This window comes from Streptococcus sp. CF8_Ac1-9, from assembly GCF_024295565.1.
GTDB classification, from domain to species: Bacteria; Bacillota; Bacilli; order Lactobacillales; family Streptococcaceae; genus Streptococcus; species Streptococcus parasanguinis_X.
Window position 1 is genome coordinate 173015 of sequence record NZ_JANCOY010000004.1, and the last position, 41199, is coordinate 214213.

Below are 41199 nucleotides of genomic sequence, written 5' to 3' on the forward strand. Positions count from 1 at the left end.
CGATAAGCATTGTCAATCAAGCCACCGCCTAGACACTCTTCACCGTCGTAAAAGACAACAGCTTGTCCTGGTGTAATGGCTCGTTGAGGTTCTGCGAAAATCACTTCTGCCTTGTCACCTTTAACGTGTACAGTCACCTTTGAGTCAGGCTGACGATAGCGGAACTTAGCTGTACACTCTAATGTAAACTCTTCTGGCATATCTCGTGTAAAGTGAACTTGACTAGCCTGTAAACTTGTTGACATCAATGCTTCATGATAGAAACCTTGACCGACATAAAGAATATTTTGACTGAGGTCTTTCCCAACTACAAACCATGGAGCATTGTCTCCACCTTGTTGACCACCAATTCCAAGTCCACCCCGTTGACCGATTGTGTAATACATCAAACCAGCATGTTCACCCATATCTCGTCCATCGATGGTCATCATTCGACCTGGTTGGGCAGGAAGGTAGTTCCCTAGAAATTCTTTGAAATTCTTTTCTCCGATAAAGCAAATCCCAGTTGAGTCTTTCTTTTTAGCTGTTGCTAATCCAGCTTCTTCAGCTAGACGACGAACCTCTGGCTTTTCCAAATGTCCCAATGGGAACATGGTTTTTTGAAGTTGTTCTTGTGAAAGCTGGCTTAAGAAATAAGTTTGGTCCTTCCCGTTGTCAACGCCGCGTAACATATGAACAATGCCATCTTCATCACGCGCCACACGCGCATAGTGCCCTGTCGCTACATAATCTGCACCGAGTGTCATAGCATAATCTAAAAAGGCCTTAAATTTGATTTCCTTATTACACATGACATCCGGATTTGGTGTTCGACCAGCTCGGTATTCGGCAAGGAAATATTCAAAGACACGATCCCAGTATTCTTTCTCAAAGTTGACAGAATAGTAAGGAATGCCAATTTGGTCTGCAACCGCTGCTACATCTTTGTAATCTTCTGTAGCTGTACATACGCCATTTTCGTCTGTGTCGTCCCAGTTTTTCATGAAGATACCGATGACATCGTAACCCTGTTGCTTTAATAATAAAGCTGTTACAGATGAATCCACACCACCACTCATACCAACAACAACACGTGTTTTCGAGTTATCACTCATAGATTTCTCCCATCTTTTCGTTTCTCACGATTGAAGGTCGTGGTTTGCTTCAACGATTGAAGGTCGTTTTGAGCAGTTACCATTTTAACACGCTTTATATTAGAAAACAAGCATCTTACTATTCTTTTTGTTGATCAGGATCGATGGGTTTACAGGTCTGTAAATTTAAAAAGAGTCCTATTCAAGAACTCTTTTTAAACGAATTTAATACCAGCCATTTGCCAACCAGAAATTTTTAGCTGCTGACCATGATCCATAACGGTTGACAACATATTGATTGGCTACTTTTTCTTGGTTTGCAGGTGATAAATCACCATTCAAATAAGTGATAGTCAATTGGTAACGACCATAATATTGGCCATTTTGTGCTGTATAACTACCACTTGACTCTTTTTGGGCAATCCATTCCTTAGCAGCTGCATCTTCCGCATTCAAACCATCTGAAGCAGAGACAGTAGTTGTTGCTTGTGTAGTATCAGCTTTACTAGCAGGAGCTTGCTCCGTAGTTTTCTGCGTTGTATTTTCATCTTCAATCTCAAGAACTTGACCAACTGAGATAAGGTTCACATTACTAATCTTATTTTTCTTAGCAATTGCATCAACCGTTGTGTTCTTCTCTTTAGCAATAGCTGATAAAGTATCACCTGATTTTACAGTATAAGAATCTGCATTCGCTACAATTGGAAGGAAAAGTCCTGCAAGTAAACTAAGTCCAATAATTCGTTTCATCATTTGTTTTTTATTCATTATTATATACTCCTTTATTGGTATACCTCTATACTACACAAGAAATATTTCATATTTATTGAAATAATGTGTCAAATATTTCAGTCAGATGTTAGAAATACTAAAAATCCAGGATAATATAAATGCTTTAAGCCCCCTTTAAGATTTCTCAGATATTTCGGGAAAAATAGAAGAAATCATCAGCCATATCTGATATAATGAAGTAAAGTGATCACAAAGGAGCAGAGAATGAACTCTTTAAAATTCCAATCAGTTTTTGATATTATTGGACCTGTGATGATCGGCCCATCCAGTAGTCACACTGCAGGTGCTGTTCGAATTGGTAAAATTGTTTCTTCTATCTTTGGAGAGGAACCAAAAGAAGTTGAGTTCCAATTATTTAATTCCTTCGCCAAAACCTATCGTGGTCATGGAACAGATTTAGCCTTAGTAGCGGGCATCTTAGGAATGGACACAGATGATCCTAGAATCCCAGATAGTCTAAAAATTGCACATGAACGAGGCATTCGGATTGTTTGGTCTATTCAAAAAGAAAGCAATGCTCCTCACCCAAACACAACGACTATTACTGTTAAAAATGATCATAAAACGATTTCTGTCACTGGAATCTCAATTGGTGGTGGGAACATACAGGTTACTGAGTTAAATGGCTTTGCTATCTCGCTAAATATGAATACTCCAACCATTATCATTGTTCACCAGGACGTCCCTGGAATGATCGCTCATGTGACAGAAGCTCTTTCTCGCTATGATATTAACATTGCACAAATGAATGTGACGCGGGAAAAAGCTGGAGAAAAAGCGATTATGATTATAGAAGTTGACTCAAGGAGTTGTGAAGCAGCGATCGAAGATATCCGTAAAATTCCTCATCTTCATAATGTCAACTTTTTCAAATAAGGAGTTCATATGTTTTATTCAATTGTAGACCTCGTAGAACAAGCAAGCACGCAATACCAAGGAAACGTCGCAGAGTTAATGATTGCAACTGAATTTGAACTAACTGGTCGTGAACGAGAAGAAGTCCTACGATTAATGACCCGTAATTTAGAAGTGATGATTGATTCTGTAAAGTTAGGATTAAATGAAAACCACTCTCGTAGTGGGTTAACCGGTGGGGATGCCGCAAAATTAGATCGCTATATCAAATCAGGAAAAACGTTATCTGACTTGACCGTCCTAACCGCAGCGAAGAATGCTATTGCTGTCAACGAACACAATGCTAAGATGGGACTGGTCTGCGCAACACCCACTGCAGGATCTGCTGGCTGCCTCCCCGCAGTTCTCACTGCAGCAACTCAAAAATTAGGGTTAAACCGTCAGCAACAATTAGATTTTCTACTGACAGCTGGAGCTTTTGGTTTAGTCATCGCCAATAATGCTTCTATTTCAGGTGCAGAAGGTGGTTGTCAAGCAGAAGTTGGTTCTGCTTCAGCTATGAGTGCGGCAGCATTGACACTAGCTGCTGGGGGAACTCCTTATCAAGCGAGTCAGGCAGTCTGTTTTGTCATCAAAAACATGCTTGGTCTCATTTGTGATCCAGTAGCAGGACTCGTGGAAGTTCCATGTGTCAAACGAAACGCAATGGGAGCCAGCTATGCCTTCATTGCTGCTGATATGGCCTTAGCAGGTATTGAATCAAAAATACCTGTTGATGAAGTGATTGACGCCATGTACCAAGTTGGATCTAGTCTTCCGACTGCCTTTAGAGAAACAGCTGAAGGAGGATTGGCAGCAACACCAACCGGACGTAGATTACAAAAAGAGATATTTGGGGAATAGCATGCAAGCCTTATTTTTTGACTTAGACGGAACATTAGTTGACAGTTCCAAGGGAATTACAGAGAGTTTTCAACATACATTCGATACTTTGAAGGTTCCTCAACCCGATCTCAAAACCATCCGTAGTTTTATGGGACCACCTTTGATTTCTAGTTTTGAAGCTACCCTTCCTGAAACTTTGGTAGATCAAGCCGTAACTATCTATCGCCAGTATTATCATGAAAAAGGTCAATACAAATCAACTCTGTTTCCTCAGATAGTAGAAGCTTTGAAAGCATTACATGACGAAAACATTCCTCTTTATGTAACCACTTCAAAACATGAACCAGTTGCTTTACAGATGTGTCAAGATTTAGGTATCGCTAAATACTTTAAAGGAATTTATGGATCAAATTCAGATCGTATCCACAAAGCCGATGTCATTCGATACGCCTTGTCAATCAATAACCTTCCAAAAGAGGAGACAGTGATTATTGGAGATACAAAATTTGACCTCATTGGAGGTCAAACAGTTGGCATAAAAACCATGGCCGTCACTTGGGGATTTGGAGATCTTGATGAGCTACTTCTTTACTCACCAGATTTTATTTGTCACTCTCCACTTGATATTCTTGAGACATTAAAAAAATAGGTTTACAAATTGTAAACCTATTTTTTAATAACCCCAAGCTGATAAACCTTGTGAGCTATATGCATTGTATGCAGCCTGGATTTGATCATCAACTGTTGCAGTTGAACCCCAACCTGGCATTGTTTGGAACAAACCACTGGCACCAGAAGCATTTGCTGCATTTACTTGACCATTTGATTCACGGGCAATAATTGCTTCCCAAGTAGAAGCAGGTACACCAGTCATTTCAGCCATACGAGCAGCTGCATAAGATCCTTGTTCTCCAGCAGTATTCCCATTTGATAGAACAATTCCACCATTTGTTGATTGTGCAGAAGTCACTGCAGCATTTGCTGCATAAGTTGTTTGTTTTTGAGCAGTTTGTGCTGTTGCAGTTGCTGTAGGTGCACTTTCAGCAGGTTTTGCTTGCTCTTGTGGAGCAACTTTATCAATCATAGATTTTGAACGCTCACCTAACTCAATAATTTGTCCTGCATAGATCAAATCTTCATTGGTCAGATTGTTAGATGCAATAATATTTTCTACTGAAGTGTTATTTTCTAGTGCAATTTTTGATAGAGTATCTCCAGACTTCACTTCGTAAGTTTCAGCATTCACTGTAGCAATACCAGAAATGAAAAGTGATGCTGCTGAAAGTAGGGAAGTGACTGTCCATTGGAACTTTTTACTGTTCATGAATTCTATTCTCCTTTCGAACATAATTCTATCATACACACAAAATGTTACAGTTTATTGTAGAATATATTACAAATGTTACAAGAATATGTGAATTTAATGTAAAAAGCGCTTTGTATAGCGCTTTTTCCTTATTTTTGAACCAATACAACTAGCTCTATCCATTTTTTAGATAAAAAACTATCAACATGAGACACAGAATAACGAGCAATGCCAGGGTATCTTTTACTCCCCACTGCAGAGTCCGATAGCGTGTTCGTCCCTCACCGCCTTTGTACCCTCTCGCTTCCATCGCAATTGCTAATGCATCTGCGCGTTTAAAACTTGAGGCAAACAAAGGAATGAGGATTGGAATAAAGGAACGGATCCTTTTTAATAGATTTCCTTCACCAAAATCAACACCACGCGCCCTTTGCGCATTCATGATTCGATTCGTATCATCTACTAAGGTTGGAACAAAGCGCAAACTCATAGATAACATTAACCCAATCTCATGGGCCGGAACCTTAATAATTTTTAGTGGTGTGAGGATCTTTTCAACAGCATCTGCTAAACTCAATGGTGTCGTCGTCACGGTTAAAATCGTCGAATAAAAAATGATTAAAATGAATCTACAAAATATGATGGCGGCTTGCATCAATCCTTGGTCGGTTAATTTTAAAAACCACCATTGATACAAAATAGTTCCTTGAGAGGTCGCAAATAATTGAAAAATAGTTGTAAAAGCAATGATAAAAATCATTGATTTTAAACCTTTAATATAAAAACTAACTGAAATCCTCGTTAGATACATTAAAACAAAAATAAAACCAAAGAGAAGAACATTTGTCTGGAGATTATTTGCCCAAAACAGAAGAAATATGAATAAAAACATTGAGAGCAACTTCCCACGAGGATCTAGTTGGTGGATAATGGAGTTTCCAGGAATATACCTTCCTAAAATCATATTATTCATGAAGTAACAGCTCCTTTAGTTCCTCAATTTTGATTGGTAGTCTGTCCAGAGGAAGTCCTCTTCGTTTCAATTGAAGAGCAAAATTCGTAATTTGTGGGACTCCTAATTGAAGTTTTTGTAAATACTCAACCTGTTGAAACACTTCCCTTGGGGATCCGTTTAGGACAAGTTTTCCCGCTTCCAAAGCAAATACGGTATCAGCAAAATTTGCTACATCATCCATCGTATGAGTTACCAGAACTAGAGTCATCCCATTTTTATGTAATGTTTCAAACAGCGCCATCAATTCCTTTCTTCCAGCAGGATCTAGCCCTGCTGTTGGCTCGTCCAATACTAAAATCTCTGGTTCAATAGCTAAAATACCCGCGATCGCAACCCGTCTCATTTGTCCACCAGATAGTTCAAATGGACTTTTATCATAGATAGACTCTTCTAAACCAACGATCGCTAATTTTTCTTTGGCTATTTCCTCCGCTTTGTCCTTAGGTACCCCAAAATTTTGTGGTCCAAAGGCTACATCAGCTAGAACAGTTTCCGCAAATAGCTGACTTTCTGGAAATTGAAAAACCAAACCGACTTTTTTTCTCAGGTACTTCATTTCTTTTGGCTCAGAATGATTATCTAAAACAAAATCTTCAAATTGAATCGTTCCTTTAGTCGGACGCAGTAAACCATTTAGCAATTGCAACAAAGTAGACTTGCCACTACCAGTATGCCCGATAATGGCTGTATAAGATCCATCTTTTATTTCCAAACTAATATCAGAAAGCGCCTGCCCTTCAAAAGGACTTCCCTCTTGATAAGTATAATAGACATTCTTTAAAGAAATTCCCATAGTTGGTCTAATAACTCACTTTCTGTTAGATAATCCTGTTTTAGCGGAAAATGCGAGCTGATAGATTCTTGGACTTGCTTACTAAAAGGCTTATCTAGTCCAATCTCATTCAGATCATTTCTTGAAAACAATTCCCGCGGTGTCATAGAAGACTCTAGTTTTCCTTTTTGAAAGACGAGTGTTCGATCACTTAAGGCAATTTCGGTTAAATCATGGGTAATGGAGATAATTGTTAATTGAAACTTTTTCTGAAGCTCTCTCATTACTGCCATTAGATCCTCTCGGCCTTCCGGATCTAACATACTAGTTGCTTCATCAAGGATAATAATAGTTGGTCTCAAGGCGATAATACCTGCTATGGCCACCCGTTGCTTTTGACCACCTGACAAACGAGATGGTTCGCGATCTTTAAACTCCAGCATACCGACTTGCTCAATAGCCTTCTCCACACGTTGAAGCATTTCTTCCCGTGGAATTCCTTGATTTTCTAAACCAAAGGCAACATCATCTTCTACTGTCGCACCAACAAATTGGTTGTCAGGGTTCTGAAATACAATCCCAATTTTACTACGGATTTCCCATATGGTTTCACGAGTCAGTTGTTTTCCATCAACGTAAATCTCACCAGACTCAGCTTCCAAAAGACCATCAATCAGGCGTACAACTGTAGATTTCCCACTACCATTGTGTCCAACAATTGAAAGCCACTCTCCTTGTTTCACGTGAAACGAAACCGTGTCAATTTGATACTCTTCTACTGTTTTATCGTATCGAAAGGATACATTTTTTAGCTCAATCATCTGTTTCATTTATTTAAATGTGTCTTTAAAGAGATAGCTACTTCCCTTAAAGTAGTCGTAACCAGAATAAATTGTGAAAATCAATGCAATATAAAGCAACACTTGCCCTGGAAGAGTCCAATGGCAAAGCAAAAAGATAATGGCAAACATTTGGCTAAAGGTTTTAATTTTTCCAGGCATAGCTGCAGCAAGAACTGTACCACCTGTCTCAACAAGTAGAAGACGCAAACCAGTAACAGCTAACTCACGACAAATGATAACGGCTGCAATCCAAGCAGGAACCATTTTTAATTCAATCATCATGATAAAGGCTGACATGACCAATAATTTATCTGCCATTGGATCGGCAAATTTACCAAAATTACTAACTACATTCCATTTTCGTGCAAGAAAGCCATCTAAATAATCTGTAATACTAGCAATCGCAAAAATAACTGCCGCTACAATATGTCCTAAGTAAGAATGACTTAAACTTAAAATAGCAATAAAAATAGGAATCATCACAACCCGAATTAATGTCAATGCATTAGGAATATTTTCTTTTTTCATACTTCCTCCAAAAAATATACTATCTTTACATCTATTTTACAGATGCTGTAAACTCATAAAAATATACGATATAAATCACAAAGCCAAGGATGACAAAACTAACTAGTAGATAATACAGGATTGGTAACCAGCTCGCTTTCTGTCTTAATTTTCTTGAATGAAGCTCTTCGTCATCTACAAGTATTTCTTCATCAAATAACAATTCTTTTCCTTCACGAAAAGCTGTCAATAGGATGGACTCATCTAATCCCAAAGCCCATGCTAACTTTTTAAGATAGATCTGAGCGTAAAAGGGACTCGGTAATAGATCAAACTCATCGTTTTCCAACGCTTCTATATAAGGAATTTCAATGGCTGTCTTATTTGACACATCCTGTAAACTTAAGTGTAAATTTACTCTTGACAGTCTTAACACTTGACCAATCGTTCTCTTCTTCATGTTTTCCCTTCTTGATACATTGTTTACTACTTTTGAAAAATCATATAGTCAACCATCTCAGCCTGGTCGATGAACTGACGCCCTAATTTGATGATATCTTGTAAACTAATACCTTGTAAAATCTTTGGAAGATCATAAGAAGTGCTACCGTCTGAAAAATATTCAAACTGAGTGGCACTATACTCAAGCGAATTTAAACCTTGTAAGAAATCACCAAACATTTCGCTTTTAATCGTATCCAAATGTTCCTGATTCACATCTGGATCCTTCTCAAATTGTTTGATCGCTGACCTAAATTGATGAGATAAGGACACCGGTTCTTGAGTATCCATTGTCAAAATAACGAAATGAAATAATTCCTCAACCTCGACTTCAAGTGTCAATGAGTTGTCAATCTTCCCAGCTTCATATAAACTTTGAAACCGTTGCGAAGTCCAACCAAACATCATCGAAAACAGTAATTTCAACATCAATTTATAACGAAATTTTTCCTCTTCCTTAATGATATCATTTCCTCTAATTCCAATTGCCAACTTAGGAGTAGCAACTTCCATTCTACAAGATTGATTCAATCTTACTTCATTTTTTTCTACAGGAAAACGTTCTAACTCCACAGATGGATGAGGAGGAACTAGATCATATTCCTTTACTACTTGCAATACTTCATCAACATCAAAGTTTCCGATCACTAATAAGTGCATTTGAGAGGGATGATAGAATAGATCAAAGTTTTCACGGAGATTATCTATTGTAATGTCAGAGATAGACTCCCTAGTCCCAGCAATATCATCTGCTAACGGTGTTCCAGGATATAAATTTTCTAAAGCACCAAAAAATAATCGATAGTCTGGACTATCTTGGTACATTCCAATTTCTTGTTGAATGATTTCTCTTTCCTTAGATACAGATTTTTCTGTAAAGGAAGCCTTTGAAACCATCTCCAATAACAATTGAATATTTTCAGGGACTTTTGAAGTTGTTGAGAAAAGATAACTTGTCTTTGTAAAGCTTGTAAAGGCATTACTTTCCGATCCTAAATGAACGAATTTTTTTAAATAATCTTGACCATTTTCATCTTCAAATACTTTGTGTTCTAGGAAATGAGCAATTCCTGCAGGATATTGCCTTTCATTACCATTCACTAGAATTCGTGTATCCACTGAGCCAAACTTAGTTGTGATTATTCCATAGGTTTCATAATAATCTTCTTTGGGAATTAAATGAATAGTCAACCCATTTGACAAGCGTGTAAAGTAAACTTGCTCACCAACTGATTCATAATATTTTTCTTTAATTTTCAATCTTTACACTACTTTCCTTCCATAAAATAAACAGACTGTAAATTAATTGTTTTTGCCACTTCAATAATTTCTTCTCTACTAACCTTATCGATGGACTCTAACCACTCTTCTAAAGAAAGGACTTTCTTTCCTAGGATCGTTTTCAAATATTCCCTTTCAATCAAGGTATTTTGCCGATCCTGTGCTAATAAGGTCGTATTCACCAACATTTCTTTTGTCAATTGAAGCTCTGACTCTGTAAACTTGCCTCGTTTTAAATCATTCAACTGTCTCATAATCAAGGTCATTACTTTCGTACGAGATTCCTTATCAATGCCTGCAAAAACTCTCATAAAGCCTGTAAAAATATCAAAATGGCTAGAGATGGTATAAGCAAGTCCTTCTTTCTCACGAATTATTTGAAAAAGTCTCGAATGCGAGAAAGCTCCCAGCATCCCATTTAATACAACTAGTGGGATATGGAGAGATTCTCCATACTGGGTAGAAAAATGGTAACCTAATTCTAGAATAGATTGTTGGTTTTGTTTTTGCTCTAACTTTTCTCTAACAACATTTGTAAAAGGTTGTTGATAGGTGACAGACAAATTGTTATCACGTGGCTTGAATTCAAACTGGTTCACTCGATCCACAATAGCGACCTCATTAAAATCGCCTATGAAAAAGAAGTCAATATTATCTAATTGGAGCATCTGGTGAAACTGTGAAAGAGAACTTTGAGCTGTCTCTTGTCTCACTAAATCAACTTTCCCCAATCTTGACATCCCGATTGTTTCGTCTTCAAAAAATAGTTGATTCAATTGCCCATGTGCATAATAATAAGGCTCTTCAATTTCTGACTCCAAATCGGAAATTGTATTTTTCTTTTCAACGTCAAATGTATCACTGTCAAAGTGATCTTCTACTACCAAAGGTGAAAAGAAGATAGTTTCTATAATGTCCAAAACTTCATCAGTAAGAACATTTTTCTTGCTCAAAAAGTCATCGCGCACAAAGGAAATATTCAAATCAACATAATGAACACGCCCCCTCTTAGAGACTGAGGTTGACAATTCTACCCCGTATAGACTCGCTAATTTTTCACGGAATAATTGTGAAGTTGGATATTTTTGATTTGCAGTTTCCATCATACAGGCTACTAAAACACGCGCAGCCACGGTATTTTCATCTAATGGCGATGAAAAACGGACCTTAATTTTATTGGTTTTAAATTTTTTTGATTGAAGAAAGTGAAGATTCACGCCCTTTACTAATTCCATTTTCATCCTCGTTCTACTCAATAGTAACTTTCATTATAACACGAAATCACACTAAAATCCTAATTCAAACTGTGAAAAAGCTCCTCAAATCACTCAACATTCTCTACCCTAGAAAAACTAAAAATATGGTATAATAACACGCAAAGAGGTGAACTATGAATTACAAATTATTTGATGACTTTATTACATTACAAGCAATCTTAAAAGAACTCGGTATTATACAGAGTGGTGGTGCAATCAAAGCTTTTCTTCAAGAAAAAGAAGTCTTTGTTAATGGTGAATTAGAACAACGGAGAGGCCGTAAACTTCGTGTCAATGATCAAATTGACATTCCTGAACTGAGCATGACTATCACCATTCTTGAACCTTCTCAAGAAGAAATAGAAGAACATCTTAAAGAGAAGGAAGAAAAGGAACGTGTTGCTAAACTTGTTAAGCAACTCAATCAACAACAAAAGAAACAACCGACAAAGACTAACAAAAAAGAAAAAGCAATTCGCTTTCCTGGTATCTCGTAATGTGGTTAAAACAGTTATCCATTCAACATTTTCGTAATTATCAAGAACTAGAAGTCGAGTTTCATCCTGGATTAAATATTTTCTTAGGTCAAAATGCTCAAGGAAAGACCAATATTCTCGAATCAATTTATTTTCTAGCTTTAACCAGAAGTCATCGAACACGAAATGATAGAGATCTCATCTATTTTGAATCCACCGATTTTAAAGTTTCTGGTCAATTACAAAGAGAAACTGGTCCCCTTCCATTAGAAATTTCCTTGACACCAAAAGGTCGGATAACTAAGGTAAATCATTTGAAACAAGCCAAATTATCGAACTATATTGGCCATATGAATGTTGTCCTTTTTGCACCCGAAGATTTGCAACTGATCAAAGGATCACCTGCAGGGCGTCGAAAGTTTATTGACATTGAATTAGGTCAGATGAAACCTCTCTATTTATCCGACTTATCTCAATACAACCATGTACTGAAACAAAGAAACAGTTATCTAAAAAATTCGGAAAAAATTGATGCTACATTTTTGGAGGTCTTAGATTCACAACTAGCTAGTTTTGGAAGTCGTGTCATCCATCATCGGCTTGAGTTTATTAAAAAATTAGAAGCTAAAGCAGAAGAAAAACACACTCGACTTTCTGACAACAAAGAAGACCTATCTATTCAATATCAGTCAACTGTTTTTTCTGAAGAAGGAAATGATATAGAAGAGCAGTTTCTCTCTATGTTGAAAAAAAACCGTCAGAAGGATATTTTTAGGAAAACAACAAGTATTGGGCCTCACAGGGATGATTTGGCATTTTTTATCAATAATATGAATGCTACCTTTGGTAGTCAGGGCCAGCATCGAAGTGTTGTTCTCTCTCTAAAATTAGCAGAAATTGAATTGATGGAAGAAATCACAAGAGAAAAGCCTATTTTATTACTTGACGATGTCATGAGCGAACTTGACAATTATCGTCAACTTCAACTACTTGAAACCATCTCTAATAATATTCAAACATTTATTACAACGACCACTCTCGATCATTTAAAAGACCTGCCTGAAGAGTTGAAAATTTTCACTGTTCAAGCCGGTCATATCAAAACAGCATCTTGACAATACTGTCAAGATGCTGTTATTTTTATTTACAAATGTGTAAATTTATTGTGCTGAGTAGTTAGGAGCCTCGTTTGTGATTTGCACATCATGAGGATGGCTTTCTTTCAATCCGGCACCACTCATTTCAACAAATTGTGCATGATCATGTAAATCTTGAATGGTTGCTGCACCAACATAACCCATACCTGAACGAATACCACCGATCATTTGGAAGACCATATCTGCTACAGAACCTTTATAAGCAACGCGTCCTTCAATTCCTTCAGGGACCAATTTATTGGCTTCATTAACAGATCCTTGGAAGTAACGGTCGCTAGAACCTTTCTTCATTGCTGCAATAGATCCCATACCACGGTATGTTTTAAATTTACGACCTTGGAAGATTTCTGTTTCACCTGGTGCTTCATCTGTACCTGCAAGCATTGAGCCAAGCATAACTGCATTTCCACCAGCTGCGAGTGCTTTGACAATATCTCCTGAATACTTGATACCACCATCAGCAATGATCGTTTTTCCATATTCACGAGCTACAGCGGCTGCGTCATAAATAGCAGTCACTTGAGGAACACCAACCCCTGCAACAACACGAGTTGTACAGATTGATCCTGGACCAATTCCGACCTTAACTACGTCTACCCCTGCATCAAATAATGCACGAGCACCTTCAGCAGTTGCAATATTTCCTGCAATCAAGGTACGATCTGGGAAGTGAGCACGAATTTCTGCAATCTTACGAAGAACACCCGCAGAATGTCCATGAGCAGTATCAATGACAATTGCGTCTGCACCAGCTTCAAAAAGAGCTTCTGCACGTTCAAAAGTATCTGAAGTAACCCCTACGGCACCAGCCACAAGCAAACGACCAAATTCATCCTTAGCCGCATTTGGGAACTCAATAACTTTTTCAATATCTTTGATTGTAATCAAGCCAGAAAGACGACCATTTTCATCTACCAATGGTAATTTTTCAATACGGTGCTCTTGTAGAATGCGTTCAGCTGTTTCCAAATCAGTTCCAACCGGTGCAGTCACCAAATTTTCACTCGTCATATGATTTGAAATGGGTTGATTGTAATCAGAAATAAAACGCAAATCCCGGTTTGTAAGGATACCAACTAATTTACGATTTTCAAGTGTTTCAACAACAGGAACACCACTGATTCGGTATCGTCCCATCAACTCATCTGCTTCTGCAATTGTATGAGACGGAGTCAAATAGAACGGATCAATGATAACCCCATTTTCAGAACGTTTTACTTTGCGTACTTCATCTGCCTGTTGCTCAATTGACATGTTTTTATGGATCACACCAAGTCCACCAGCACGTGCCATAGCAATTGCCATTTGACTTTCAGTCACCGTATCCATAGCAGCAGTAATGATTGGGATATTCAAGCGTAAATTACTTGCTAATTGTGTACTTAAATCTGCATCATTAGGCAATACGTGACTTTCTGCTGGAATCAAAAGCACGTCATCGAATGTAAACCCTTTTTTTAAAAACTTTGTGTCCCAATTAGACATTAGCTGGATCCTCTTTTCTTTTTATTTGAGCAAGGCTCGAATTTTTTATTGTTAATATCATACCATTCTATGGCAATTTGTCAATCATTTATTGGTAAATTATCAATGAACAGTAAGAAATGTTCGCTTTTAATGAAGTCGTTTTATTTTTTAAAATAGGTAATTCCCATCGCAGATTTTACTTCATCCAGTGTTTGAGCTGCTACATTTCGAGCGCGCTCACTTCCTTTTTCAAGAATAGAGTAGACCTCACCCATATCCTTTGCAAACTCAAGGCGTCTTTCACGAATCGGTCTTAATTCACGATCTAAAATTTCTAAAAGATATCGTTTGGTCTTTACATCACCAAGTCCACCACGTTGATAATGTTCTTTCATTTCTGCAATTTCAGCTGCATCTTCTGGACGGCCAAATACATCCAGGTAATGAAATACCATATTGCCTTCGATTTTTCCTGGATCCTCTACTTTAATATGATCAGGATCAGTATACATACTCATCACTTTTTTCTTTAAAGTATCTGCATCATCAGCTAGGTAAATGCCATTATTCAACGATTTAGACATTTTAGCATTTCCGTCTAAACCAGGTAAGCGCCCTGCTGCTTCATTTTCAGGATAAATCCCTTCCGGTTCCACCAAAGTATCTGTGTTGTATGCATGATTAAAGGAACGAACAATCTCACGAGTTTGCTCAATCATAGGCTTTTGATCATTTCCTACTGGAACAAAATTCGCTTTAAATGCTGTGATATCGGCTGCTTGTGAAATAGGGTATACCAAAAATCCTGTTGGAATACTCTCACCAAAACCTTTTTGAGAAATCTCGGTTTTTACAGTTGGGTTTCTTTCAAGTCGCGCCAAAGATACAAGATTCATGTAATACATGGTCAATTCCGCTAATTCAGGAATCTGACTTTGAATGAAAATCGTAACTTTTTCAGGATCTAGTCCAGCTGCCAGATAATCCAAAGCAACATTACCAATAGATTCTACAATCGTTTTTGGATCTTTTGCATGGTCTGTCAAAGCTTGCTGGTCTGCTAGGAAAACAAACATATTATACTCGTCTTTATTTTGCAACAAGACGCGATTTTTTAAAGAACCAACATAGTGGCCGATATGGAGTTTTCCTGTCGGTCTATCTCCTGTCAGAATGATGGGTTTTGTCATACTCTTCTCCTTAATCGTTATCCCTATCATTATAGCACTTTCTAGTTGAAAATGTTAGTCTATCCTCTATGTTTGTAAGGAATTATCACTTTACTAAACTGTCAATTTCGTTTACATCATTGTAAAAACAAATTGACAGTAAAAAAGTTGAATTTTCCCCTATTTTCTAGTAAAATGAAGACATTATAGAAAGAGGAGAAAATCATTGCTTACAGTATCAGACGTCTCACTACGTTTTAGTGATCGAAAATTGTTTGACGATGTCAATATCAACTTTACAGAAGGAAATACATACGGTCTCATCGGTGCCAACGGTGCTGGAAAGTCAACCTTTTTAAAAATTTTAGCTGGAGATATTGAACCAACAACTGGTCATATTTTTCTTGGCCCTGATGAACGTTTGTCTGTTTTGCGTCAAAATCACTTTGACTACGAAGACGAGCGGGTCATCGATGTTGTCATTATGGGAAATGAAAAGCTCTACAACATTATGAAAGAAAAAGATGCTATCTACATGAAAGAAGATTTCTCTGATGAAGATGGTGTCCGTGCAGCTGAACTGGAAGGTGAATTTGCCGAACTTGGTGGATGGGAAGCAGAAAGTGAAGCATCTCAATTGCTTCAAAATCTAAATATTTCAGAAGACCTTCATTATCAAACTATGAGCGAGTTAGCCAATGGGGATAAAGTGAAAGTTCTCCTAGCTAAAGCCCTTTTTGGTAAACCAGATGTCCTTCTTTTGGACGAGCCGACCAATGGATTGGATATTCAATCCATTACCTGGTTAGAAGATTTTCTGATTGATTTTGAAAATACGGTTATCGTTGTGTCCCATGACCGCCACTTTTTGAACAAAGTCTGCACCCATATGGCGGATCTCGATTTTGGAAAAATTAAACTTTACGTCGGTAACTATGATTTCTGGAAAGAATCTTCTGAACTCGCAGCAAAATTACAAGCAGATAGAAACGCAAAAGCTGAAGAAAAAATTAAACAATTGCAAGAGTTTGTCGCACGTTTCTCAGCCAACGCTTCAAAATCAAAACAAGCAACTTCGCGTAAAAAAATGCTTGACAAGATTGAACTTGAAGAAATTGTTCCATCTAGTCGGAAGTACCCATTTATCAACTTTAAGGCAGAACGAGAAATTGGTAACGATCTCTTGACAGTTGAAAATCTTTCTGTCAAGATTGATGGAGAAACCATCCTTGACAATATCAGCTTTATCTTACGACCTGGTGACAAAACCGCCCTTATTGGACAGAACGATATTCAAACAACCGCTTTGATCCGTGCATTGATGGATGATATTGAGTATGAAGGAACTGTCAAGTGGGGAGTTACAACTAGTCGATCTTATCTACCAAAAGACAACAGCCGGGATTTTGCAGGTGGTGAAAGTATTCTTGATTGGCTTCGTCAATTTGCAAGTAAAGAAGAAGATGACAATACTTTCCTTCGTGGTTTCTTAGGGCGTATGCTCTTTTCGGGTGACGAAGTTAACAAGTCTGTCAACGTCTTGTCAGGGGGAGAAAAAGTTCGTGTCATGTTGTCTAAATTGATGCTCCTCAAGTCAAATGTTCTTGTACTTGATGATCCAACCAATCACTTGGATTTGGAGTCTATCTCAAGTTTGAATGATGGATTGAAGAATTTTAAAGAATCGATTATCTTTGCTAGCCATGACCACGAATTCATTCAAACACTCGCCAACCATATTATCGTTCTTTCAAAAAACGGCGTAATCGATCGTATTGATGAAACCTATGATGAGTTTCTTGAAAATGAAGAAGTTCAAGCAAAAGTGAAAGAACTTTGGAGTCAATCATAAAAATAAAGAGCCCTGAAATCATTATTTCAGGCTCTTTCAGTAGAAATATATGAATAAAACAAAGCTAAAAACATCCCTTTTTATAGTATCTTCTTTCCTGATTCCAGCTATCATGATGTTCTTTATTTACCTCTCACAAGGAATCTACTGGAACAGTGATACATCCCCCTTATTAGGAGATGGTTATCATCAGTATGTCATTTTTGATACCACACTTCGAAATATTTTACATGGGACAGATAGCCTATTTTACAGTTTTCAAAGTGGATTAGGTATTAATTTCTATGCACTCAGTAGCTATTATCTAGGAAGTTTCTTTTCTCCTCTTGTCTACTTCTTTAATGCACAATCCATGCCGGATGCTGTTTACCTCATCACTCTTCTTAAATTTGGAGCTATTGGGTTAAGCACTTATATTAGTTTACATGGAATGTTTTCTAAAATTCCTAGATCCCTGGTTCTTACCCTTTCAACCTCATTTGCTCTTATGAGCTTTGCTATCAGCCAAATTGAAATCAAAACTTGGCTAGATGTTTTTATCCTAGCACCATTAATTCTCTATGGATTCAAAAAACTCATTTACAATGAGGGAGAGATTCTCTACTTTATCAGCTTAACCAGCTTGTTTATCCAAAATTATTATTTTGGGTTTATGATGTCTGTTTTTCTTATTTTATGGTACTTGACACAACTGTCATGGGACATCAAAGGAATTGGAAAACGATTCTTTCATTTTGTGATTGTATCTCTTTTATCAGTTATAACAAGCCTTGTGATGTTATATCCAACCTTCTTAGATTTACGCACTCATGGAGAAAGTTTTTCAAAGGTTGACAGTATCTTTACAGAAAAAAGTTGGTATCTTGACGTATTTGCAAAAAATTTCATTGGAAGTTTTGACACTACTAAATATGGATCAATTCCAATGATCTACGTGGGATTATTTCCACTTCTTTTAGCGATTACCTTTTTCTTTGTAAAGTCGATCAAGTTTCACGTGAAACTTTCTTACTTTATACTCTTGACCATTCTTATTTTGAGTTTTCGTTTTCAATTATTAGATCTCCTTTGGCAAGGTATGCACGCGCCAAATATGTTTCTTCATCGATACTCTTGGATCTTTTCTTTGACGATTATTCTGATGGCAGGAGAAGTACTAAATCGAATAGAGGAGATCACTTGGATTCGTTTTAGTCTTGCTAATTTCCTCCTTATTCTAGGATTTGGAGCAACTGTCCTTTACAGCAGTCACTATAAATTTTTAGATGCAGTCAATTTCATTGTTACTTTTGAATTTTTAATTGCTTTCTATTTGGTCTGTTTAGGATTTATCCTAAAAAAGATACCGCCTAGACTTTTCTATCTTTCGATCCTGTTTTTCTCCATTTTTGAATTATCGGTGAATAGTTATTATCAAATGGAAGGAATAGCGAATGAATGGGTATTTGCTTCTCGATCATCCTACGAACGAGACTTAAAAGCCATCCAATCCTTAATAAGAGAGAAGACAGACTCTAATTATCGGACTGAGATTCTACAGCCGCAAACGGGCAATGATAGCATGAAGTATGGTTATAATGGAATTTCTCAATTTTCATCTGTACGAAATACGGATGCTAGCTCGACATTGGACAAACTTGGATTTAAATCTGAAGGAACCAACCTCAATCTTCGATACCAAAACAATTCTATTTTAATGGATAGTCTATTTGGTGTTCGCTATAATTTAAGCCAACAACCTGTTCAAAAATTTGGATTTAAAGAGATTGCAATCAAAAATGGAGTCTCACTTTCAGAAAACGAATATGCCTTACCAATCGCCTTTCTGTCAGCAAAACCTTATAAAAATACTTCCTTTACGAATTTGACACTGGATAATCAGACACGATTCATCCATCAAATCACGGATGAAAAATATAAATTTTATAAGAAATTAAATATTCTCTCGCCTACTTCACAAAATACTACATCTTCGTTGCAAACTGCAAAAATTGAAGAAGATAGTCATCTTTCCTACGCAAGTATTCAATATGAAGTAAGGGTTCCTGCTCATAGTCAACTGTATGTCAATGTTCCAAATTTACAATTTTCAAACGATGATCGAAAAGATATTGAAATCAGCTACAATGGACAGACCCAACGCTATACCATTGATAATGCCTTTCCATTCTTTTCGATTGGCCATTTTGACACAGAGGAAACAGTTACTATTCGTATGAGTTTTCCAGAAAATTCGACAGTCTCTTTTGATACACCAGAATTTTTTGCTCTGGATCTTGACCAATACACACAAGCTATCGCTAGCATTCGTCAGCAAGAAGTTGCTATTCACAAAAAGAAAAACAAATTGGTAGCAGCCTATAACGCAAATAGAGACACTACCCTTATTTTTACACTCCCTTATGATAAAGGCTGGTCAGCTAAACAAAATGGAAATCCTATCCAAATTCATCGCATCCAGAAAGGATTGATGGGAGTTCGTGTTTCAAAAGGATCCGGAACAGTCACCTTAACATTTGTTCCCCAAGGCTTCATTGAAGGACTCATTGCCTTTTTCGTTGGAATCATTCTCTTTTTCCTCTACGAATGGAGACAAATAAAAAGACGAAAAAGCTAAGGAATCTAACCATTGTTCACTTATAAATAAAAGGCTAGGATAGTCATTATCCTAGCCTTTTTCAAAACAAAAAAACACCCAAATGGGTGCTATACTAGCTCCGCCAGTAGGACTCGAACCTACGACATCATGATTAACAGTCATGCGCTACTACCAACTGAGCTATGGCGGAATGAGATATAGTCCGTACGGGATTCGAACCCGTGTTACCGCCGTGAAAAGGCGGTGTCTTAACCCCTTGACCAACGGACCATATATTCATTAACAGAACATATCCCATTATATCAAAATTTAACTAATTGTCAAGCACTAAATTCTAAATTTTGCTCTTCAATTAATTTTTTGGCACGTTTGATATTGCTTCTTGAGATTGGACAAGAATAGCCTTCTTTCAACAGTAGCTGTTTCTTTTTCTTATCCATTCCAATGATCATACTTCTATTCACGATAAAAGATTGATGGGGACTGAAATATCTCTCCTCCACATCTTTCTCCAAGACATCTGATAAACTTCCCGCAATTTCTTTTTGAAAATTTTTCCCAACTAAGTTTAATTTATAAGCAGAACCAACCGTTTCAATATAAAGAATATCCTTAAATGGAATTTTTATCTTTTTATCCTTAAAGTCATACTCAAAATAATCTGTCAAATCATCATTTCCAATTTGAATAGTTGTCAGGTACTCAATACACTCCTTTATTTTTAATCTAAATAAATCTTCATTCAAATTTTTATCAATAAAATCTAAGGCAGATACTTTATAACGATAGGTAATCGAAGCGAATTCTGATTTTGTAGTAATAAAAACAATAATGGCATAAGGATTTGCTTCTCGTATTTTTTGAGCAATTTCCAGCCCACAATACTCATTGTCTTGGATATGAATATCTAGAAAATATAATTGGTGGATATCCGAATGCTGGATATAATTTTCAAATTCCGAAATTTTACCGGTAGAAATCACTTCAAGTTTAATTTCTAATTCCTTAGCAATTTCTGCAATATGTTTTTCTACCCGTATCTGTTGAGAGAGCTCATCTTCTAATAAAAAAATCTTCATTCTTGTTCGTATCCTCCAATCTTCAAAACTTGTAAAAAACGATTTCCTTGCAATTCCGTTTCTAAAAACATCGTTCCATAATTTGCTAAGATTTTTCTCACATTATTTAATCCTAGTCCTCTATTTTCTCCTTTTGTCGAATAGCCTTCTTCATATATTTTTCTAATATCAAAAGTGATTTCATTTGTTGTATTATGAATCACTAAGTAAACAATTTTTGAAATAGAGAAAATAGCAATATGAACTTTCTTTTCTTCTGCTTCTTTTGAAGCTTCCAAAGCGTTTGTCACTAGAATCCCAACGATTCTCACGATATCTAATAAATCAACTGGTAGTTGCTCGATTGGTTCACTCGTTTCAAAGGTCATTTCTACCCCAGCATCTCTTGCATCCAACCAGCCTCGAATCAAAATACTTCGTAAAGCAGAATCTTTGATATTGACCAAGTTGAATCCTGATAATGCTTCTGTATTGATCTCTTTATAACCTTTTTCCAATACTTCTCTATGGATTCTCTGTATTTCTGGAATATTTTCTTCCTCAATAGCTAATGACATAGAAATAACTAAATTTCCCAAATCGTGACGAAATCCCCTAACAATAGAATAGAGACTTTGAATTTCAGCCATATACCGACTCATTTGTTGCTCAGAAAATTCTTTATACTCCAGTTCTAAATTTTTACGATACTGATCTCGCTCGATTTTCATATGGAATAAGCTGACTACAAAAGAGAAAAAACAAATCGTTGCCAACATACTCCCAAAATTTTTAAATTGCGCTTGTTCACTAATCCATAAAGCAAAATTAATCACTACAAATATAGCAAAATAGACACAGATGAGTCTCTTTAAATATTTTTCAAATTCTTGCTCATAAAAAGGAGTGAAATCAAATTCAAATAGGTCAATTAACTTCAAAATGATTCCTAAAGAAAGCAAACGAATACACATATTGTAGACAATCAAGTAAGCTGCTACTAAAGCATCTCCCAACACTGAAGAGACAATTATCGTCAGAAAAGTTGCTGTTCCTTCAACCGCTAAATAAGTAAAAAAAGAATAAAAAATGGCGCACAAGCGATTCGTCCGATTGGCATAATGATAATAAGGATATAAATAAATCGGCCATAAGAGCATATTTAAATCAGAGAGTCGAATATTTGAAAATAAAGTCACATCTAAAAATACTAAGAGACTTTCAAAAAGAAGAACAAAGGTGCTCAGCAGAAAGATAAATGCAAATTGATGTTCCTGATAGATTTTTTCGTCCACTAATGCAAACGTCAGAACAATGATCCCTCCCAAGAGAAAAGACAAGATTAATGACTGAATCACACAAACTCTCCCACTTTGTTTTTTCTATTTTATTATACTCTAGTATTATTATAAAAAAATAAAATTTTATATACAAAAAATTATAATATAAAATAGCCTAAAATTAAAGGGAATAGGTAAAATTGTAATGTTTTTGTTACATGAATGAAAACTATTTTACACAATTTATATAATCTACACTTTGCACTATATAGGGATTGTTAGTTCTTTTTTTAAATATTCCTAATAAATCATTTCATTACTATTTGTCTATAGTGAAGTATACAAAAATTAATAGATAATGAAAATTTATACATTTTTATATAAAAGAAAAGATGCAGCAAAAGCTGCATCTCTCATTTGATCCCAGCAGGATTCGAACCTGCGACCGTTCGCTTAGAAGGCGAATGCTCTATCCAGCTGAGCTATGAGACCGAACTTACTTCATTTTAGCAGAAAAAGGAAGGAGCGTCAAGGTTATTTATGGTAAGGACTCCCCTGTTGAATCATGAAAGCACGATAGATTTGTTCCACCAACACTAATTTCATCAACTGATGAGGAAGAGTTAATTGACCAAAGCTCATTAATAGATTTCCTCTTTTTTTCACTTCAGGAGACAGACCAAGACTGCCTCCAATAACAAAAGTAAGGTTTGAATAACCAGATGTCATAATCTGGTCAATCGTTTGACTAAATTTCTCTGAAGGAAATTGTTTTCCTTCGATGGCTAATACAATCACATATTCCTTATCTGAAATCTTAGAGAGAATTCGTTCCCCCTCTTTTTCAAGGATTTGTTGATTTTCGAGTTGACTGGCACGATCTGGAGTTTTTTCATCAACTAACTCAACCTGTTCTACTTTTGCAAATCGACCAAGCCTTTTAATATACTCCGCGATCCCATCTTTTAAGTATTTTTCTTTTAATTTTCCAACTGTTATCAATTTAATTTTCATTCCCTTATTGTAGCATAATTCTTCAATTCCACAAATAATCCACAGCTATAGAAAGGAAATCTATTCTATAAAGTCCTTTTTAAAGCCATTTCTCAACTAAATTCTACAACTTATCCACAATTTGTGGATAACTTTAGTTATTTAAGATATAATTAAGAAAGTTTTTCTATACTTTAGACAATTTGATATCCTTAGGAGGAAAATATGAAATCTTCATCTAATTTACTAAAAAAACTTGGAAACATAACCCTCATTTTCGTTGTAGGTTTTCTAGGTGGGATTCTTGGAACCTTTTTAACCTTACAAACCTCTCATTCTTCTACTTCAAATACTGAAAGTAAGCAAGTCCACTCAACCACTGTTAAAACAGCTTATAAAAATACAACCTCAACTAGTGAGGCCGTAGATAAGGTGAAAAATGCTGTAGTTTCTGTGATTACTTATTCTGATTCTTCGAATCAAGGGTTATTTGAAAAAGAAGAAAACTCTGACTCACAAATTTCTAGTGAAGGTTCTGGGGTCATTTATAAAAAAGAAGGAAAATATGCCTACCTTGTTACCAACACCCATGTAATCAATGGTGCTAAAAAAGTAGATATTCTTTTAGCAGATGGCAATAAAGTCCCCGGAGAAGTAGTTGGGTCAGATGTCTATTCTGATATTGCAGTCGTTCGCATTAGTGCGGATAAAGCAAAGGCAGTAGCTGAATTCGGAGATTCAAACCAATTAACAGTCGGTGAGACTGCAATTGCAATTGGTAGCCCTCTTGGAACTGATTATGCGAATTCTGTTACTCAAGGGATCATTTCTAGCCAAGGTCGCAATGTGAATTTGAAAGCTGATAATGGACAAAATATCTCTACACGCGCCTTACAAACAGACGCAGCCATCAACCCAGGGAACTCTGGAGGGCCATTAATCAATATTCAAGGACAAGTCATTGGGATTACCTCAAGTAAAATTTCAAATAATGGACAAACTTCAGTAGAAGGAATGGGATTTGCTATTCCTGCAAATGATGTTGTCAATATTATCAAACAGCTAGAAGAAAAAGGAAAAGTAGTTCGACCAGCTCTTGGAATCCAAATGATGGATTTATCCAACCTTTCAACTTCTGATTTAAGCCAATTAAAACTTCCTGAAAAAATCTCTGGAGGAGTACTGGTTCGTTCAACACTTGAAAATATGCCTGCTTCAGATAAATTGCAACGTTATGATGTCATCACAAAGATCGATGATACAGATATCGAGTCAACTGCAGATTTACAATCAGCCCTCTATTCTCACCAAATCAATGATACGATCAAGGTCACATTCTATCGTGATGGAAAACAACAAACAACTTCTATCAAGTTGACAAAATCAACTGAGGATCTGAGCGATTAACTTTCACTTTCTTGACATACTTGTAAACACACCTTTACGAATTTGTAAAGGTGTGTTATTCTATTCATAAGATGGAAAAATTAGAAAAAATAGCGGTAAAGGACATTCGAACCAATCCTTTCCAACCAAGAAAAGTATTTGATCAAGAAAAATTAGAAGAACTGGCTCAGTCAATCAAAGAAAATGGCTTAATTCAACCAATTATTGTCAGAAAATCTCCAATAATTGGTTTTGAATTGCTTGCAGGTGAAAGACGTTTTAGAGCTTCAAAAATTGCTGGATTAGAGCTTGTTCCTGCGATTATTAAAGAGTTAACAGATCAAGAAATGATGCGACAAGCCATTATTGAAAATCTTCAACGAGAAGATCTCAATCCAATTGAAGAAGCTATCTCCTACCAGAAGCTCGTTGATCATGGCTATAAGCACGACCAAATCGCTCAATTTATGGGGAAATCTAGACCCTATATCAGCAATATGCTTCGCTTGTTACATCTAGCTCCTTCTGTTCAAGAAGCAGTCATTCAAAATGATATTTCTTCGGCTCACGCGCGTGTTCTTGTTCCTCTTGATGAAGAAGAGCAGCGCTTTTGGTTGGAGCGAATCAAACAGGATCATTTAAATGTTCGAACATTAGAAAACAAGATCAGTTCAAGAAGAAAACAGAAAAATAAAAAAGCAAAAGAGAGCTTCCTACTAGAAGAGGAACAACGATTGAAAAAAATATTAGGAACAGATGTGACGATACACTCCTCTTCTCAAAATAAAGGAACTATCCAAATTTCTTTTTCCAGTCTTGATGAATACCAACGAATTATCAACAGCCTCAAATAAGGCTGTTATTTTTATTTTTTGTATTGACAAGCTTTTCCACTATAAAAATCTTTTGTAAGTAGCAGAAAAATAAGGATATTCTCTAGTTATCCCCACTTTGTGGATAACTTTTAAAAACAATGTGAATTTAAATCCACAACTTGTGGAAAAGTTTAAAACTATAATTTAATTTCATGAAATTTAGCCTGTGGAAAACTATTTTTGTTTGTGGTAGAATAGGAGTACGTATGATTTGATACAATTCAAGAAAAGGAGGGAAGTCTGATAGTGTCACAAGAAGAGCAATTTTGGTCTCGTTTTTTAGAATTAGCCCAATTACAACTAAAAGATAGTGCCTATGATTTTTTTGTCGCCGATTCAAAATTAGTCAAAATCGATGGAGAGACGGCTACCATTTATCTTGATGGAAATTATAAAGAATTATTTTGGGAAACAAATCTAAAAAATGCTTTGATCACAGCCAGCTTTGAAGTCTACAATACAGATTTGAAGTTTCATTTCGTTTTTGAAGATACCGAAGAAATTCCTAGTAGTCATAGCGGTGAGAATAGGAGATTATCTTCAGGTAGCTTAACAACCGAACCGTTACCTAAAATTGATACAGGTCTGAAATCAAAGTACACCTTTGATAATTTTGTGCAAGGGGATGGAAATATTTGGGCGAAAGCAGCAGCGCTTGCAGTTTCTGAAAATCTTGCAACAACTTACAACCCTCTCTTTATCTATGGTGGACCAGGGCTTGGAAAGACTCACCTATTGAACGCAATTGGAAATCAAATCCTAGAAAATATTCCAAATGCACGGGTTAAGTATGTTCCAGCAGAAACCTTTATTAATGAATTTTTAGAACACCTTCGATTAGGAGAAATGAAGACGTTCAAGAATACCTATCGAAGTCTTGATCTCTTACTGATCGATGATATCCAGTCACTCGGCGGGAAAAAAGTCACGACTCAAGAGGAATTCTTTAATACCTTTAATGCCCTCCATAGCGACAACAAACAGATTGTTCTAACAAGCGATCGAAGTCCGGATCATTTAGATAGTCTTGAAGAGCGGCTGGTGACTCGTTTCAAATGGGGACTAACGCAAAATATAACACCACCTGATTTTGAAACTCGGATTGCCATCTTACGGAATAAAATTGAAGATCTAGACTATATTTTTCCTAATGACACACTAGAATATCTAGCTGGTCAGTTTGATTCAAATGTCCGAGACTTAGAAGGTGCCTTAAATGATATTTCTTTAATGGCGAAGGTGAAAAAACTAAAAGAAATTACGATCGATGTTGCAGCTGAAGCTATTCGAGCTCGTAAAAACGATAATAGCAAGACGCTTGTCATCCCCATTGAAAAAATTCAGGAAGCAGTTGGAGCCTTTTATGGAGTCAGTGTAAAAGAAATCAAAGGTTCGCGAAGAGTTCAGAATATTGTCCTAGCACGACAAGTGGCCATGTATCTTTCAAGAGAGATGACGGACAACTCACTTCCTCGAATCGGAAAAGAATTCGGTGGAAAAGACCACACGACTGTCATTCATGCTTATGAAAAAATTAAAAGTATGGTCGACACAGATGATAATCTACGACTCGAAATTCAAAGTATCAAGAAAAAGTTAAATTAATCTGTGGATAACTTCCTCTAAACTTCTAGGGGTTATGCACAATTTTTAAACAAGTAACTTTTTAAGTTATAGATAGGATTCTGAGAGTTTTCCACAACTTCCACACAACCTACTATTACTATTAACTTACTAATCATAAAATAAATAAAAGGAATGACCATGATAAATTTCTCTATTAACAAAACTTTATTTTTACAAGCACTAAATACTACCAAAAGAGCGATCAGTTCAAAAAATGCTATCCCAATCCTTTCCACGATTAAAATTGATGTCACTCCAGAAGGAGTTGCCTTATCTGGATCGAATGGCCAAATTTCAATTGAAAACTTTATTTCTATCAAAGATGAAAATGCTGGTTTATTGGTGACCTCTCCAGGTTCTATTTTATTGGAAGCAACTTTCTTTATTAATGTGGTTTCAAGTTTACCAGATGTTACTTTAGATTTTAAAGAGATTGAACAAAAACAGGTTCTTTTAACAAGTGGAAAATCAGAAATTACACTTAAAGGAAAAGATGCAGATCAATATCCACGTATTCAAGAAATTGCTGCAAGTAATCCATTAGTTTTGGAAACAAAATTATTAAAACAATTAATTAATGAAACAGCATTTGCAGCAAGTGTACAAGAAAGTCGGCCAATTTTGACAGGTGTTCACTTTGTTCTATCAGATAATAAAGAGCTAAAAACAGTAGCAACAGACTCTCACCGTATGAGTCAAAAAGTGATTACACTGGAGAAAAATGGAGACAACTTTGATGTTGTCATCCCAAGTCGCTCTCTTCGTGAATTCACCTCTGTTTTTTCTGATGATATTGAAACAGTTGAGGTTTTCTTTGCTAACAATCAAATTCTCTTTAGAAGTGAACACATTAGTTTCTATACCCGTTTGCTAGAAGGAAATTATCCTGATACAGACCGTCTCATTCCAACAGAATTCAATACAGAGGCAACCTTCAATGTGGCTAACCTTCGATTTGCAATGGAGCGTGCTCGTCTTCTTTCAAATGCGACTCAAAACGGTACGGTTAAATTAGAGTTCAAAAATGGAGTGGTTTCTTCCCACGTTCATTCACCAGAAGTTGGGCGAGTAAATGAAGAGATCGATACGAGCGCCGTTTCAGGAGAGGATTTGTCTATTAGCTTTAATCCAACTTATTTGATTGAAGCGCTCAAAGCTATTGACAGTGAACAAGTTGTTATTCGTTTTATTTCTTCTGTTAGACCGTTTACATTGGTTCCAGAAGGAAATGAACAAGGGTTCATTCAATTGATTACGCCAGTTCGCACAAATTAACAAAGGTGAATCATGTATACGTTAGGTGATTTTGTAGAAATGAAAAAGCCCCATGCTTGTGTGATTAAAGAAACAGGCAAGAAGGCAAATCGTTGGGAAATTACGCGACTTGGTGCAGACATAAAAATCAAGTGTAGCAATTGTGATCATGTGGTCATGATGAGTCGCCATGATTTTGAACAGAAAATGAAGAAAGTACTATAAAAGGTTCAGTCACTTATGTGACCGAACCTTTTCAATTATTTTAATTCTTCAAATTTTCCATTTTTAACTTCTTTGAAACCACCCTGTTTCATCATATCAAAAGTTGATTTGAAGCTGATATAGTCGACTTTTTTATCTTTTTGTGTCGTTACTAATTTCTTTTCAATTAGCTGATCTAAGTCTGCCTTTTCATAATTTAGTGTTGTTTTTTCAACCATATAATCATCTTTGTATTCAGCAGAATGTGTGAATCCTTTGACATCTTTGTATTCTTCATCATATTTATCGATCATTTCCTTTAATTGATCTTTCGTAACTCCCGCCTCTTTGTAATAAATAGTAGTGGTGGTTTGGTTACTGATCGCTTTATCACCTTTATGTTCTAGTGTAATACGAACATCTGTTTTCTTTTCTTGGTTGATTGCCTGAAGATAGGATTTTTGAACAGATTGTTGTCCACAAGCTCCAAGAAGAAAGAGAGTAAAGATAGCAATTAAAGAAAGAAAAATAGATTTCCATGTTTGTTTTTTCATCTGAAAAACTCCTTTGTTCATTGTTAAATATAGTATACCATTTTTATCTTTTTAGAACGTTACAGTTTGATGAAAAAATCTAGTTTCAAAGGTGATGAAATATTTCATTTTTCATCACTTGTCTTTTGAATTATGTTATAATAAAAGAGATTGAAATTTGAACGGAGAAAAAGAAAAATGGCATTAACAGCAGGTATCGTTGGCTTACCAAATGTTGGTAAATCAACCCTATTTAACGCAATTACAAAAGCAGGAGCAGAGGCCGCAAACTATCCCTTTGCAACCATTGATCCAAACGTCGGGATGGTAGAAGTTCCAGATGAACGCCTCCAAAAATTGACGGAAATGATTACTCCTAAGAAGACAGTTCCGACTACTTTTGAATTTACAGATATTGCTGGGATTGTGAAAGGAGCTTCTAAAGGGGAAGGACTTGGTAATAAATTCTTGGCCAACATCCGTGAAGTAGATGCCATTGTCCATGTAGTGCGTGCTTTTGATGATGAAAATGTCATGCGGGAGCAAGGTCGTGAAGATGCCTTTGTTGATCCACTGGCAGATATTGATACCATCAATTTAGAATTAATTTTAGCCGACTTAGAGTCTGTCAATAAACGCTATGCGCGTGTAGAAAAAATCGCTCGTACACAAAAAGATAAGGATTCTGTTGCGGAATTTAATGTTCTACAAAAAATCAAACCAGTTCTTGAAGATGGTAAATCAGCTCGGACCATTGAATTCACTGAGGAAGAACAAAAAGTGGTGAAAGGACTTTTCCTTTTGACTACCAAACCAGTTCTTTATGTAGCCAATGTGGATGAAGATGTTGTTGCAGATCCAGATTCTATTGACTATGTGAAGCAAATTCGTGACTTTGCGGCAACAGAGAACGCGGAAGTCGTGGTGATTTCTGCGCGTGCTGAGGAAGAAATTTCTGAGCTAGATGATGCAGATAAACAAGAATTTTTAGAGGCGATTGGCCTAACAGAGTCTGGAGTTGATAAACTTACGCGTGCAGCTTATCACTTGTTGGGACTTGGCACTTATTTCACAGCTGGTGAAAAAGAAGTGCGTGCTTGGACCTTCAAACGTGGCATGAAAGCTCCTCAAGCAGCTGGAATCATCCACTCTGATTTTGAAAAAGGATTTATTCGTGCCGTGACCATGTCCTATGATGATTTGGTCAAATACGGTTCTGAAAAGGCTGTAAAAGAAGCGGGACGCTTACGCGAAGAAGGAAAAGAATATGTTGTCCAAGATGGGGACATCATGGAATTTCGTTTTAATGTATAAGAGAGTTAAAAAAATGTAAAGGTTGGAAAAAATATTTCCAACCCTTTTAGTGTTTTGAAAGGAAAGAGATGACGAAATTAATTGTTGGATTGGGAAATCCGGGTGATAAGTATTTTGAAACCAAACACAATGTAGGCTTTATGTTAGTTGATCAAATGGCAAAGTCTTTAAATCTTACTTTCTCCCATGATAAGATTTTTCAAGCTGATATCGCCTCAACATTTTTAAATGGAGAAAAGGTCTATTTTGTAAAGCCGACTACTTTCATGAATGAGAGTGGAAAAGCAGTCCATGCCCTTCTGACTTATTATGGTCTGGATATTGAAGATCTTTTGGTTATTTACGATGATTTAGATATGGAAGTTGGCAAGATTCGTCTTCGAGCTAAAGGATCAGCTGGAGGTCATAACGGAATCAAATCGATTATCAATCATATTGGAACTCAGACTTTTTATCGAATTAAGATTGGAATTGGAAGACCTAAGCAGGGCATGTCAGTTGTTCATCATGTCTTAGGAAAATTTGATAAAGACGATTACATCACCATTCTACAAACAATTGATCGAGTAGAAGAAGCGGTTAACGATTACTTGGTAGAAGAAAATTTTGAAAGAAGCATGCAGAAATACAACGGGTAAGTAGATGAATGTAATTGATTTAGTGAGTCAAAACTCCAACCTTCTATCCTGGCAACAAGGTTTGCAAAAAAATAATAGGGAATTGATCTTAGGATTGTCTGCGACCACAAAGGCTATTGTAATGGCTTCAGCCTTTGATTCTATTGAAAAAGCAGTCCTCATTACTTCCAGTTATAACGAAGCAGAACGATTGGCCAGTGATTTTATTGCTTTACTTGGAGAAGAGAAAGTCCATACATTTTTGGGAGATGATAACCCTTTAGCAGAATTTGTTTTTGCTTCACAAGAAAGGCAATTTGCACGATTAGAGGCTTTGAACTTTTTATGTCAAGAAGATCGTCAAGGCATCCTTGTGACCAATGTGAGTGGTATAAAACTACTATTACCTTCTCCTAAAGTTTTTGCATCTAGCATTTTTCAATTGAAGGTTGGTCAAGAAATAGACTTAACTACTCTGAGTGAAACATTACAGAAAATTGGCTACCAAAAGGTGAGCCAAGTTTTGCAACAGGGAGAGTTTAGTCTACGAGGAGATATTTTAGATATCTTTGAGATCGACCAACTCCAACCCTATCGGATTGAATTTTTCGGAGATGAGATTGATGGAATCCGAATCTTTGACCCAGAAAGTCAGCGTTCTGTTGAAAATGTTGAAGAAGTTCAACTGAAGGCAGTGAGTGATCTATTGTTGCAAGAGGAAGATTTTATACGTGGTCAGCAGCAAATAGAACAATTGCAAGAACAGAGTGCAAATGAAGAATTTAAATCTTATCTAGCAGAAATTCTGGGAGATATTTCTCAAAGGAAACTCCATCCGGATCTTAGAAAATTTATCAGTTTCTTTTACGAGAAGCAATATACCCTATTCGATTATCTCCCTAAACACACTCCAGTCTTTCTGGATGATTATCAAAAAATAGCAGATCAAATAGCGAGATTTGAATTAGATACAGCTAATCTCTTGACGGAAGATTTACATAAAAATAGAGCTTCTTCTCGCCAAGTGTATTTTGCAGACACCAGTACAACATTACGAAAATATACGCCTGCAACTTATTTTTCAAACTTTCAAAAAGGATTGGGAAATCTGAAGTTTGATCATTTGTATCAATTCAATCAATATCCCATGCAGGAGTTTTTTGGACAATTTGATTTACTAAAAGAGGAAATTGAACGGTATCGAAAATCAAACTATACTGTTATTGTCCAAGCAACTTCTCATCACAATCTTCAACAGCTCCATAAAAATTTAGAAGAGTATGGGATTCGATTAGATTATATTGATGGGGATACGATCATTCCTCAAGCTAGTCAATTAGTCGTTGGAGGATTAGCTCACGGTTTTCAATTTGTTGATGAAAAAATTGTCTATATTACAGAATCAGAGATTTATCAGAAAAAGATCAAACGAAAGATTCGCAGGCAAAATATTTCCAATGCAGAACGCCTAAAAAATTATAATGAACTGGAAAAAGGGGACTATGTTGTTCACCAAGTTCATGGTATTGGTCAATATTTGGGAATTGAAACGATTGAAATTTCGGGTGTCCATCGTGATTATGTTTCAATTCAATATCAAAATGGAGATCGCATCTCGATTCCTGTCGATCAGATTCAGATGTTGTCCAAATACGTTGCAAGTGATGGAAAAACGCCAAAAATTAATAAGTTAAATGATGGGCGTTTCCAAAAAACGAAGCAAAAGGTTCAGACCCAGGTGGAGGACATTGCGGATGATTTGATAAAACTTTATGCGGAGCGTAGTCAATTAGAAGGCTTTGCCTATTCCCAAGATGATGAAAACCAAGAGGCTTTTGAACAAGATTTTCCATATATTGAAACAGATGACCAATTACGTTCCATTGAAGAAATTAAAAAAGATATGGAATCGAATCGTCCGATGGACCGATTGCTGGTTGGAGACGTCGGTTTTGGGAAAACAGAGGTCGCTATGCGAGCAGCCTTTAAGGCAGTAAATGATCATAAACAAGTAGCAGTGTTGGTTCCTACCACTGTTCTTGCCCAACAACATTATGCCAATTTTAAGGAGCGTTTTGAATCTTTTGCAGTAGAGGTTGCTGTTTTAAGTCGTTTCCAGAGTAAGGCAGAGCAGAAAGAAACGCTTGAAAAGTTGAAAAAAGGACGAGTGGATATTATTATTGGAACTCACCGGCTCTTGTCCAAAGATGTTGTTTTTTCAGACTTAGGCTTAATCGTGATTGATGAAGAACAACGTTTTGGAGTGAAGCACAAAGAAACCTTGAAAGAATTGAAAAAAAAGGTGGATGTGCTTACCTTGACAGCTACCCCTATACCTCGAACTCTTCATATGTCTATGCTAGGAATTCGAGATTTGTCTGTCATCGAAACACCTCCGACCAATCGGTATCCTGTGCAAACTTTTGTATTAGAGACCAATCCAACCATTGTTCGAGACGCTGTGTTGCGGGAGATGGATCGTGGAGGACAGGCCTATTATCTTTACAATAAGGTAGATACAATTGAACAAAAGGTGTCTGAATTAAAAGAGTTGATTCCAGAGGCTTCGATTGGCTTTGTTCATGGCCAGATGAGTGAAGTTCGCCTAGAAAATACCCTGTTGGATTTCATAAATGGCGAATACGATGTCCTAGTGACGACAACCATTATTGAGACAGGTGTGGATATTCCAAATGCCAATACACTCTTTATTGAAAATGCGGATCATATGGGACTTTCAACGCTTTATCAACTAAGAGGTCGTGTGGGACGAAGCAATCGAATTGCTTATGCTTATTTGATGTATCGTCCAGACAAATCTCTTACAGAAGTGTCTGAAAAACGTTTAGAAGCTATTAAAGGTTTTACTGAGTTGGGTTCTGGATTTAAAATTGCTATGCGAGATTTATCAATCCGTGGAGCAGGAAATATCCTTGGAGCTTCTCAATCTGGTTTCATCGATTCAGTTGGTTTTGAAATGTATTCTCAATTGTTAGAAGAAGCTATTGCTAAGAAACAAGGCCAAGAGCATCGCAGGCAAAAGAGTAATGCAGAGTTGAACCTTCAAATAGATGCGTATTTACCTAATGAATATATTTCAGATCAACGTCAAAAAATTGAAATTTACAAACAAATTCGTGAAATGAATTCTGCAACGGACTATGAATACTTGCAAGATGAATTGATCGATCGTTTTGGAGAATACCCAGATGTTGTGGCCTACCTACTTGAAATTGGTTTAGTGAAAGCTTACTTGGATCAAGTCTTTGTCCGTCTTGTTGAAAGAAAACAACAAAAAGTGACAGTGAAATTTGAACCTATTGCCAAACAACTGTTTTTAACACAGGATTATTTCAAAGCTCTGTCAATGACACAGTTAAAGGCACAGATTGCAGAAGAAAAGGGATTGATTGAAGTGATCTTCGATATTCGAAATAAGAAAGATTTTGAAATTTTGGAAGCTCTGAAGCAATTTGGTCAAACCTTATTGGAAATTAAACAGGAAAAAGAAAAGGACTAGCAGTTCTTAGCTCATTTTTCGCATTTTATGTATAAAAAATGATACAATACTATGTTAGAGGTGACAGTATGAGATTAGATAAATATTTAAAAGTTTCTCGCATTATTAAGCGTCGTCCTGTTGCAAAGGAAGTTGCAGATAAAGGACGAATCAAAGTCAATGGAGTATTAGCCAAAAGTTCAACGGATTTGAAAGTGAATGATCAAATTGAAGTTCGTTTTGGAAATAAAGTATTGACGGTTAAAGTCTTGGAAATGTTGGATAGTACAAAAAAAGAAGATGCATCCAAAATGTATGAAATAATTAGTGAAACAAGGATAGAAGAAGATGCCTAAAAATATCGTTCAAATGAACAATAAATATATCAAAGACGAAAGTCAGCGAAAACGTTTTTTAGAAGAAGAAAGAAAAAAACGCAATCGTTTTCTGGGACTCGTCTTGATATTGGTCATGTTACTATTTATTCTTCCAACTTATAATTTAGCCCAGAGCTATCAATCGCTACAAGATAAAAAAGAACAATACAAACAGTTGGAAAAAGAGTATAAAGAAACAAGTGAACAAAAAGAATACCAACAAGACATCGCTAAAAAATTAAAAGACGATGATTATGCAACAAAATATGCACGCGCTAAGTATTCTTTTTCAAAAGATGGTGAATATGTTTATACCATCCCAGATTTACTCCCCCAATAACCGATGGAAAATATCTTACAAACAGTTAAACAATTCCTTGAATTTTCGGATGAAAAATTAGAGGAATTAAAAAAGAAAAACCAAATGATTAAACTTCAAAAGGATGAAAAGGAAAGGAATACAGGTGTCTAAACGATTTCTGCTCCTATTGTTAGTTCCAATTTTATTTATTGGGTCTCAAGCAGCGAGTATCGAGCAGTCTGAGTCTTCTCAGACAATGGCTCATCCATCAGAACTTTATTTTTCTTCAATTCCAGCGAATCCTAATGTCTATCGCAAAATTTCTGTTTTTTCTGATCCTCAGTTGAAAAAAGCAAAAGGAGAAATTCTTCCCAACACACCGTTTACAATCGAACAACTCTTTGTAAATGATGAAGGGAAAGCTGTATTTAAAATAGCAGATAAAGGATATGTATTAGCAGATTCTTCTGTCATTTTTTCTGATGTTGTGCAAGAAACACAAGAAAAAAAACAAGAAATGTGGCTAAAACCTGGTTTTAAAGTGTACGACCGACCCTTAATAAATGGTGCAAAAGAAAAAAGTACACCTCTTTCTCCTTATACAAAAGTGACAGTCTTACGTACAGCTAAGACTTTACGAGATGAGTTTGTGGAGATTGAAGGTCAGGGCTGGGTGAACAAAGCATTCGTTACTGAAAAAGATAATCGAATGGAAAAAGTTCAGGACTTGTTAAATAGTAAATACAATTCTCCTTCGTATGGAATCTATGTAAAACAATTAGAGACTGGAAATACTGCTGGAATCAATCCGCAAAAAGAAATGTATTCTGCCAGTGTAACGAAATTACCATACTTGTACTACGTCCAAGAACAGCTCAATAAAAAAGCCATTTCCCCAACTACAACCTACAAATATATTCCAGAAGTAAATGATTTCAAAGGAGGCTATGAACCAGAAGGAAGTGGTAGTCTTTCAAAAACACCCGATGGAAAAGAATACAGTGTTCAAGAGTTGGTAGATAAGATTGCAAAAGAATCAGATAATGTTGGACATAATATCTTGAATTATTATGTCACTCATCAATCAGATCAAGACTTCCAAAAAACTTTGGATAGGATTGCAAAGAAACATTGGGATGTTGAAAAAAGAGAAGCATCCGCTGAAATGGCTGGCAATGTCATGGAGGCTGTCTATCAACAAAATGGCTCTATTATTGATGCGCTCTCCTCTACAAAATATGATGATCAACGGATTGCGCGTGACCTTCCAGTAAAAGTTGCTCATAAAATTGGAGATGCCTATGATTTCAGACATGATGTTGCGATTGTATACACAAATTCACCCTATGTAATAGCCATTTTTACAGATCATTCGAATTATGATACGATTTCCAACATTTCAAAAGATATCTATGAGGTATTGAAATAATGGAAAAGCGATTTTTAGAGTTTTGTGAAAAACAAGATCTATTTACTCCCCATCGCCGTGTTTTAGTTGCCTTATCTGGTGGATTGGATTCAATGAATCTGTATGAACTTTTATATAAGAATAAAGAACGATTGAAAATCCATCTGGTACTCGCTCATGTCAATCATGGACAAAGACCAGAATCGGATTTAGAAGAAAGTGAACTTCGAACGCTAGCTGATAGGCGAGAGACACGTATCCATGTGGCTCACTATTCGGGTGATTTTACAGAAGCAAAAGCTCGTACCTTTCGTTATGATTTTTTAAAACAGATTATGGAGAAAGAGGATTGCACCGCTTTAGTAACAGGTCATCATGCAAACGATCAAGCCGAAACAACTTTCATGCGCTTAATACGAGGAACAAAATTACGCCATTTAAGTGGTATTCCTGTACGCCAACCATTTGGTAAGGGTGAGTTAATCCGTCCTTTGTTAACTTTTACCAAAGATGAGTTGATGAAAATCCCTCACTTTGAAGACAGTAGCAATGACTCACAGGACTATTTTCGAAATCGTGTACGCCATCAATACCTTCCAGAATTTGAAAAAGAAAATCCCCAAATGCAAGCAAGTCTTCGCTATTTAGCAGAGGAAGTGAATCGTTGGCACCAAGCACTAAAAGAATTGACTAGCAAGTTAAGCATTCAAGATTTAGCTTCTTTTAGAACGTATTCCGATTCTGTCCAGTCTTTCTTATTAGAAGAGTATTTGGCACAATTTCCAGATTTGCAACTTGGTAGGGCCCAGTTTCAAGAATTATTAGATTTACTGCGAAAAAAAAGAAATTGCATTCATTATTTAAAGTCGAATTATGAACTACATCAAGAATATGATTTCTTTGAAATACGAAAAATCAGTCAAAAGTCGGATGACCAAGTCCTCCCATTTTTGTTAGAATTTGGGAATATCTTTGATATTGCAAATTATAAACTATCTTTTGGACAACCATTAGTAGGGGAAAATGTAGAAATTCTTTCTGTTTCACGCGAAACTCCCATCTTAATTAGAGGGAGAAAGGAAGGAGATCACCTGCTTGTTAATGGCCACCATCAAAAATTAAGACGGTGGTTTATCAACCATAAAATTCCAATTTCGCTTCGGCAAAAAGCTCTCATTATAGAACAGAATCATAATATTCTTTCTGTAGTGGGATTGGTAACGAGTGATTTGAGTAAGCCCTCAAAAAGTGGTATAATGAAAGATAGTCTTTATATTCAAAAAATAGATAGGTAAAAACATGTTAGAAAAAGATATAAAAAAAGTATTGGTTTCACATGATGAAATTGTAGAAGCAGCAAAGAAATTGGGTGAAACCCTAACAAAAGAGTACCAAGGGAAAAATCCAATTTTTGTTGGAATTTTGAAAGGCTCTGTTCCATTTATGGCAGAGTTGATCAACCACGTGGATACACATATTGAATTGGATTTTATGCTGGTTTCAAGTTATCATGGTGGTACGGCAAGCTCAGGTATTATTAATATTATCAAGGATATCGACCAAGATATTACTGGTAGAGATATTTTATTTGTAGAAGATATTATCGATACAGGTAAAACCCTCAAGAGTCTAAAAGAACTCTTTGAAGAACGAAATGCAGCATCTGTGAAGATTGCTACCTTACTGGATAAACCTGAAGGACGTTTGGTTGAGATTGAAGCAGATTACACCTGCTTTACGATTCCAAATGAGTTTGTTGTAGGATATGGTTTAGACTATGATGAAAATTATCGTAACCTACCCTATGTTGGTGTATTAAAAGAGGAAGTGTACTCAAAATAGAGGAGACTAGATGAATAACAGAAAAAATAACGGTTTTGTCCGAAATCCATTTCTGTATTTGTTGATTATTGTAGCGGCTGTGACAGGATTCCAGTACTTTTTTGCGGGTAATGGGGTTGGTCAAAGTCAGCAAATCAACTACACAGAATTGGTCAAAGAAATTAAAAATGATAATGTAAAAACGATCAGTTACCAACCAAATGGTAGTGTGATTGAAATTGCAGGTACCTATAATAAAGCAAAAGAATCAAAAGAAGATACAGGAATTCAATTTTTTACCCCAAGTGTTCAAAAAGTATCTCGCTTTACTAGTGTCATCCTTCCATCTGATATCACTGTCAATGAATTACAAAAATTAGCAGCTGACCACAAAGCAGAAATCACCATTAAGCGTGAGAGCTCAAGTGGCATGTGGATAACAATTCTCACTTCAATTGTTCCATTTGTTATTGTCATGTTCTTCTTCTTCTCCATGATGAACCAAGGCGGTGGCGGAGGTGCCAGAGGTGCCATGAACTTTGGTCGTAATAAAGCCCGCGCTGCTAATAAAGAAGATATTAAAGTTCGTTTTTCAGATGTAGCAGGAGCTGAAGAAGAAAAACAAGAACTTGTTGAAGTTGTTGAATTTTTAAAAGATCCAAAACGCTTTACTAAATTGGGTGCAAGAATCCCAGCAGGTGTGCTTCTTGAAGGCCCTCCCGGAACTGGTAAAACCCTTTTAGCAAAAGCAGTAGCTGGTGAAGCTGGAGTGCCATTCTTCAGTATCTCTGGTTCTGACTTCGTTGAAATGTTTGTCGGAGTCGGTGCTAGCCGGGTTCGTTCACTTTTTGAAGATGCTAAAAAAGCAGCACCAGCCATTATCTTTATCGATGAAATTGATGCTGTTGGGCGCCAGCGTGGTGTAGGTCTTGGTGGTGGAAATGATGAACGTGAACAAACCCTTAACCAGCTCTTGATTGAGATGGATGGTTTTGAAGGCAACGAAGGAATCATTGTTATCGCAGCAACTAACCGTTCTGATGTCCTTGACCCTGCCCTTCTTCGTCCTGGCCGTTTTGACCGTAAAGTATTGGTTGGACGTCCAGATGTGAAAGGTCGTGAGGCAATTCTTCGTGTTCATGCTAAGAATAAGCCACTTGCTCAAGATGTGGACTTGAAATTAGTTGCTCAACAAACACCAGGATTTGTCGGTGCTGATCTCGAAAATGTTTTGAACGAAGCAGCCTTGGTTGCAGCTCGTCGAAATAAAAAAGTAATTGATGCTGCTGATATCGATGAAGCAGAAGATCGTGTTATTGCAGGTCCATCTAAGAAAGATCGGACGATTTCACAAAAAGAACGTGAAATGGTTGCTTATCACGAAGCTGGTCATACAATCGTTGGTTTGGTCTTATCAAATGCTCGTGTAGTTCATAAAGTTACGATTGTTCCACGTGGTCGTGCAGGCGGTTACATGATTGCCCTTCCTAAAGAAGATCAAATGTTACTTTCTAAAGAAGATATGAAAGAACAATTAGCTGGGCTCATGGGAGGACGTGTTGCCGAAGAAATTATTTTCAATTCGCAAACAACGGGTGCTTCAAATGACTTTGAACAAGCTACCCAAATGGCGCGTGCAATGGTGACAGAATATGGTATGAGTGAAAAACTTGGACCGGTCCAATATGAAGGAAATCATGCAATGTTTGGTGCTCAAAGCCCACAAAAAATGATTTCAGAACGAACAGCTTACGAAATTGATGAAGAAGTTCGTAGTCTGTTGAATGAAGCCCGTAATAAAGCGGCAGAAATTATTCAAGGAAATAGAGAAACGCATAAACTAATTGCGGAAGCTCTATTAAAATATGAAACCTTGGATAGTGTTCAAATTAAATCATTATATGAAACAGGAAAAATGCCTGAAAATTCAGAGCATGAATTAGAAGAAGAAGCAAAACCTCTATCATATGATGAGATTAAGTCAAAATTAGAAGAAAATAACTAATTCAAAAGAAGGAAAATATTTCCTTCTTTTTTTATTAAAAAAGTGTTGACAGAGTAAAAATATTCTGTATAATAGAATATGTTGTAAAAATGGTCCGTTGGTCAAGGGGTTAAGACACCGCCTTTTCACGGCGGTAACACGGGTTCGAATCCCGTACGGACTATCGATAAACTGTCACCAAGTGGCAGTTTTTTTTGTGTATTTGGACAAAATAGTCAAAAATAATAACCAAATAGTTAAAAAAACGTGCAGAATAGAAAAAAAGTCCAATGGGCTTCTTTATTTTTATAAAATACAGATAAAAGTAAAGGAGAGCTTATGGAATTTAATAAAATGTATCAAAAAGTAAAATATATCGTAAGAAAATGTGAAAAAGAGTATTATATTCAATTATGGGAAAAGGATGATTGGGAACAAGAAGGTCAGCTAACTCTGTTTGAACTTTATCAAAAAAATCCTGAAATTGAAACAAATGAAGAATTACTTTATACATATTTCAAAACAAAATTTAGAAATCATATTAAAGATAAAATAAGACAACAGGAAAGTGATAAGAGAAAAATTAATAGACTTCCATATATTGAAATTGGAGAAATTAGTCACAGAATTTCATCAAGAAAAATATATTTAGATGAGCTGGTTGTTCTGAGAGATGCATTAAAACGTTTTAAAGAAAAATTAACAGTAAAAGAAAAAGAACAATATGAAGCATTACTAGCAAACAGAAGATGTCTAGGAAAAACAAAAATGAAAAAGAAATTAGAGAACTATCTAAAGGATTTTAAAAATTCAATTTAAGAACTGAAAGTTGACAGTGTATAAATGAACTTTCAAAAAAATAAA

Annotated in this window: 39 protein-coding genes and 4 tRNA genes (1 of these 43 running past the window's edge); 24 read left to right on the top strand and 19 right to left on the bottom strand. The window is 36.3% G+C overall.

All coding sequences use genetic code 11. From position 1 onward, the window contains the following. Both mnmA and NML76_RS07960 read right to left on the bottom strand, forming a co-directional pair. Positions 1–1094, bottom strand: the 5' portion of a protein-coding gene (gene mnmA / locus NML76_RS07955) for a tRNA 2-thiouridine(34) synthase MnmA (RefSeq protein ID WP_023919979.1). It extends 28 nt beyond the left edge of the window; only the first 1094 of its 1122 coding nucleotides appear in the window; the start codon lies at positions 1092–1094; its stop codon lies off the left edge, out of view. 204 nt (positions 1095–1298) lie between these two features. Then, positions 1299–1841: a LysM peptidoglycan-binding domain-containing protein gene (locus NML76_RS07960; protein WP_118227722.1), complete on the bottom strand. Its 543-nt coding sequence runs from the start codon at positions 1839–1841 to the stop codon at positions 1299–1301. Positions 1842–2069: 228 nt separating this feature from the next. Between NML76_RS07960 and sdaAB the strand changes: the two genes are divergently transcribed. Genes sdaAB through NML76_RS07975 form a run of 3 tightly spaced genes read left to right on the top strand, consistent with a single transcriptional unit; the run spans position 2070 to position 4254 of the window. Beyond that, the gene (gene sdaAB, locus NML76_RS07965) at positions 2070–2741 is read left to right on the top strand and encodes an L-serine ammonia-lyase, iron-sulfur-dependent subunit beta (protein WP_003002135.1); all 672 of its coding nucleotides are present in this window, start codon (positions 2070–2072) and stop codon (positions 2739–2741) included. A gap of 9 nt (positions 2742–2750) precedes the next feature. Next, positions 2751–3623, top strand: a complete 873-nt coding sequence (sdaAA, locus tag NML76_RS07970; protein ID WP_045760056.1) for an L-serine ammonia-lyase, iron-sulfur-dependent, subunit alpha — start codon at positions 2751–2753, stop codon at positions 3621–3623. A 1-nt stretch (position 3624) separates the two neighbouring features. Continuing rightward, on the top strand, positions 3625–4254 hold the full coding sequence (locus NML76_RS07975; protein ID WP_118096210.1) for an HAD hydrolase-like protein: 630 nt from the start codon (positions 3625–3627) through the stop codon (positions 4252–4254). Between the two features lie 24 nt (positions 4255–4278). Here the strand turns inward: NML76_RS07975 and NML76_RS07980 are convergent, their stop codons facing one another. From NML76_RS07980 to NML76_RS08015, 8 genes are all read right to left on the bottom strand, one after another. Next, entirely contained in the window at positions 4279–4929 is a 651-nt protein-coding gene (locus NML76_RS07980) for a LysM peptidoglycan-binding domain-containing protein (RefSeq protein WP_003002250.1), read from the bottom strand. A 157-nt stretch (positions 4930–5086) separates the two neighbouring features. Next, on the bottom strand, positions 5087–5884 hold the full coding sequence (locus tag NML76_RS07985) for an energy-coupling factor transporter transmembrane protein EcfT (protein ID WP_118227720.1): 798 nt from the start codon (positions 5882–5884) through the stop codon (positions 5087–5089). Continuing rightward, a complete protein-coding gene (locus NML76_RS07990) occupies positions 5877–6719 on the bottom strand; it encodes an energy-coupling factor transporter ATPase (protein ID WP_021154152.1) in 843 nt (280 codons plus the stop codon). The genes NML76_RS07985 and NML76_RS07990 overlap by 8 nt, the downstream gene beginning before the upstream one ends. Next, entirely contained in the window at positions 6704–7528 is an 825-nt protein-coding gene (locus tag NML76_RS07995) for an energy-coupling factor ABC transporter ATP-binding protein (RefSeq protein ID WP_118227719.1), read from the bottom strand. Before NML76_RS07995 ends, NML76_RS07990 begins: the two co-directional genes overlap by 16 nt. Then, positions 7529–8068, bottom strand: a complete 540-nt coding sequence (gene pgsA / locus NML76_RS08000) for a CDP-diacylglycerol--glycerol-3-phosphate 3-phosphatidyltransferase (RefSeq protein ID WP_003009208.1) — start codon at positions 8066–8068, stop codon at positions 7529–7531. A gap of 31 nt (positions 8069–8099) precedes the next feature. Continuing rightward, positions 8100–8507 (bottom strand): helix-turn-helix domain-containing protein, encoded by a 408-nt coding sequence (locus NML76_RS08005; RefSeq protein ID WP_023919990.1) that lies wholly within the window; start codon positions 8505–8507, stop codon positions 8100–8102. Positions 8508–8533: 26 nt separating this feature from the next. Beyond that, positions 8534–9808, bottom strand: coding sequence for a pitrilysin family protein (locus tag NML76_RS08010; protein WP_118096215.1), 1275 nt, complete (start codon positions 9806–9808; stop codon positions 8534–8536). 8 nt (positions 9809–9816) lie between these two features. Beyond that, positions 9817–11064: a pitrilysin family protein gene (locus NML76_RS08015; RefSeq protein ID WP_003002080.1), complete on the bottom strand. Its 1248-nt coding sequence runs from the start codon at positions 11062–11064 to the stop codon at positions 9817–9819. A gap of 155 nt (positions 11065–11219) precedes the next feature. On the opposite strand from NML76_RS08015, the gene yaaA reads away from it, so the two are divergent. Further along, a complete protein-coding gene (gene yaaA / locus NML76_RS08020) occupies positions 11220–11582 on the top strand; it encodes a S4 domain-containing protein YaaA (RefSeq protein ID WP_024054765.1) in 363 nt (120 codons plus the stop codon). Then, positions 11582–12676: a DNA replication/repair protein RecF gene (gene recF / locus NML76_RS08025; protein ID WP_070660483.1), complete on the top strand. Its 1095-nt coding sequence runs from the start codon at positions 11582–11584 to the stop codon at positions 12674–12676. Before yaaA ends, recF begins: the two co-directional genes overlap by 1 nt. A 45-nt stretch (positions 12677–12721) precedes the next feature. Here the strand turns inward: recF and guaB are convergent, their stop codons facing one another. Together guaB and trpS are read right to left on the bottom strand one after the other, a co-directional pair. Beyond that, positions 12722–14203 carry an IMP dehydrogenase gene (guaB, locus tag NML76_RS08030; RefSeq protein ID WP_003009220.1) on the bottom strand — a complete coding sequence of 494 codons (1482 nt, stop codon included), beginning with the start codon at positions 14201–14203 and terminating at the stop codon, positions 12722–12724. A gap of 143 nt (positions 14204–14346) precedes the next feature. Next, positions 14347–15375 (bottom strand): tryptophan--tRNA ligase, encoded by a 1029-nt coding sequence (gene trpS / locus NML76_RS08035; RefSeq protein ID WP_003002236.1) that lies wholly within the window; start codon positions 15373–15375, stop codon positions 14347–14349. Between the two features lie 205 nt (positions 15376–15580). On the opposite strand from trpS, the gene NML76_RS08040 reads away from it, so the two are divergent. Then, on the top strand, positions 15581–17206 hold the full coding sequence (locus NML76_RS08040) for an ATP-binding cassette domain-containing protein (protein ID WP_254733266.1): 1626 nt from the start codon (positions 15581–15583) through the stop codon (positions 17204–17206). Between the two features lie 49 nt (positions 17207–17255). Then, positions 17256–19823 carry a YfhO family protein gene (locus tag NML76_RS08045; RefSeq protein ID WP_254733267.1) on the top strand — a complete coding sequence of 856 codons (2568 nt, stop codon included), beginning with the start codon at positions 17256–17258 and terminating at the stop codon, positions 19821–19823. A 98-nt stretch (positions 19824–19921) separates the two neighbouring features. Here the strand turns inward: NML76_RS08045 and NML76_RS08050 are convergent. The 6 genes from NML76_RS08050 to rlmH form a co-directional block, all read right to left on the bottom strand. Beyond that, positions 19922–19995: transfer RNA gene (locus tag NML76_RS08050), tRNA-Asn, on the bottom strand. An 8-nt stretch (positions 19996–20003) separates the two neighbouring features. Further along, positions 20004–20075: transfer RNA gene (locus tag NML76_RS08055), tRNA-Glu, on the bottom strand. Positions 20076–20125: 50 nt separating this feature from the next. Continuing rightward, the gene (locus NML76_RS08060) at positions 20126–20884 is read right to left on the bottom strand and encodes a response regulator transcription factor (protein ID WP_003009229.1); all 759 of its coding nucleotides are present in this window, start codon (positions 20882–20884) and stop codon (positions 20126–20128) included. Next, positions 20881–22221: a GHKL domain-containing protein gene (locus tag NML76_RS08065; RefSeq protein ID WP_118227717.1), complete on the bottom strand. Its 1341-nt coding sequence runs from the start codon at positions 22219–22221 to the stop codon at positions 20881–20883. Before NML76_RS08065 ends, NML76_RS08060 begins: the two co-directional genes overlap by 4 nt. Before the next feature lie 340 nt (positions 22222–22561). Next, a tRNA-Arg gene (locus NML76_RS08070) sits at positions 22562–22635 on the bottom strand. Between the two features lie 42 nt (positions 22636–22677). Continuing rightward, entirely contained in the window at positions 22678–23157 is a 480-nt protein-coding gene (gene rlmH / locus NML76_RS08075) for a 23S rRNA (pseudouridine(1915)-N(3))-methyltransferase RlmH (RefSeq protein ID WP_003009233.1), read from the bottom strand. Between the two features lie 204 nt (positions 23158–23361). On the opposite strand from rlmH, the gene NML76_RS08080 reads away from it, so the two are divergent. From NML76_RS08080 to NML76_RS08100, 5 genes are all read left to right on the top strand, one after another. Further along, complete coding sequence (locus NML76_RS08080; RefSeq protein ID WP_023920001.1) at positions 23362–24543, top strand: S1C family serine protease; 1182 nt, start codon at positions 23362–23364, stop codon at positions 24541–24543. Positions 24544–24614: 71 nt separating this feature from the next. Continuing rightward, complete coding sequence (locus NML76_RS08085; protein WP_150906770.1) at positions 24615–25376, top strand: ParB/RepB/Spo0J family partition protein; 762 nt, start codon at positions 24615–24617, stop codon at positions 25374–25376. 267 nt (positions 25377–25643) lie between these two features. Continuing rightward, positions 25644–27002, top strand: coding sequence for a chromosomal replication initiator protein DnaA (dnaA, locus tag NML76_RS08090; protein WP_031574821.1), 1359 nt, complete (start codon positions 25644–25646; stop codon positions 27000–27002). 159 nt (positions 27003–27161) lie between these two features. Continuing rightward, complete coding sequence (dnaN, locus tag NML76_RS08095) at positions 27162–28298, top strand: DNA polymerase III subunit beta (protein ID WP_021154169.1); 1137 nt, start codon at positions 27162–27164, stop codon at positions 28296–28298. A gap of 12 nt (positions 28299–28310) precedes the next feature. Beyond that, positions 28311–28502, top strand: coding sequence for a DUF951 domain-containing protein (locus NML76_RS08100; protein WP_003002008.1), 192 nt, complete (start codon positions 28311–28313; stop codon positions 28500–28502). A 35-nt stretch (positions 28503–28537) separates the two neighbouring features. On the opposite strand, the gene NML76_RS08105 is transcribed toward NML76_RS08100, so the two are convergent. After that, on the bottom strand, positions 28538–29035 hold the full coding sequence (locus NML76_RS08105) for a DUF1307 domain-containing protein (protein ID WP_031574824.1): 498 nt from the start codon (positions 29033–29035) through the stop codon (positions 28538–28540). Positions 29036–29212: 177 nt separating this feature from the next. Between NML76_RS08105 and ychF the strand changes: the two genes are divergently transcribed. The 12 genes from ychF (at position 29213) to NML76_RS08165 (ending at position 41154) form a co-directional block, all read left to right on the top strand. Further along, a complete protein-coding gene (gene ychF / locus NML76_RS08110; RefSeq protein ID WP_003009244.1) occupies positions 29213–30328 on the top strand; it encodes a redox-regulated ATPase YchF in 1116 nt (371 codons plus the stop codon). A 68-nt stretch (positions 30329–30396) separates the two neighbouring features. Continuing rightward, positions 30397–30966 (top strand): aminoacyl-tRNA hydrolase, encoded by a 570-nt coding sequence (gene pth, locus NML76_RS08115; protein ID WP_003009246.1) that lies wholly within the window; start codon positions 30397–30399, stop codon positions 30964–30966. A 4-nt stretch (positions 30967–30970) separates the two neighbouring features. After that, the gene (gene mfd / locus NML76_RS08120) at positions 30971–34465 is read left to right on the top strand and encodes a transcription-repair coupling factor (RefSeq protein WP_254733268.1); all 3495 of its coding nucleotides are present in this window, start codon (positions 30971–30973) and stop codon (positions 34463–34465) included. 68 nt (positions 34466–34533) lie between these two features. After that, the gene (locus NML76_RS08125; protein ID WP_003002258.1) at positions 34534–34800 is read left to right on the top strand and encodes an RNA-binding S4 domain-containing protein; all 267 of its coding nucleotides are present in this window, start codon (positions 34534–34536) and stop codon (positions 34798–34800) included. Next, on the top strand, positions 34793–35161 hold the full coding sequence (locus NML76_RS08130; RefSeq protein ID WP_003009251.1) for a septum formation initiator family protein: 369 nt from the start codon (positions 34793–34795) through the stop codon (positions 35159–35161). The genes NML76_RS08125 and NML76_RS08130 overlap by 8 nt, the downstream gene beginning before the upstream one ends. Positions 35162–35164: 3 nt before the next feature. Beyond that, a complete protein-coding gene (locus tag NML76_RS08135; protein ID WP_003009253.1) occupies positions 35165–35293 on the top strand; it encodes an SP_0009 family protein in 129 nt (42 codons plus the stop codon). Next, positions 35286–36551, top strand: coding sequence for a serine hydrolase (locus tag NML76_RS08140; RefSeq protein ID WP_254733270.1), 1266 nt, complete (start codon positions 35286–35288; stop codon positions 36549–36551). Before NML76_RS08135 ends, NML76_RS08140 begins: the two co-directional genes overlap by 8 nt. Continuing rightward, positions 36551–37825, top strand: a complete 1275-nt coding sequence (gene tilS / locus NML76_RS08145) for a tRNA lysidine(34) synthetase TilS (protein WP_118227715.1) — start codon at positions 36551–36553, stop codon at positions 37823–37825. Before NML76_RS08140 ends, tilS begins: the two co-directional genes overlap by 1 nt. 4 nt (positions 37826–37829) lie before the next feature. Then, on the top strand, positions 37830–38372 hold the full coding sequence (gene hpt, locus NML76_RS08150; RefSeq protein ID WP_003018402.1) for a hypoxanthine phosphoribosyltransferase: 543 nt from the start codon (positions 37830–37832) through the stop codon (positions 38370–38372). A gap of 10 nt (positions 38373–38382) precedes the next feature. Beyond that, positions 38383–40356 (top strand): ATP-dependent zinc metalloprotease FtsH, encoded by a 1974-nt coding sequence (gene ftsH / locus NML76_RS08155; RefSeq protein WP_049473251.1) that lies wholly within the window; start codon positions 38383–38385, stop codon positions 40354–40356. Positions 40357–40447: 91 nt separating this feature from the next. After that, positions 40448–40519 (top strand) — tRNA-Glu (locus NML76_RS08160). 155 nt (positions 40520–40674) lie between these two features. Next, positions 40675–41154: a sigma-70 family RNA polymerase sigma factor gene (locus NML76_RS08165; protein WP_003009261.1), complete on the top strand. Its 480-nt coding sequence runs from the start codon at positions 40675–40677 to the stop codon at positions 41152–41154. Positions 41155–41199 lie beyond the last annotated feature (45 nt).

Coding starts and splice junctions, on each gene's coding strand:
- sdaAA (WP_045760056.1), top strand. CDS start 2,751: ATGTTTTATTCAATTGTAGACCTCGTAGAACAAGCAAGCACGCAATAC.
- NML76_RS08085 (WP_150906770.1), top strand. CDS start 24,615: ATGGAAAAATTAGAAAAAATAGCGGTAAAGGACATTCGAACCAATCCT.
- NML76_RS07985 (WP_118227720.1), bottom strand. CDS start 5,884: ATGAATAATATGATTTTAGGAAGGTATATTCCTGGAAACTCCATTATC.
- NML76_RS08130 (WP_003009251.1), top strand. CDS start 34,793: ATGCCTAAAAATATCGTTCAAATGAACAATAAATATATCAAAGACGAA.
- NML76_RS08005 (WP_023919990.1), bottom strand. CDS start 8,507: ATGAAGAAGAGAACGATTGGTCAAGTGTTAAGACTGTCAAGAGTAAAT.
- pth (WP_003009246.1), top strand. CDS start 30,397: ATGACGAAATTAATTGTTGGATTGGGAAATCCGGGTGATAAGTATTTT.
- NML76_RS07995 (WP_118227719.1), bottom strand. CDS start 7,528: ATGAAACAGATGATTGAGCTAAAAAATGTATCCTTTCGATACGATAAA.
- NML76_RS07990 (WP_021154152.1), bottom strand. CDS start 6,719: ATGGGAATTTCTTTAAAGAATGTCTATTATACTTATCAAGAGGGAAGT.
- recF (WP_070660483.1), top strand. CDS start 11,582: ATGTGGTTAAAACAGTTATCCATTCAACATTTTCGTAATTATCAAGAA.
- sdaAB (WP_003002135.1), top strand. CDS start 2,070: ATGAACTCTTTAAAATTCCAATCAGTTTTTGATATTATTGGACCTGTG.
- tilS (WP_118227715.1), top strand. CDS start 36,551: ATGGAAAAGCGATTTTTAGAGTTTTGTGAAAAACAAGATCTATTTACT.
- NML76_RS07975 (WP_118096210.1), top strand. CDS start 3,625: ATGCAAGCCTTATTTTTTGACTTAGACGGAACATTAGTTGACAGTTCC.
- rlmH (WP_003009233.1), bottom strand. CDS start 23,157: ATGAAAATTAAATTGATAACAGTTGGAAAATTAAAAGAAAAATACTTA.
- NML76_RS08080 (WP_023920001.1), top strand. CDS start 23,362: ATGAAATCTTCATCTAATTTACTAAAAAAACTTGGAAACATAACCCTC.
- NML76_RS08015 (WP_003002080.1), bottom strand. CDS start 11,064: ATGGAATTAGTAAAGGGCGTGAATCTTCACTTTCTTCAATCAAAAAAA.
- NML76_RS08165 (WP_003009261.1), top strand. CDS start 40,675: ATGGAATTTAATAAAATGTATCAAAAAGTAAAATATATCGTAAGAAAA.
- ychF (WP_003009244.1), top strand. CDS start 29,213: ATGGCATTAACAGCAGGTATCGTTGGCTTACCAAATGTTGGTAAATCA.
- trpS (WP_003002236.1), bottom strand. CDS start 15,375: ATGACAAAACCCATCATTCTGACAGGAGATAGACCGACAGGAAAACTC.
- hpt (WP_003018402.1), top strand. CDS start 37,830: ATGTTAGAAAAAGATATAAAAAAAGTATTGGTTTCACATGATGAAATT.
- NML76_RS08125 (WP_003002258.1), top strand. CDS start 34,534: ATGAGATTAGATAAATATTTAAAAGTTTCTCGCATTATTAAGCGTCGT.
- yaaA (WP_024054765.1), top strand. CDS start 11,220: ATGAATTACAAATTATTTGATGACTTTATTACATTACAAGCAATCTTA.
- mfd (WP_254733268.1), top strand. CDS start 30,971: ATGAATGTAATTGATTTAGTGAGTCAAAACTCCAACCTTCTATCCTGG.
- NML76_RS08135 (WP_003009253.1), top strand. CDS start 35,165: ATGGAAAATATCTTACAAACAGTTAAACAATTCCTTGAATTTTCGGAT.
- NML76_RS08060 (WP_003009229.1), bottom strand. CDS start 20,884: ATGAAGATTTTTTTATTAGAAGATGAGCTCTCTCAACAGATACGGGTA.
- NML76_RS07960 (WP_118227722.1), bottom strand. CDS start 1,841: ATGAATAAAAAACAAATGATGAAACGAATTATTGGACTTAGTTTACTT.
- pgsA (WP_003009208.1), bottom strand. CDS start 8,068: ATGAAAAAAGAAAATATTCCTAATGCATTGACATTAATTCGGGTTGTG.
- NML76_RS07980 (WP_003002250.1), bottom strand. CDS start 4,929: ATGAACAGTAAAAAGTTCCAATGGACAGTCACTTCCCTACTTTCAGCA.
- NML76_RS08100 (WP_003002008.1), top strand. CDS start 28,311: ATGTATACGTTAGGTGATTTTGTAGAAATGAAAAAGCCCCATGCTTGT.
- dnaN (WP_021154169.1), top strand. CDS start 27,162: ATGATAAATTTCTCTATTAACAAAACTTTATTTTTACAAGCACTAAAT.
- NML76_RS08105 (WP_031574824.1), bottom strand. CDS start 29,035: ATGAAAAAACAAACATGGAAATCTATTTTTCTTTCTTTAATTGCTATC.
- NML76_RS08045 (WP_254733267.1), top strand. CDS start 17,256: ATGAATAAAACAAAGCTAAAAACATCCCTTTTTATAGTATCTTCTTTC.
- ftsH (WP_049473251.1), top strand. CDS start 38,383: ATGAATAACAGAAAAAATAACGGTTTTGTCCGAAATCCATTTCTGTAT.
- guaB (WP_003009220.1), bottom strand. CDS start 14,203: ATGTCTAATTGGGACACAAAGTTTTTAAAAAAAGGGTTTACATTCGAT.